Here is a 57,120-nt window from a genome sequence, read left to right on the forward strand (position 1 = left end):
TGCTGGCGGTCGGAGTCGACCGTGCGGGCCACGAAGGAGGCCTCCGCGCCGATCGCCAGGGAGACCGGGTTGAAGGGCGCGTCCAGGGAGCCCATCGGCGTCGACTTGGTGATCTTGCCGACCTCGGAGGTCGGGGAGTACTGGCCCTTGGTCAGCCCGTAGATCCGGTTGTTGAACAGGAGGATCTTGAGGTTCACGTTACGGCGCAGGGCGTGGATCAGGTGGTTGCCGCCGATCGACAGCGCGTCGCCGTCGCCGGTGACCACCCACACCGACAGGTCCGTGCGGGAGGAGGCCAGGCCGGTGGCGATGGCCGGGGCGCGGCCGTGGATGGAGTGCATCCCGTAGGTGTTCATGTAGTACGGGAAGCGGGAGGAGCAGCCGATGCCGGAGACGAAGACGATGTTCTCCTTGGCCAGTCCGAGCTCGGGCATGAAGCCCTGCACGGCGGCCAGCACCGCGTAGTCGCCGCAGCCGGGGCACCAGCGCACTTCCTGGTCGGACTTGAAGTCCTTCATGGACTGCTTGGCCTCGGCCTTCGGCACCAGCGAAAGCGCCTCGATCGTGCCCGTGCCTTCCGGCATGGTCGCCTCAGTCATCGATGGCCTCCTTGAGGGCCGTGGCGAGCTGCTCGGCCTTGAACGGCATTCCGTTGACCTGGTTGAAACTCCGGGCGTCGACCAGGTACTTCGCGCGTAGCAGGGTGGCGAGCTGGCCGAGGTTCATCTCGGGCACCACTACCTTCTCGTAACGCCTGAGGGCCTCGCCCAGATTCCGCGGGAAGGGGTTGAGGTGGCGTACATGCGCCTGGGCCACGCTCTGTCCCGCGGCGCGCAGCCGTCGTACGGCGGCGGTGATCGGGCCGTAGGTGGAGCCCCAGCCCAGGACCAGCAGCCTGGCCTGGCCGTCGGCGTCGTCGACCTCCAGGTCCGGGACGTCGATGCCGTCGATCTTGGCCTGGCGGGTGCGGACCATCAGGTCGTGGTTGGCCGGGTCGTAGGAGATGTTGCCCGTGCCGTCCTGCTTCTCGATGCCGCCGATGCGGTGCTCAAGGCCTGGGGTGCCCGGCACGGCCCAGGGGCGGGCCAGGGTCTTGGGATCGCGCTTGTAGGGCCAGAAGACCTCGGTGCCGTCGGCGGCGGTGTGGTTCGGGCCCTGCGCGAACTGCACCCGCAGATCGGGCAGTTCGTCGACCTCGGGGATACGCCACGGCTCCGAGCCGTTGGCGAGGTAGCCGTCGGAGAGCAGGAACACCGGGGTGCGGTAGGTGACCGCGATCCGGGCCGCCTCCAGGGCCGCGTCGAAGCAGTCCGCCGGCGTCTTCGGGGCGATCACCGGGACCGGCGCCTCACCGTTGCGGCCGAACATGGCCTGGAGCAGGTCGGCCTGCTCGGTCTTGGTGGGCAGCCCGGTGGACGGGCCGCCGCGCTGGATGTCCACGATCAGCAGCGGCAGCTCCAGGGAGACCGCCAGGCCGATGGTCTCGGACTTGAGCGCCACGCCGGGACCCGAGGTGGTCGTCACGGCCAGCGAGCCGCCGAACGCCGCCCCCAGCGCGGCGCCGATGCCCGCGATCTCGTCCTCGGCCTGGAAGGTCCGCACCCCGAAGTTCTTGTGCTTGCTCAGCTCGTGCAGGACGTCCGAGGCCGGGGTGATCGGGTACGAGCCCAGGTACAGCGGCAGATCCGCCTGCCGGGCCGCCGCGATCAGCCCGTACGACAGCGCGAGGTTCCCGGAGATGTTGCGGTACGTACCCGTGGGGAACGTCTTCGCGGCCGGGGCCACCTCGTAGGAGACCGCGAAGTCCTCGGTGGTCTCGCCGAAGTTCCAGCCCGCGCGGAACGCCGCGATGTTCGCTTGGGCGATGTCCGGCTTCTTGGCGAACTTCTGCTTCAGGAACTCCTCGGTGCCGTCGGTGGGCCGGTGGTACATCCACGACAGGAGGCCGAGCGCGAACATGTTCTTGGAGCGGCCCGCGTCCTTACGGGACAGCTCGAATTCCTTGAGCGCCTCGACGGTGAGGGTGGTCAGCGGCACCGGATGCACGCTGTAGCCGTCCAGCGAGCCGTCCTCCAGCGGGCTGGCGTCCCAGCCGACCTTGGCCATCGCCCGCTTCGAGAACTCGTCCGTGTTCACGATGATCTCCGCACCCCGCGGCACATCACCCAGGTTCGCCTTCAACGCCGCCGGGTTCATCGCCACCAGCACATCCGGCGCGTCCCCCGGCGTCAGAATGTCATGATCAGCGAAATGCAGCTGGAACGACGACACCCCCGGCAGCGTCCCCGCGGGCGCCCGGATCTCCGCCGGGAAGTTCGGCAGCGTCGACAGATCATTCCCGAACGACGCCGTCTCCGACGTGAAACGGTCCCCCGTCAACTGCATCCCGTCACCCGAATCACCAGCGAACCGGATGATCACCCGGTCCAGGCGGCGGATCTCCTTGTCTCCGGGCGGTTTGCGTTGCTCTCCGACGACGGTGCCGTCGGTGGTGTCGGTCTGCTCGGCTCGGCTACTGACCTGGCTGGTCACTGAACTGGACCTCCCTCGAGGCTGCGGCAGGGGAGGTTTCGGCTGACCGGTCCTCCCAAGGCCACCCTACGTCTGTAAGGGGTGCCCTCCGGGGGCTGCTCGCATAATGGATCAGGTTTCGAGACGGCGTGTCGGCGTACTGGGCCGAGGTGTCGGCGTACCGGGCCGAGCAGGATCGGTGATCAAGAGTTCAGATAAGTGAGCACCGCGAGCACCCGGCGATGATCCCCGTCGCTCTGGGAGAGCCCCAGCTTCAGAAAGATATTCGAGACGTGCTTCTCGACCGCGCCGTCGCTCACCACCAGCTGCCGGGCGATCGCCGAGTTCGTCCGCCCCTCCGCCATCAGCCCCAGCACCTCGCGCTCGCGCGGCGTCAGACCCGTCAGCACATGCTGCTTGCGGCTGCGGCCGAGCAGCTGCGCCACCACCTCCGGGTCGAGCGCGGTCCCGCCCTCGGCGACCCGCACCACGGCGTCCACGAACTCCCGCACCTCGGCCACCCGGTCCTTGAGCAGATAGCCGACCCCGTGGCTGGACCCGGCCAGCAGTTCGGTGGCGTACCGCTCCTCCACGTACTGCGACAGCACCAGCACGCCGAGTCCCGGATGGGCGCGGCGCAGCTGCACCGCCGCGCGCACTCCCTCGTCCGTGTGGGTCGGCGGCATCCGTACGTCCGCTACCACCACGTCCGGCAGCGCGCCCTGCCCGTCCAGCTCCTCGATGGTCTTGATCAGCGCCGCCGCGTCCCCGACGCCCGCGACGACCTCGTGCCCGCGGTCGGTCAGCAGTCTGGTCAGGCCCTCCCTGAGCAGCACCGAATCCTCGGCGATAACCACCCGCACGCCCCGCGACCCCCTTTGCGGCCGCACCACCGCCGCCGCTCTCGCGTGGGTGGTCGGCCGCGCCCTGATTGCTCACTTCATGATGGATGTCGAGCCCGCCAGGGCTCCCCTATGTATATACACGCACACCGCGTCGTAAGGTCAGCGGCGCCAGGGGAGTTCGGCCGTGACCAAGGTCGGGCCGCCGGCGGGGGAGTCGACGAGGAGGATCCCGTCGACCGCGCCCAGACGCTCCGCGAGCCCCGCGAGGCCGGAGCCCTTGGCGGTGTCGGCGCCGCCCGTGCCGTCGTCGGTGACTTGGAGCATCAGCCGGTCCGCGACCTGCCACACATCGACCGTGGCGCGCGTCGCCCGCGCGTGCTTGCTGATGTTCTGCAGCAGCTCGGAGACGGTGAAGTACGCGATGCCCTCGATGGCCGCGGCGGGCCGGTACGGCAGGTCCACCTCGACCTGGACCGGAACCGCGCAGCGGGAGGCGACGGCGGAGAGCGCGGCGTCCAGGCCGCGGTCGGTCAGTACGGCCGGGTGGATGCCGCGGGCCAGGTCGCGCAGCTCCTGGAGCGCCGTCTTCACCTCGCCGTGCGCCTCGTCCACCATGCGCGCCGCCGTCCGCGGGTCCTCGCGCAGCTTCTCCTTGGCGAGCCCCAGGTCCATGGCGAGGTTGACCAGGCGGGCCTGCGCGCCGTCGTGCAGGTCGCGTTCGATGCGGCGCAGGTCGGCGGCCGCGGTGTCCACCACGACCCCGCGGTCCGACTCCAGCTCGACCACCCGGCTGGCCAGCCGCGAGGGGGCGAGCAGCCCGATCACCAGCACCCGGTCCACCGTCGCCAGGGCCCGGATCAGCCAGGGCGTCGCCATCGTGATCAGCAGCCCGACCAGCGCGGTCAGGCCGATCTCCAGGGGCGAGTCCAGGTAGAAGGTGTGCGTCTCGTCGCCGTACAGCTGGATGCCGTCCTGCCCGGCGTACATCGGGAAGACCCACTGCCACAGCGGGTACGTCAGCAGGCTCCAGCCGGTCGTCCAGAACGTCACCGCCACGGTGAAGGCGAACACCGCCCACGGGAAGTGCAGCAGGCCGTACAGCAGGTTCCGCCAGGACGCGCCGCTCTTGAGTACCGCGCCCATCCAGCCGAGCGGGCTGTTCCGCTTCGGCCGCAGCGGCGGCGGCTCGGCGACGTCCAGGCGCAGCAGCGCGCGCGCCCGTACCCGCTCCAGCGTCGCGAGCGCGCGGCAGCCCGCGAGGGCGGCGGCGAGCACCGGGACGCCGACGAAGGTGATCAGCAGGCCCGCGCCGAGCGCGACCATGGTGACCGCGTAGCTGAACATGACGACGCTGATGGGCAGGCTCAGCAGCAGATAGCCGAACTCGCGCCAGGTCCTGGCCTCGATCGGGGCGCGCAGCGCGGGCGGCAGGAGGTGGCGGCGCTCGCCCTCGGCGCCGTGCGCGTCGTAGGTGGCGTAGGTGTCGTAGGTGTCATAGGCGTCGTACCGGAGATCCGGCCGGGGCTGCTGTCCGTACTCCGTGGCCATCGGTGTCGTCCGTTTCTGGTGGGTGTACTGGGAGTGGTGCCGGAGGGAGGGGGAGGCGGCGGGGCGGTGTGGCCTCCGTACCTCCACCCTGCTGGGCGGAGCGCGCCCGCACCATGCGGTTCGTCGCCGTCTCGGACCGGGGGTTTTCCCTACCTACGTCCCTGAGCGGCAGCGGATCGCCGCCGCCTACCGGTCCCGCCACGGCAGCTCGGCCGTCACCAGCGTCGGCCCGCCCACCGGCGACTCGACGGCGAACAGCCCGTCGACCGCGCCGATCCGGTCCGCGAGCCCGGCCATCCCCGAACCCCCGTCGAGCCGCGCGCCGCCGCGCCCGTCGTCCTCGACCTGGATCAGCAGCCGGTCCTTCGCCCGCCACACGTCGACGGACGCCTGCCGCGCCTGGCTGTGCTTGCTGATGTTCTGCAGCAGCTCGGAGACGGTGAAGTACGCGATGCCCTCGATCGCCGCGGCGGGCCGGTACGGCAGATCGACCGTCACCTTCACCGGAACCGTGCAGCGCGAGGCGACCGAGGAGAGCGCGGCGTCCAGGCCGCGGTCGGTCAGCACGGCCGGGTGGATGCCGCGGGCCAGGTCGCGCAGCTCCTGCAACGCGAGCTTCACCTCGCCGTGCGCCTCGTCCACCATCGCGGCCACCGCGTCGTCGGCCTGGCCGTCCTGGAGCCGCTCCCTGGCCATGCCGAGCCCCATGGCGAGGTTGACCAGGCGGGCCTGCGCGCCGTCGTGCAGGTCGCGTTCGATGCGGCGCAGGTCGGCGGCCGCGGTGTCCACCACGACCCCGCGATCCGACTCCAGTTCGGCGATCCGCCGCTCCAGTTCGTCGGACGGCGAGAGCAGCCCGCGCACCATCAGCCGGTCGGCGTTCGTCATGACCCGCGCGAGGAACGGCAGCACCGGCCACAGCACGAACAGCGAGACCAGCGTGACCGAGAACGTCAGCACGCCCCAGGGGAACCGCACGAAGTCGTACAGCAGCCCCCGCCAGCCGACCGGGTCCTTCAGACTCGACCAGAGTCTCCCGAAGAACCCCTCGTCGCGGACCATCGGCAGCGGGCTCGGCTCATCGATCCGTACGCCGAGCAGCGCCCTGGCCCTGGCTCGCTCGGCCCGGCCGAGCAGCCGTGCCCCGGTCAGCCCCAGGGCGAGCAGCGGCAGGCCGACGACCGTCACCGACAGGAACCCGCCGACGGACAGCACCGTCACCACGTACAGGAAACCGACGATCGCCACCGGCAGGTTGAGCAACAGGTGGACGATCTCCCGCCAGGTGTGCGGGTCGTACGCGAAACGTGCGGGCGGCAGCGGGGCGTCGCCGCGCTGCCCAGCGGGTTCGGTGGTCATGCCAGGGCTCATACCGGTCAGCCTGCCGTCTCGCGCGGTCAGGCGCCATGAGGTGCGCTGCCGAGAAGGATCGGGGGAAAACCCCACCTCATGTGTGACGGGCTGCTTACTCCTCCGGTGGCAGGCCCTAGACTCCCGTGCGTACAGATGGGCGGGCCACGAGATCAGGGAGTGAGGGGCTGACGTGCCGGAACCAACCGTTCTCGGGGCGGACTACTTCCAGAGTTACTCGGTGGTCGGGCTGCTCGCCGTCGTCGGCGTGCTCTTCGTCGCCGTCGCGTTCGGGGCGGGGCGGCTGCTGCGGCCGGTCGTGCCGACGCGGGAGAAGATGCTCACGTACGAGTGCGGCGTCGATCCGGTCGGCGAGGGCTGGGCGCACACCCAGGTGCGCTACTACGTCTACTCCTTCCTGTACGTGATCTTCGCCGTGGACTCGATCTTCCTGTTCCCGTGGGCGACGGTCTTCGCCGCCGCCGGCTACGGGGCTACGACGCTGGTGGAGATGTTCATCTTCCTCGGCTTCCTGGCCGTCGGGCTGCTCTACGCCTGGAAGAAGGGGGTCCTCGCATGGACGTGAACCCGACACGTCCCACGGACGTGACCATCGAGCCCGTCGAGCCCGTCGAGCCCGTCGAGCCCGTCGAGTCCGTCGAGCCCAAGCCGAAGCTCGGCCCGCTGGCGCGACTCGCCCCCGAGCCGATGAAGGTGGTGCTCAACTGGGGCCGCCGCTACAGCCTGTGGGTCTTCAACTTCGGACTCGCCTGCTGCGCCATCGAGTTCATCGCGGCGTCGATGGCCCGACATGACTTCATCCGGCTCGGCGTCATCCCGTTCGCGCCGGGTCCTCGGCAGGCCGACCTGATGGTGGTGTCCGGGACCGTCACGGACAAGATGGCCCCGGCGGTGAAGCGGCTGTACGAGCAGATGCCCGAGCCGAAGTACGTCATCTCCTTCGGCGCGTGCAGCAACTGCGGCGGGCCGTACTGGGACTCGTACTCGGTGACCAAGGGCGTCGACCAGATCATCCCCGTCGATGTGTACGTGCCCGGCTGCCCGCCGCGCCCCGAGGCGCTCCTGCAGGGCATCCTCAAGCTCCAGGAGAAGATCGCGCGCGAGTCGCTGGGCGAGCGGTACGCGACGGCGGGGCGGCCGTCGGCGACCGCGCTGCAGAGCGGCCTGGTGCGACCGCCGTCGCCGTCTGGCCGGGAGGCGTCGCCGTCTGGCCGGGACGGTTCGGACGCGTCGCCGTCCGGTGCGGAAGGCGGAGCCCGGTGACGAACTGGCTCCCGCGCCCGGTGACGGAGATCTTCGGCGACGAGGCGACCGTCGAGGACGCGTACGACCTGCTCACGGTCGACGTGCCCAGCGCCGCCTGGACCACGGCGCTGCTGACCGCGCGCGCCGAACTCGGCTGCTCCTTCTTCGACTGGCTCAGCGCGGTGGACGAGCCGGGCGTCGGCTTCCGGGTCTCGGCGCATGTGGTGGCCCTGCACCCGGTACGCCGTCTGCTGCTCCGTACGACGGTCCCGCACTCCGAGCCGGTGCTGGCGTCGGCGGTCGGGGTGTACGCGGGCGCGGCCTGGCATGAGCGGGAGACGCACGAGATGTTCGGCGTCGACTTCACGGACCACCCTGGCCTGGCCCCGCTCCTGCTGCCCGACGGCTTTGAAGGCCACCCCCTGCGCAAGGACTTCGTGCTCGCGGCGCGTGTCGCGAAGGCCTGGCCGGGTGCCAAGGAGCCCGGAGAGTCCGGGCACGGCGGCCCCAAGCGCCGCCAGATGCTGCCGCCAGGCGTCCCCGACCCCAACGACTGGGGCCCGCAGAAGGGCCAGCTCCCGCCAGCCCCGGCGCGACCGGCGCGCGGCGCCCGCGCCGGCGCGACGGGTGCGACTGGCGCGGCTGGCGCGGCTGGCGCGGCCGACCGCCCGGCCCGCCGCACCCGAACGACATCCGACGGCTCAGCCACCCAGCCGGACACTCCCACCCCCCGCCGCACGCGCAGCGCGAGCGAGGGGTCCGTGAGCCAGCCGGGCACGACCACCCCGCGCCGCGCGCGGAGCGCGAGCGGTGGCTCGGCGTCGCAACGCGCCGAGGCCGCGACGCATGGCGCGGGCGCGGAGCAGGACGCCGCCGTACCGCCGCCCGACGCCGCCGTATCGCCGCCCGACGCCGCCGGGCCCAGCGCCGCCGACACGTCGGCCCCGCCCGCGGCCGAGGACGGGGCCGACGGCTCAGCCCCGCGCCGTCCACGCGGCTCCGACGCGCCCTGGCACCACGCCCGCCCGGCCTTCGCCGAGCAGGCTGAGCAGAACGAGACGGCCCCGGCCGCCGACGAAGAAGAGAACGAAGGAAACGAAGAAGGCGACGGGCCACGGCCCGACAACCCCGCCGGAGGCACCCCCGCATGAACGACGCACTCGACGTCGCCCTGCGACTCCTCGTCGTCCTCGCAGTCTTCCTCGGCCTCCCCCTGATGATCGGTCAGACCGAGCACAAAGTGATGGCGCATATGCAGGGCCGCCTGGGCCCCATGTACGCGGGCGGCTTCCACGGCTGGGCCCAGCTCGTCGCCGACGGCGTCAAGTTCGCCCAGAAGGAAGACATCGTCCCGGCGGGCGCCGACCGCCGCGTCTTCCAACTGGCCCCGGCCATCGCCCTCATCCCGTACCTGATCGTCGTCGTGGCCATCCCGGTCGGCCCCGGCGAAGGCGCCGTCGGCACGGTCGTCGACGCGGGGATCTTCTTCGTCCTGGCCGTCATGGGCGCGGGCGTGCTCGGCTCCCTGATGGCCGGTTGGGCGTCCGCCAACAAGTTCTCCCTGCTCGGCGGCCTCCGCACCGCCGCCCAGCTCCTGGCGTACGAGCTGCCGATGCTGCTCGCCGCCGCGTCCGTCGCGATGGCCGCGGGCACCGTCTCACTGGTCGGCATCGTCGACGCCTTCGAGTGGTGGTGGCTGCCCTGGCAGCTCATCGGCGCGTTCGTCTTCTTCGTCGCCGGTCTCGCCGAACTCCAGCGGCCTCCCTTCGACATGCCGATCGCCGACTCGGAGATCATCTTCGGCGCGTACACCGAGTACACCGGCCTCCGCTTCGCCCTCTTCCTGCTCGCCGAGTACGCCGGGATCGTGATCCTCTGCGGCCTCACCACCGTGCTCTTCCTAGGCGGCTGGCACGGCCCCTGGGGCGCCGACGGCCTCGGCTGGGTGTGGACCCTGCTCAAGACGGCCGTGCTCGCCTTCGTGATCATCTGGCTGCGGGTCACCTCGCCCCGGCTGCGCGAAGACCAGCTCCAGAAGTTCGCCTGGACCGCGCTCGTCCCGCTCGCCCTCGCCCAGATCGCCCTCACCGGCATCGTCAAGGTGGTGATCCAGTAGTGCCCCCCATCCCCGGCAGCGGTCTGGCCAAGGGCCTGGCCGTCACCCTCAAGACGATGACGAAGAAGACCGTCACCGCCCAGTACCCGGACGTCCAGCCGGACCTGCCGCCCCGCACCCGCGGCGTCATCGGGCTGTTCGAGGAGAACTGCACGGTGTGCATGCTGTGCGCCCGCGAGTGCCCCGACTGGTGTATCTACATCGACTCCCACAAGGAGACGGTGCCGCCCGCCGCGCCCGGCGGCCGCGAGCGCAGCCGCAACGTCCTGGACCGCTTCGCGATCGACTTCTCGCTGTGCATGTACTGCGGTATCTGCATCGAGGTCTGTCCCTTCGACGCGCTGTTCTGGTCCCCGGAGTTCGAGTACGCCGAGACGGACATCCACGAGCTGACCCACGAGCGCGACAAGCTCCGCGAGTGGATGTGGACGGTGCCCGCACCGCCCGCGCTCGACCCCGGAGCCGAGGAGCCGAAGGAGCTCGCCGCCGCCCGCAAGGCCGCCGACAAACTCGCCGCCCAGCAACGCCAGGAGGGTCAGGAGTGACCCTCGCAGCAGCCGCGCCCCAGGGCTTCCTCTCGCCGACCGGCGTCGAGATCGTCTTCGTGCTCGTCGGCGTGGTCACCCTCGGCGCCGCGGTCATCACCGTCACCACCCGGCAGCTGGTGCACGCCGCCCTGTGGCTGGTCGTCGCGCTCGGCGGGATCGCCGTCGAATACCTCCTCCTCACGGCCGAGTTCGTCGCCTGGATGCAGGTGCTGATCTACGTCGGTTCGGTCGTGGTCCTCCTGCTCTTCGGGCTGATGCTCACCAAGGCGCCCATCGGCCGCTCGCCGGACGCCGACTCCGGCAACCGCTGGGCGGCGCTCGCCGTGGCCGTCGCCGCCGCGGCCGCCCTGGTCTGGGTCGTGGTGGACGCGTTCCGCACGACCTGGATCGACCTGGACACCACCCAGGGCTCGACCGGGGACCTCGGCGAGATCCTCTTCCGGCACTGGGTGCTGCCCTTCGAGGCGCTGTCCGTCCTGCTGCTCGCCGCCCTCGTCGGCGCGATCGTCCTCTCCCGCAAGAACGGCACGCCGGACGGCAGCGGTGAAGACGTCGGTGGCGAAGGCGTCGGCGAAGAAGGGAAGCGCTGATGCACCTCGTCTATCCCGCCGTGCTCTCCGCCCTCCTCTTCTGCGTCGGGCTGTACGGAGTGCTGGCCCGCCGCAACGCGATCCTGGTCCTGATGTCCGTCGAGCTCATGCTCAACGCGGTCAACCTCAACCTGGTCGCCTTCGACGTCTGGCTGCGTGACGGCCTCCACGCGGGCCAGGCGCTGACCCTCTTCACCATCGCCATCGCCGCCGCCGAGATCGGCATCGGCCTGGCGATCGTGCTGATGGTCTACCGCAACCGAGGCACCTCCGACGTCGACCGCCTCCGCGACACCGCGGAGAGCCCCGACGACGGACCCGACGCAGCGACCGCCGCGGCGAAGAAGGCTGAGGCCACCGCGTGACCACCACGACACTCGCCGTCCTCGTTCCCCTCCTCCCGTTCCTCGGCGCCGTCACCGGACTGCTCACCGGTCGCACCGCCCCCGGCTTCGTCCGCCCGCTCGCCGTACTGCCCGCCCTCGCCTCGACGGCGCTCGCCGGGTACGTCGCCGTCCGCCAGGGCGGCGGAACCGGCGGCGGCACAGCGCCCCTGGACGCGGCCACCGAGCTCACCCCCACCGGTTCGGTCCCCATCGAACTGGCCCTGCACATCGACGGCTTCGCCGCCCTGACGGCCGTGCTGGTCGGCGTCGTCGCGTCCTGCGTGCAGATCTACTCGACGGGCTATCTGCGCGACGACCCGCGCTACCCCTCGTACGCCGCTCTGGTCTCGCTGTTCACCTCCGCGATGCTGCTCGTCGTCTACTCCGGCGACCTGATGGTGCTGCTGGTCGGCTGGGAGGTCATGGGCATCTGCTCGTACTTCCTGGTCGGCCACTACTGGGAGACCCCCGAGGCCAGGGCCGCGTCCCTGAAGGCCTTCCTGGTCACCAAGCTGGGCGACGTCCCCTTCCTGATCGGCCTGTTCGCGCTCGCCGCCGACACCGGTTCCTTCCGGATCACGACGGTCCTCGACACCGTCGCGACGGGCGGGCTCGATCATCCGACCCTGATCGCGCTGCTGCTCCTCGCGGGCGTCGCGGGCAAGTCGGCGCAGTTCCCGCTGCACACCTGGCTGCCCGACGCGATGGCGGGCCCCACCCCGGTCTCCGCCCTGATCCATGCCGCGACGATGGTCGCCGCCGGTGTCTACTTCGTCGCCCGGCTCCTTCCCGTCTTCGCCGCGTCGGCGGCCGCCCTGGTCGTGCTCGCCGTGCTGGCCGCCGTGACGATGGTCGGCTCCGCGCTCGCCGCGCTCGCCCAGGACGACATCAAGCGGGTGCTCGCGTACTCGACCATCGGCCAGCTCGGCTATATGACCGCCGCCCTCGCCGTCGGCGACCGCGGCGCCGCCGTCTTCCACCTCCTCACACACGGCGCCTTCAAGGCGCTCCTCTTCCTCGCCGCGGGCGTGGTCATCCACGCCGCGGGCACCAACTCGCTGGCCGCCATGTCACGGATGCGCGGCCTGCGCGACCGCGTACCGGACGCCTACTGGACCATGACCGTGGCGCTGCTCGCGCTCGCCGCGATCCCGCCGTTCAGCGGCTTCTTCTCCAAGGAGGCGGTGCTCGGCGCCGCGGAGCACGCGGCCACCGGGCACACCGAGGCCGTCCCCGGCGTCGCGGGCTGGCTCGTCCTCGTCGCCGGCCTGGCCGCCGCCCTGCTCACCGCCGCCTACGCGATGCGCCTGTGGCTGCTGGCTTTCTACGGCAGCGGAGCCGAAGCCCCCGACCACGGCAGGCAGCCGATCGCCATGACCGCCGTGCTCTGGGTGCTCGCCGTCCCCTCGCTCGCCCTGGGCCTGAGCGTGGGCGTGCTGCCCGACTGGTTCGACGGCCACTCGCTCGCCCCGACCCTCACCACCTCCGTCCTCGGCACCGGCCTCGCCCTGGTCGGCGGCCTCGTCACCTACGGCACCTGGCGGCACACCACGGCGCTCGCCGCGGCCCCCGCCGCCGCACCGCTGCCGGACGCCGACCCCGGCCGCCTGCTGCTCGGCCCGCTGCGCCGCCACGCGGCCGCGGGCTTCCACCTGGACGCCGTCTACGGCGCCCTGTTCGTCCGCCCCGTCCGCAGGGCCGCGACGCTGGTCCGGTTCCTCGACCGCGAGGTCGTCGAGACCTACGTACGCGGCGCGGGCACCGCCCCCCGGTGGCTCGGAGCAGCCGCCCGCCGTGCCCAGACCGGCAATGTGCAGACCTATCTGAGCGTGCTGCTCGCGGGCTCCGTCGTGCTGACCGTCGCCGTCGTCCTCGTCGCAGCGGGAGCCTGAGCCGTGATCGATATCAACGACACCGTCATGCAGTTCCTCCTCGTCTTCGTGGTGGCCGCGCCGCTGCTCGGTTCGGCCGCCGCGCTGCTGCCCGCGCCCCCCGGCCTCCGGGGCTCCTCACCGGACCAGGCCGTACTCCGCCACGGCGTGACCGTCACCGGCGCCGTACTCGCCGCGGCCCTGGTCCTCGCGGCGGGCTTCGACCACGGCGAACCGGCGCGGATGCAGGCCACGACCGACCTCAGCTGGATTCCGGCCCTGGGCGTCCGGCTTCACCTCGGTATCGACGGCATCTCTCTCCCCCTCGTCGTCCTGACTGCGCTGCTGACCTTCCTCTGCGCGCTCTACAGCTACTTCAAGCCGCCGTCGGGTCCGTCCCCCAAGGCGTTCGTCGCGCTGCTGCTGGTCCTCGAGTCCGGCACCCTCGCGACCTTCGCCGTACTCGATCTGCTGCTGTTCTTCCTGGCGTTCGAGATGGTGCTCATCCCGATGTACTTCCTCATCGCCCGCTGGGGCGGCGGCCAAAAAGCCGAGGCCGCCTGGAAGTTCATCCTCTACACGCTGCTCGGCTCGGTCGTCATGCTGCTGGGCCTCCTCCTCATCGGCCTGAAGTCCGGCACATTCGACATGGTGGCACTCGCCACTGACAATGGCCGTGGGCTGACCACATCCGTGCAGGTCATCGCGGTTCTGGCGATCGGTGTCGGGCTGGCCGTGAAGACCCCGATGTGGCCGCTGCACAGCTGGCTGCCGGACGCCCACACCGCCGCGCCCACCGTCGGCTCGGTCCTTCTCGCCGGGGTCCTGCTCAAGATGGGCACCTACGGGTTCGTGCGGATCCTGCTGCCCATCGCCCCGGACGGCATGCGGACCTTCGCGCCCTACCTCGCCGCCTTCGCGGTCGTCGGCATCATCTACGGGTCCCTCGCCTGCCTAGCCCTCGCACGGCAGGGCGCGGGCGGCGACCTCAAGCGCCTCATCGCGTACTCGTCCGTCGGCCACATGGGCTTCGTGCTCCTCGGCATCGCCTCCATGACCCCGACCGGAGTCAACGGCGCGCTCTTCGCCAACATCGCCCACGGCCTCATCACCGGCCTTCTCTTCTTCCTGGTCGGCGCGTTGAAGGACCGCACCGGAAGCACCGACCTGGACACCCTCGCCCAGCACGGCGGCGCCGCGCTCTACGGCCGCGCCCCGCGCTTCGGCGGGCTGCTCGCCTTCGGCGCCGTCGCTTCGCTCGGACTGCCCGGACTCGCCGGGTTCTGGGGCGAGATGCTCGCGCTGTTCGGCGCCTTCGACCCCGCCGACGGCCTCAGCCGCCCCGCCTTCCTCACCTTCGTGGCCATCGGCGGCCTCGGCACGCTGCTCACGGCCGCGTATCTGCTGATCGTCGTGCGCCGGGTCTGCATGGGCGCGCGGCCCGAGCCCGACGCGCCGCGACTCGCCGACGTCCAGCGGTACGAGTTCGCCGCCTGGGCCCCGCTCGTCGCCCTCACCGTCCTCGCCGGACTCTGGCCCGCGCTGCTGCTCGGCCTCACCGACCCGGCCGTGCAGCAGCTCCTCGCAGGAGGCAAGGCATGATCGCGCAAGGTCTGATCGCGTACGGCATGGCCGCGCAAGGCCCGATCACGCAGAGCACGACCGCGACGGCCGCTGGCAGCCTCGTACAGTCCGTCGACTGGCTCGCGATCGCGCCACCCGCCATCGCGGCGGCCGTCGGCCTGCTCGTCCTCGTCGTCGACCTGTTCGTCCGCGAGACCCACAAGACCGTACTCGCCTGGATCTCCGTCGCGGGCCTGACCGCCGCGCTCCTGGCGCTGCTGCCGCTGCTCGACGGCGACCGCGCGACCTTCTGCCTGACGACTGACGCGGACGCGTGCAGCTACACCGCCGACCGCTTCACCCTCGTCATCCAACTCCTGGCGCTGGCCGGTGCGCTGCTGACCGCGCTGCTCTCGATCAGCCCCCTCAAGGACAAGCGACTCCCCGCAGGAGAATTCTGGTTCCTGCTGCTCTCCTCGGCCGCCGGGGCCGCGCTGCTCCCCGCGTCCCGCGACCTCGCGACACTCGTCGTCGCCCTGGAGGTCGCCTCGCTGCCCGCGTTCGCGCTCGTCGGTCTCAAGCGCGGCGACCGGCGCTCCTCGGAGTCCGCGCTCAAGTTCTTCCTGTCGTCGGTCACCGCGACCGCCGTCACCCTCCTGGGCGTCAGCTTCGTCTACGCGGCGACCGGCACCCTGCACCTCACCGAGATCGCCGCGCGGCTCACCGAGGTCGACGGCCAGCTCCAGACCCTCGCCCGCGTCGGCGTCGCCCTGACCCTCGTCGGCTTCGCTTTCAAGACCGCGGCCGTGCCCTTCCACTTCTGGGTGCCCGACACGTACATCGGCGCGCCGCTGCCGGTCGCCGCCTACCTGTCCGTCGTCGGCAAGGCCGTCGGCTTCACCGGCCTCATCCTGGTCACCGTCGTCGCGTTCCCCTCGTACGCCGATGTGTGGGGCCCCGCGCTCGCCGTGCTCGCCGCCCTGACCATGACCGTGGGCAATGTCGCGGCCCTGCGGCAGAGCGCCACGCGCGCGTACAGCGCGATCCGCCTGCTGGCCTGGTCGTCGGTCGGGCAGGCCGGGTACCTCCTAGTGCCGATCGCCGCGGCCGGGTACGCGGACACCGCCGCCGACGCCGAGAAGGCCGTCGGCGCCACCGTCGCCTACGCCCTGATGTACGCCGCCGTGAACCTCGGCGCCTTCGCGGTCGCCGCGCTCGTGGCCCGTACGCGCCCGCTGAACCGCGTCGCCGACTACCGCGGTCTGTACGCCACTCGCCCCCTCACCGCGCTCGCGCTCGGCTTCTTCCTGCTCAGCCTGGCCGGACTGCCGCCAGGCATCATCGGCCTCTTCGCGAAGGTCACCGTCTTCTCGGCGGCCGTCGACGCGGGCCTGGGCTGGCTCGCGGTCGTCATGGCGGCCAACGTCGTGATCGCGCTCGTCTACTACCTTCAGTGGACCGCGATCCTGTTCCGCGCACCCGAAGGGGAGCCACGGGAAGCGGAGGCACAGGGGGCGGAAGTACGGGAGGCGGAAGTACGGGAGGCGGAAGCGGGACGGCCACGGCACGCCGTCCCGGCCCCCCTCACCGCGGCCATCGCCCTGACGGCCGTCCTCGGCGTCGTGCTGTCCGGAGCGCCGCAAGTCGTCCTGCGGTTCTCGGCCACCGTGCTGTTCTGACGGTCTCGCCCATCTCACCCGTACGGGCTAGCCACCCCCGGTGCGCACAAGGGAACTAGCGTCCTCCGCCTGGCGTTGACCAGGAAGGGAGGGTCCACTGGAGAGTGGAAACCCGCCAGTGAAGGGTTCCCCACCGGCACCACAGGAGGGCGCACCGTGCACCGCCGCCACAACGGCCTGAAGACTGCCCTGCTCCTCGGGGGGCTGTCCGCGCTCATCCTCGTCATCGGCGGCTTCTTCGGCCGTACGGGCCTGCTCGTCGCCCTCGTCGTCGCCATCGGCACCAACGCGTACGCGTACTGGAACAGCGACAAGCTCGCCCTGAAGGCCATGCGCGCCCGCCCGGTGAGCGAGTTCGAGGCGCCCGCGCTCTACCGGATGGTCCGCGAGCTCTCCACCCAGGCCCGCCAGCCCATGCCCCGGCTGTACATCTCACCCACTGAGGCGCCCAACGCGTTCGCCACCGGCCGCAATCCGCGTAACGCCGCTGTCTGCTGCACTGACGGCATCCTGCGCATCCTGGACGAGCGCGAGCTGCGCGGCGTCATCGGACACGAGCTCAGTCATGTCTACAACCGCGACATCCTGATCTCCTCGGTCGCCGGAGCCCTCGCCTCGGTGATCATGTTTCTGGTGAACTTCGCCTGGCTGATGCCCGGTAGGTCGAACAACAACGGCGGCGGCCCCGGCATACTCGGCATGCTGCTGATCATGCTTCTCGGTCCGCTCGCCGCATCCGTGATCAAGCTGGCCGTCAGCCGCTCCAGGGAGTACGAGGCCGACGCCTCCGGCGCGCAGCTGACCGGCGACCCGCTGGCCCTGGCCAGTGCCCTGCGCAAGCTGGAGGCGGGCGCCAAGCAGCTTCCGCTGCCGCCCGAGCCCAAGATCGAGGCGGCCAGCCACATGATGATCGCGAACCCCTTCCGGCCGGGGGAGGGGATGGCGAAGATGTTCTCGACCCACCCGCCGATGGCCGAGCGCATCAGCCGCCTGGAGCAGATGGCGGGCCGCCAGAAGTGACGCCAGCTCACCGGAACTGACGCCAGCTCACCTGAACTGACGCCAGCTCACCTGAACTGGCGTCAGTTCACCAGGACCCGGCGCGCGCCCCGAACTGCTGATCGGTCGGTACGATCTCGCGCCCCAGCGGCAGCAGCGCCATCGGGACCAACTTCAGGTTCGCCCACCCGAAGGGGATGCCGATGATCGACAGAAACAGCGGGATGCTGGTCAGCACATGCCCGATGGCCAGCCACCAGCCCGCGACGATGATCCAGATCACATTGCCGATCAGCGACCCGGCCCCGGCGCCCGGCTTCTCCACCGTCGTACGCCCGAACGGCCAGAGCACGAACGCGGCGTTCCGCAGCGCGGCGACCCCGAAGGGGATCGTGATGATCAGGACGAAGCAGATGAGCGCCGCCACGGTGTAGGCGATCGCCATCCAGATCCCACAGAAGATCAACCACAGGAGGTTGAGGATCAGATTGATCAGCTTCATAGTCGGTGTCCTCCGTCGTGAACCGCCGCGATAGTCCCCACCACCAGTATCCCGGCTACCCGGTCCGCCGCCGCACCGCGTACGCCACCGCGCCCGCCGCCAGCACCGCGGAGCCCGTCAGCACCGACGACAGCGGCAGCGCGAACGCCAGCACCAGGCACCCGGCGAGCCCCACGACCGGCAGTACGCGCCGGACGCCGGGGCCCAGCGTCCACGCCGAGGCGTTGGCGATCGCGTAGTACACCAGCACCCCGAACGACGAGAACCCGATCGCGCCCCGCACATCCGCCGCCAGCACCACCGCCGCCACCACGGCGCCCACCACCAGCTCCGCCCGGTGCGGCACCTGGAACCGCGGATGCACGGCGGCCAGCGGGCGCGGCAGATGCCCGTCCCGCGCCATCGCCAGCGACGTCCGCGACACGCCCAGGATCAGCGCGAGCAGCGACCCGAGCGCCGCCACCGCCGCGCCCACCCGCACCACCGGCACCAGCCCCGGCGCTCCCGCCGCCCGCACCGCGTCGGCGAGCGGCGCCGTCGCCCCCGCGAGCCCGCCCGTGCCCAGCACGGACAGCACCGCCACCGCGACCGCCGCGTACACCGCCAGCGCGATCCCGAGGGCCAGCGGAACCGCCCGCGGAATCGTCCGCTCCGGGTCCCGTACCTCCTCGCCCAGGGTCGCGATCCGCGCGTACCCCGCGAAGGCGAAGAACAGCAGCCCGGCGGCCTGCAACACCCCGCCCGCACCGCCGTACGCCCCCGAGTCCAGCCGCGCGAACTCCGCGCTCCCCGAACCCAGGCACACCGCGACCACCGCCGCGAGCACCGCGAGCACCACGGTCACGATCGCCCGTGTCAGCCAGGCCGACTTCTGCACACCCCCGTAGTTCACGGCGGTCAGCGCCACCACCGTGGCCACCGCCACCGCCTGGGCCTGCCCCGGCCAGACGTACGCCCCGACCGTCAGCGCCATCGCCGCGCAGGAGGCCGTCTTGCCGACGACGAACGCCCACCCGGCCAGGTACCCCCAGAACTCCCCGAGCCGCTCGCGCCCGTACACATACGTCCCACCCGACGCCGGATACCGCGCCGCCAACCGCGCCGACGCCGTCGCGTTGCAGTACGCGACCATCGCGGCCACCGCGAGCCCGAACAGCAGCCCCGACCCGGCGGCGTCCGCCGCGGGCCCCAGCGCCGCGAAGATCCCGGCCCCCAGCATCGACCCGAGACCGATCAGCACGGCATCCGAGACGCCCAGCGTCCGCCGCAGTTCCTGTGCCATACGCCGCACCCTACTGATGCGCGCGGCCCCCGACGGAAGGGGCGGGCCCCACCGGGATGCCCGCCCCACCAGCTGTTCAGCCCACCGTCAGCGGTAGTTCACGAACTTCCCCCGTGATCCTCTGACCTGCGATCTTGCGCCGGAAGGGCCCGTGACGTGCGAAAACTACGTTCAGTAGTTGCCGCCGTTTTCCGGGCCCTTCCTGGCCCTTGTGCCCTGGCTGTGCCCTCGGGCACAGGGGCGCACCGCTGGTTTTCCAGGCGTCGGGCAGGGCGCACCGCCACCGGTTCGACGCCGGGCCGACCGGCCGAGCAGGACCGGACTCCGTAACCTCCCTTCCCTGCCCTGGGCATGGGTACCGTTCTGGGAGACAGGCCCGAACGGATGGAGCCCCGATGCCCTGCCGACCGCATGAGCACATCAGGCCCGCCGCAGCTTGGGGGGTGCGCTGATGTTGGAGGAAGCCGAGGAGATCGGCCGCCGCGCACGCCGGGCGCGGCTGCGCCTGGGGATGCCGCAGGCGGACCTCGCCGCAGCCCTGGGGAAGTCTCAGGGGTGGGTGTCCAAGATGGAACGCGGACAGATCGAGATAGACCGCGTGGGGTTGCTCAACCTCATCGCCGCCGAGTTGCACGTACACCCCAACGACCTGATCGGGCGCCCGTACACGAGCAGTCCGGCCGAGAATCAATGGCAGGTGGCAGCAGCCTCGATCCTGCGGGAGCTGCGCCGCTACGACCTCACGCCGGTATTCGACGGCACGCCTCGGCCCTCGGGTGAGCTGTGGCGGGACATGACGCGCCTTCACCGGCTACGGGATACGGCGTCGAACGTCGCGATTCTGCGCGTCCTGCCCGACCTGTTGCGCGAGGCCCGGGCGCTCGCCGAGGCCACCACCGGGCACGAACGTGAGGAGGCGTACGCGGTCTACGCGGTCGCCTGCAAGTTCGCCCACACCGCCGCGCACTCGCTCGGGCATCCCGAGCTGATCGCCATGGCCGCCGAGCGTGCCGTGTGGTCCGCCCGCCTGTCCGGCGATCCCGTCATGCCCTCGCTCGCCGACTGGATGCGGGTCTGGGACATGTGGGCCACCGCCGATTGGGCCGACTCACTCGCCCTGTCGGACAAGGCCATTGCGAGCCTTCAGGCGGACTACGACCGCGGCGACCCGCTCGCGGTCCGCATGTGGGGCTCACTCCAGCTCCGGGCCGCCGTGTCAGCCGCGCGCGGGGGACGGCCGTCCGAAGCCGAGGACCGCGTCAGCCACGCGCGCGACGCCGCCGACCGTATGCGCTACTACCAAGGGCCACCGGTCTACGACCGCCACTCTGTGACGTTCTCGCCCGGCAACGTCCAGATTCACGCGATCAGCGTCGCCCTAGAGACTGGCGAGCAGTCCAAGGCACTCGCCATAAACCGCCGCACAAGCCCCGAGTTGGTCGCCGCACTCCCCAACTCCCGTCAAGGGCACCATCACATGGACCTCGCCCGAGCCTGGCTGTGGGATGGCAGCCGGGACAAGGCACTCGCCGAGCTGGAGACCGCCGAGCGGATCGCCCCCCAGCTCGTACGTAACCACCCGATCGCCCGCTCGACGCTCCGGAGCATCGTCTACGCCGAGCGCGCGGCGACGCGCGAGAAGCTGCGCCGCATGTCCGACCGCTTCCACCTCGACGGATGAGGGTCGTATTCCTCTGATTCATATTGGCCCCCTGACGTGCTCCTAGCGTCGGGGACATGACGCGACGAGCAGCACCTCATCTCCCTTGCCAGGGAGCAGAGTTAGGCACAGCGGCCCCGTTCTACCCACGGCTCGGCGACCTCGCCCGCGACACCGCCCGAGACGGACGGATCGGCGTCGTCGTCGCCCTGCCCGGCGAGGGGAGACGGACGTACCACCTCCGCCCGCCCGGCGGCGGTGACGAGTGGTCCGCCCCCGCCGACGGTGCCGCGCTGGCGCCGGTACCAGCGCAGGTCACTCATGTCACGCCGCAGAAGCGTGACGTGGTCTATGACCACCGGGCGCAGCAGGGCGCCTTGCCTGTCCAGGTCCACTACGAGGACGGCGGGACGAGCGAGGCCGTGCTCATCCTCACGCCCGGCCAACTGGAGCTGTACGCCTATCAGGTCGGGCTCATCATCGAGCAGCGCGACAAGGCGCGCGAGGGCAGGCTGTGAGCGCCCGCCACGCGTCCGCCCGCGCAGGGCGGATCTCCGACCCCCTGGGCGTGTTCATGGGCTGGCTGTGGGCCCTCGGCACGGCCGCCGGGTTCCTCTGCCTCGGCGTGCTCGTTGGCGACGACCTCGACGGCCAAGCCGCGATCGGGCCCGCGCTGGCCTCCCCCGACTACGCCCCCGCGGCGGCGTAGAACTCCCCGCCCGCCCGGACGATCCGGGCTCCCCCCTGCCCGGGCGGGCGGGGTCCACCGCGGCCAAGGTCGCTCTACTCGGGCCCCCGCGGTGCCGTACGACGCACGTCCGATGCACCACCGACTCAAGGAGGCAAGGAACGTGACCACCACGCAGAAGCGTCCCGCGACCGACGCGCGGACGCTGATCAGTGCCGAACTGCGGGCAACGCTCGTATCCAACATGCGCGACAAGTTCCCCGAGCTGACCGAGGAGAAGGCAGACCGCGGCGTCGGGCAGATGCTCGCGTTCGTCGCGGCGAGCGCGTACAGCGAGGAGCCGCTGAGCCCGTCGCCGCTAGTGGATGACTTCTGGCACGCCTTCCTGCTCCACACCAGGGCGTACCAGACGTTCTGCGAGCAGGCGTTCGGCGCGTTCGTACACCATCAGCCGGGCTTCCTCAACCGGGACGAGCACGGCGGCGGCAAGGCACTGCGCACCCGGACCGTCGACGCGATCACCCTGGCCGGGTACGAGATCGACATGGCGTTCTGGCCCGAGCTGGACCTCGCGCAGTGCTCGCAGTGCCATGCGAACTGCCACGACAGCCCGAAGCTCGCCTGACGCTCGACGCGTCCCCGCGCCGGTCTCCGGTCTGTGCCACGCTGTGGCCGGACCGGGGGCCGGTTCCGTTCGTCCGACCGACCAACCCAGGAGAGCGCGGGTGGACCGCACCGCATGGCACGACCTACCGCCCGACGTCCGGCGCGCCGTCGAGAGCCGCACGGGGCCGGTAGAGCATGCGGAGACGGCCAGCCATGGCGTGATGTCCCGCCTCGCCTGCACCGTGCACGCCCGCTCCGGGCGGACGTTCGTCAAGGGCACGCGGCTCGACGACCCTTCGGCGTGGGTGTACCGGCATGAAGCGCGCGTCACACGGCATGCGCCGCTCGCGCCCCGCGTGCTGTGGGAGGTCGAGGCGGGCGGGTGGCTGCTCGTCGGGTACGAGCACGTCGACGGCCGACACCCCGACCTCGCTCCCGGCTCGGGCGACCTCGGCCCCCTGGTCTGTACGCTCACGGCCACATCCGAGGCGCCATGGCCCGAGGCCGTACGCAAGAAGCCGCTGCACACACGGTGGGCCGACTTCCTGCCTGCGGACGTCCCGCCCGGGCTGCAAGGGCGCTCCCTGGCCCACACGGACATGTCGCCGCTGAACATGCTGGTCACCGCCGACGGCCAACTACGCCTGCTGGACTGGGCGCTCGCCTGCCCCGCACCCGCGTGGGCCGACACGGCGTTCGCGGTGCTGCGGCTCATCTACGCCGGGCACTCCGCCGACCAGGCCGAGGCGGTCGCCCGGCAGGTTCCCGCGTACCGCCGCGCCGATCCGGCCGACGTCTCGACGTTCGCGCGCACTGTGCTCGCCGCATGGGAGACCAGGGAACGGACGGACCCTCTGCCGCACCGGGCCGCGCTTACGGCCGCTGCTCGGTCATGGGCCGCGCACCGCGGACTCATCAGGGCGTGAGGCGGGCGCGCCCCCGCGCGCGTAGGGCGTAGCGACCGGTCGCGGACGTTGCGCACCACCTCGCGTGCACGGGCAGTGCCGAGGCAGCGGGGCACGGCCGATTGTCAGTGGGGGGCGGTATTCGCGCGCGCCCCCGCGCGCAAGGTCACGACCGGTCGCGGTGCGACATTCCGTGGTGTGACGGGGGACGGCGGGGACGCAGGGGACGCCGTTTCCGGCTTCCCCTCTATGCCCCTTCCTTCCCTTCTGACTGAGACAGAGGGGAAGGGGTCCGGGAGCGTCCCCCGCGTCCCCCACGCCGGTCGGTGCGCCCGTTCCCTCCGCATGATCGGGTTCTATGGGGGACGGCTCGCGATGCCGCGCGCGTCCCCTGGGCGTCCCCGACGCGTCCCCCGGACAAACAAGCGCCCCGGGCGGCGAGTGTGCCGTACCGGGGCGCGTAGGGGGTGGAGTGTCGGGGCGGGTCATGACGGCGGGGCATAGGTGACGGCCCATACCTTGCCGTTCTTGTTGCTGCCCGAGGCGCGGGCCACATGGATACCGCGGGAGCGGAGCGCGGGGGCGACCTGGCGAATGCGGGCGCTGAGGACGGCGGGCGTCTTGGGCCAGCCGTCGGCGAGGCCGCGTCCGTCGCTGCCGAGTTGCCGGTGTAGCTCGGCCATGGTGCCTTGCCACCCTCCGGGCGGGAAGGCGGGCGCGGTGGTCCACTCACGCAGTGCGGCGGCGACCAGGTGACCGTCGAGGACGGCGTCGTTCAGCGCGTCTTGCGCCCCGGTGAACGCGTCGAGGCTGCGCCAGCCGGTGACGCGGTCGAGGGCATGCAGCAGCTCGGCGAAGTCGGCCATACGCGGGCGCTCGGTCAGCTCGGCGGCGGCGTGAGGGAGGTCGGCCCACACCTCGGCGGCGAGGTCGAGCAGCGCGCCGAGGATGCGCGGGTGCGCCTGCTCGTACACGGCCCACAGGTCACCCGCGGTGCGCCGCTTGTGGCGGGGGATGGGCTGGAGTTCGAGCGGCAGCATGCGCTCGGCGAGGTCGTTGCGCAGAGCCCCGAGGTCGATGCCGGTGAGCAGTACGGGCCGCTGGTAGACCAGCACGTTCACGTCGTCATCGGTGTACAGGGCGCGGGTCACCTGCGCGTCACCGGTCACGATGCGGCACAGGGCATCCGACAGCCAGCCGGGCAGGCCCGAGAGGTTGTCCAGGGCGAGCACCCAACCGGCGGCGGTGGTCGGCCCGAGGTCGCGCAGGTTCTCGGGCGCCTGGCGCAGCGGCGCGCGGGGGCCCTCGATGACCCCGGCGAGCATCTGCCCCGACGTGCTCTTGCCCGTGCCCTGCTCGCCCGTGAGGTAGGCGACCGGACGCGGCATGCCGGGGCGCAGGGCCGCGAGCAGCCAGCCGACGGCGAGCGGCAGCGTCTCGCGCGTAAACGGCAGCAGCGCGGCGAACTCCTCGATACCCGCACGCCACCCGCCCGGTACGCGGTCCGGGCGCGGCAGGGGGCGCACGAGTCGACTGCGCCGCCACACGGGCCCGGCCTCGACGTCCGGGTACGTGAGCGTCCAGCCGTCCGGGGCGAGGCGTACCGACTGCCCGTCGGGGTGGCCGAGGTCGAGCCACGTAACGGCGGTGTGGTCCGGGTCGGCGGCGATGCGCAGCGGCAGCTCGACCTCGGGGGCGTTCATAGCGAGCGCGTCGAGGGCGCCGAGGGCGTCGGCGAGCGCGGACTGCGAAGGGGTGCGGTTCTGCTCGGTGACGTACGCGCGGATGAGGTGCTGTCGCAGGCTGCCCGTTCCGGTGTGGGCGGTGGCGCGCAGTGGCACGGCGACGGGTGGGCCGTCGTATGGGACGGCGTACGAGGCGCCGTTGTGGTGCAGGTACCGGAAACGGTTCTGTCCGAGCACGCGCAGCACCTCGGCCTGCGGTGGCCGCTGGTCCTGCTTCGGGGCGCGCGGCTGCTCCCCGTTCGCTTCCGGTCGGCGGAAGGGGACGACGGAGCGCGCGGCGGCGGTCGGGTTGAAGGTGGGGGCCTGGGTCACGCGGCGGCCCCGGTCAGGGTGCGCGGGTGCCGCTCGCCCGCGGCCAGTCCCGAACGGATCGCGGCGGCGGCCTCGCGCTCGGGCAGTCCCGCATGCCGGGCGGCATCGGCGAGGACGTCGGCGACTTGGGCGAGGTCGAGGCGCCCCGCGCCGCACAGTGTGCCGAGGTTGTACGCGGCGCGGTTAAGGGTGTCGTTACGGGTGCCGGACGGCGCCTCGGCGACTACGCGCAGCTCGGCCTCGACGGCGGCGGACACGTACCCGCTCCCCATCGTGCGCGGGTGCCAGGGCAGGACAATACGGGGCCGCTCGGGGCGTACGCGGTGCCCGGTGCGGTCAAGGTCCCGGGCTAGCCACACGGGCAGCTCGGCGACCGTGCGGCAGTCCCCGAGCACGGTGTACGCGCCGCTGTGGGTGACCGTGCCCGGGGCGACGGCGTACGAGGCTCCGGCGCGCACGTCCAACTGCCAGCCGAGCGCGCCAGCCTGCGGGCGCCACTGTGTACCGGCGGGCGCCCGGAACCAGTAGTGCACTCCGCCCGAAGGGGTGCGCACGGTGAGCGTTTCCGGTGCGCAGCCGGGCAGGGTGGCGCGGCGCGCCTCGACGAGCAGCGCGAGCACGTCACGGCCGTCGAGGACGCTGCCCGGGGCAATGTCGTCAAGCAACTCGACGCCGGGCAGCAGCCGCTCGGGGTCGCTCGGCACGTCCCCGCCGTGACAGTCGACGTCGAGGATCACGAGCCCAGACGTCCCGGCGGCGACACCGACCCCGGCGGCGGGCGTGCGCGCCCACCATGCGGCGATCCGGTCGGCGTCGGTAGTGGCGGCGAGGACTCCGTGACAGGCGCGCCCCTCGGAGAGGCACAGGCAGGCGCGCCCGTCGTGCTCGACGTACGCGGGATTTGGGCGCTCGGCCGTGCCCGGCGAGCAGCGGTCGCAGCCGCGTACCGGTACCTTCAGCCCCGGGGCGAGCGGGTGCACCGCGTAACCCTGAGCAGCCAGCCACAGGGCTACGCGCAGCGGATCGGGAGTGGTGGGGGAGGGCAAGGTGTCACCGCCCCAGCAGCACGGCCAGCACGCCCGAAACAGCGGCGAGGCCGTACGGGTCGGTGCCGTGCACCTGGTAGCCGGAGCAGTCGGCCAGGGCCGCTGCGAGTCCGCGCGCGGTGTGGTCGGCGATCTCGCGCGCGTCGCCGATGACGACGCGGGCGCGCAGGCCCGGGGGCGTGGGCGTGAGCCCGCCGTACTCCCGGGTCGGGTCGGGCAGGACCGCCCACCCGTGCCAGACGGGCAGGCGGTAGGTCAGCGTCGGCGGGGCAGTTGAGCGGCGCGGGTGCGTAGTGTGCACGGTGGAGCGTCCTTCCGAGCGGGCCGGGTGGTGAGAGCCCCGGTACCGCTGGTGATCACTGGCGAAGTGGCAGGCGAGGGCGTTCGGGCCGTCGGCGTTGGCGCGCCGACGGCCTTTGTGTGCGCTGTGGTCGAGCGGGGCGCGCATCACGCGGCGTCTATCGCTTGCTCGTCGAGCCACCTCTCGATGTCCTCCCACCGGGCGCGCAGGTGACGGCCGACCTTGATCAAGCGGGGGCCGCCCCCGCGGTGGCTCCACTGGTAGACGGTCGCGAGCGGCACGCCGCAGTAGTCGGCGAGTTCGCGGGCGGTAGCGAGCTTGCGGCGGTCCGAGGTGGTGACGCTGGAGAGCGGGGCGCGAGGCACGGTGTTCGACTCCTCTAGTTGAAGCGTTATGAATTCGTGCTCTCGAAACTTAGCGATCTTCCGCACCCGTGTCCAGCGGAATGTACTGTTGCGCTCCATGGAGCGAAGTGATGGCAAGGAACGAGCACCGGAGGGCGGGCCCGTGGCGGGCAACTCCGCCCCCGCCGCGGATGACCAGGAGCGTTGGGCACGCGCCCTGTCGCAGGCCCCCACCTTCAGTGAAGCGATCGGGAAGCGGCTCCAGAGCGTGCGGGAGGACGCGGGCCGCACTGCGGAAGACGTGGCGCGCACCGCGCAGCAACTCGGCCTCTCGTGGCACAGGCCGACTGTCGGTCAGATCGAGCGGGGGCGCCGCGCGCTCTCCGCTGTCGAGTTGGTCATGCTGCCGCTCGTCTACGGGCGCCCGCTAGGTGACCTGTTGCCCGAGGGGACCGTGTGGCTGACGTCCGAGGTCGGTGTCTACGAGCGCGAGGTACGCCGCGTGCTCGGCGGCGACCACAATCCGAGTTCTCGCGCGCTGCACGCCCCCGGCGGCTGGCATGTGAAGGGCGTCAGCGATCAGACGGCAGAAGAGACCGCCCGTCGAACGGCACAGGCGTTGGCCTACATGGAAGCGAACTCTCCATGGCCGCCCAACGCCCAACTGCGCTATACGCAGGACAGGCCCGACGACGCGGAGACCAAAGCGGCGAAGCGGATCGGCACCACTCCGCATTACGTCGCGTACGCCGCGCGCGAGACCTGGGGGCACGGCCTCGCCGCGGAACGCGAGGCGCGCCTGCGAGAGCGGGGCGAACTGCCGGAAGGAAAGCGCGCGCTCCAGTCCGCGCGTGGCCACATCACACGCTCGCTCGTGGCCGAGCTGGAACCCGTCGTCAAGGCGCACGAGAAGCGGCCCGGCGAGCCGGAACCGCTCGACCACGCAGACATCGGACCCATCAAGGGGAAGGAATCGAATGGCTGAGGTCTACGACAGGTGGCACAAGTCGCGCCCGGGCAAGGACGACAAGGCGTGCGCCGAGCACACCAGCAAGACGCGCAAGCTCGTCCCGAGCGGCGAGCACGGCACGGGCAAGCGGTGGCAAGTCCGTTGGCGCGACGCCAGCGGGAAGCAGCGCAAAGAGAACTTCGACAAGCGCGCCGCGGCCGAGACTCGCGCGGCCACCGTCAAGGCCGACCTCGACCGCGGCCTGTACGTCGACCCCGCCGCGGGCAAGGAGAGCTTCAGGGCCGTCGCCGAGCGGTGGCGGACCTCGGCGGTACACCGGCCGACCACGGCCTCTCGCGTCGAGCGCGGGCTGCGTAATCACGTCTACCCGGCGTTTGGCGACCGCCCGATATCCAGCATCCGGCCCTCGGACGTACAGACCTGGATCAAGGACCGGTCGCAGGTGCTCGCCCCCTCGACGCTGGCCGTGACGTACACCTACCTGATCACGCCAATGCAGACAGCCGTACGTGACCGGATCATCGCGAGTAACCCCTGCGAGGGCGTGCGACTGCCGAGGCAGCGCAAGGCCGAGATCGTGCCGTTGCACGCGGACGCCGTGCGCGCGCTCGTCGACGCGGCCCCCGCCCGCTACCGCGCCCTCTTCCTGCTCGCCGCGTCATCCGGCCTCAGGCAGGGGGAGTTGTTCGGGCTTGAGGTCGACGGCGTCGACTTCCTGCGCCGCGAAGTGACCGTTCGGCAGCAACTCATCGACCCCGAGGAGGGCGAGCCGTACCTCGGCGAGCCCAAGACGCACGAGAGCTACCGCACGGTGCCGCTCACCAAAGCGGCGGTGGACGCGCTGGCCGCGCACCTTGAACGGTTCCCCGCACCCGCAGTGAAGATCGAGGACCGGACCGACCCGCGAAAGCCCCGCCAGCGCACCGCGCGGCTGATCTTCCCCAACCAGGACCGCAAGCCGGTCCGGCGTGGCGCCTGGTCCCATGTATGGGGGAGAACTCGGCGGAGGGCGAACAAGGCGCTCGCCGAGGCGTACGAGCGGGCGCGTACGACGTGGGTTCGCAGCGGGAAACCCGAGGGCGGCGAACCGTCCCGCGTCGAGGCGCCGGACGGCGCCAGCCTGCACGACCTACGGCACTTCTACGCCTCGCTGCTCATCAGGCACCGGGAGAACGTCAAGACGGTGCAGAAGCGGCTCGGCCATGCGAAGCCGTCGATCACCCTCGACACGTACACGCATCTGTGGCCCGATGAGAAGGACACAACGAGAGCGGCGGTCGAGGCTGGCCTCGGCGATGTGCCCCCGTTGTGCCCTGTGAAGTCTGCTTAGCAACGTCCGTGCAGGTCAGACGACTTGATCAGCGGTAGTTCACGAACTGCAGGGCGAAGTCGAAGTCCTGGCCCTTGAGCAGCGCCTGTACGGCCTGCAGGTCGTCCCGGCTCTTGGAGGTGACCCGCAGCTCGTCGCCCTGCACCTGGGCCTTCACGCCCTTCGGGCCCTCGTCGCGGATGATCTTCGCCACCTTCTTGGCGTTCTCCTGGGAGATGCCCTCCTGGATCGAGGCGAAGATCTTGTACTCCTTGCCGGAGACCTGCGGCTCGCCGGCGTCCAGGGCCTTCAGCGAGATCCCGCGCTTGACCAGCTTGGACTGGAAGACGTCGAGGATCGCCTTGACCCGCTCCTCCGAATTCGCCTCCATCAGGATCTTCTCGCCGGACCAGGCGATCGAGGCGCCCACGTTGCGGAAGTCGTAGCGCTGGGAGATCTCCTTGCCAGCCTGGTTGAGGGCGTTGTCGACCTCCTGCCGCTCGACCTTCGAGACGATGTCGAAACTGGAGTCGGCCATGTCCTGTGGCTCCTTGTAGCTCGGGGGTTCGGGGTTCAAAGCCTAGCCACCCCCGCGCGCGCCGGTGCCCGGTAAACCGGGTGGCGAAGCACCCCTGTGCATCAGGTATTGTTTACGTCGTTGCCAGGGAGATCCGCCGCAGAGCGGGGCTCCACGGCGGCAAACCCGGCGGTGTGCCCGAGCGGCCAAAGGGAGCAGACTGTAAATCTGCCGGCTCAGCCTTCCCAGGTTCGAATCCTGGCGCCGCCACACGGAAACAAAGGGCCCTTGGCCTGCGACTGACGCAGGCCAAGGGCCCTTTGTCATGCGGTTCGGCTCAGGCGAGTTCGAGTGGACGCGCCGCCGCCTGGCCGAGGGCGGCAGGGCGTCGTCCTCGCCGGGCTCGCCGGGCACGCCGTCAGTTGCCCGCGATGTCCTTCATCGCGACCGGGATCGGCGTCGTGCCGCTGATCAGCTCCAGGGTCAGGCCCGCCGCCCCCGGCGTGTCCAGCAGTTCCGCGATCGCCATCGCCACGTCGTCGCGGGGGATCGGGCCGCGGCCGGTCGACGCCTCCAGGCGGACCAGGCCGGTGCCGGGGTCGTCCGTCAGCAGGCCGGGGCGCAGGATCGTCCAGTCGAGGCCCTCGCGGGCGCGGAGGTCGGCGTCGGCCTCGCCCTTGGCGCGCAGATAGGCGTCGAAGACCTCGTCACCCGGACGGGACGGGCTGGCGCCCATCGCGGAGACCGCGATGTACCGGCGTGCCCCGGCCCGTTCCGCGGCCTCGGCGAACAGGACCGCGGCCGCCCGGTCCACGGTGTCCTTGCGTCCGGTCCCGCTGCCGGGGCCCGCACCGGCCGCGAAGACGGCCGCGGTGGCGCCCTGGAGATGGGCCGCGACCTCTTCGGCCGTGGCCGACTCCAGGTCGCACAGGACGGGTTCGGCGCCGGCCTCCCGTAGGTCGTCGCCCTGGCCGGGGTCGCGGATCAGGCCCGCGACCTCGTAGCCCCGCGCGCTGAGCAGCCGCTCAAGGCGCAGTGCGATCTGTCCGTGTCCGCCCGCGATGACAATGCGCATGCCTCCGACCGTACGCCGGGTCGGGCGGCCGCGCCGCGCAACCTCGAACGCGCCCTCACGGCGAGGCGTTTCACGCTACGCGCGCGTCCGTTCAGGACGGGCCGGTGCTCTTCGCGCGGCCCTGCCGGGGCAGGTCGAGGGCCACCGCGACCGCGGAGTCGCAGTACTCGCGCACCGCACTGGTCCGCGCCACCACCCGCCCCTGATGCACCACGATCCGGCTGTACGCGAGTGACAGCGCCCCCGCGAGACCCTCGCCGCGCACGGCCAGCAGCTCGGCCGGGAAACCGGCCGCCACGCGCACCTCGGGCAGCCCCAGCGCCTCCCGTGCCGCCGAGCTGACCGCGCCGTACGCCGCGTCGGGCGCGAGCCCGTGCTGCGCGGCCAGCAGATACGCGGCCTCCAGCGGATCCCCGCGCCCCACCGGATTCGCCGCGTCCCGCAGCGCGCCGCTGCCCGCCGCCACCCGCACCCCGGCGGCTCGCAGCAGCCGTACGGGCGCCGTCGTCATCCCGCGCCCGGCCAGCCCCCCGCAGTCGCCCTGTGGCAGGCAGACCACCGACACCCCGGCCGCGGCGAGCGCCTCGGCGGTACGGGACGCCAGCTCGGCAGGCGCCCTGCCGAGCTGGCCGCACGGCCCGACCGCCACCCGCGGCCGCAGCCCGCCCGCCATCTCCGCGAACCGCGCGAGCCACGCCGGATCGTCGCCGCCGGTGTGCAGGTCGACCGCGCAGCCGTGCTCGGCCGCGAGCTCCAGGACCACCGCCGCGTACCCGGCCGGGTCGGGATCGAGGTCGGGGCGGCCGCCCACCACACCGGCGCCCATCCGGACCGCGTCCCGCAGCATCGCGCGCCCGTCGGCGCCCGCCGCCCCGGTCAGCAGCCGGGGCACCGCGACGGCCGTCAGGCCGGCGAGCCCGCGCAGCGACCGGCGCGCCTGGAGCACCGCCTCCAGCGCGCCCAGCCCCGCCGCGTCACCGACTCCGACGTGCGAGCGCTGGGCTGTGGCGCCGTGTCCGAGCTGGAGCAGCGCGGCCTCGGTGGTACGCCGCTGGACCTCCAGGCCGTCGTACGAGACAGGACCCGCCGCGGAAGCGGCTGGCACCGCGTCGGCGGCCGCGCCCGCGGAGAGCGCCGTTTCGCTGTGCGCGTGCGGCTCCGCGGGCGCGGGCAGCAGCAGATAGCCGTCGAGGTTCACGCGCGCGGTGTGCGTGGTGCGCGCGGTGAGGCTGCCCGCGGTCCCGACCGCCTCGACCCGCCCGTGGCCGAGCCGTACGTCCACGGTCCTGCCGTCGGTGAGCCGGGCCCCGCAGAGCAGCAGCGAGTGGGCGTCGTCGGGGGTCTCGTCACGGCGCGGCGGCTGCGGCTGGCTGTCGGGCATCGCGCTCCTGAGGCTGGAGACCGAGGGCTGGGGACTGGAAGGTGGGGACCACGGTGGCCACGGCAAGATCACGTAGCTGACGCGAGCCTAGGACGCGGGGCGGTCCGCTTCGGGGAAGTCCGGGGAGTAGCCCGAATAGTCATACCGGCGGAGGGCGTCCGGCGCGGGGCCGATACGGGATCCGATACGGGATCCGGTACGGGGTCCGATACGGGAGCGGCGGGTGGGGTTGCCCGCCCGAACGGACTTGGGTAAACGGATTTGGGGAACCGGTGGCCGACCGTGTAATGTCTTCATCGCTCGCCCCAATAGCTCAGTCGGCAGAGCGTCTCCATGGTAAGGAGAAGGTCAACGGTTCGATTCCGTTTTGGGGCTCTGATGTGCGGCACCCTCACCTCCCGGTGAGGGACCCCGCATCAAAGCGGTGTAGCTCAGTCGGTAGAGCAAGCGGCTCATAATCGCTGTGTCACCGGTTCAAGTCCGGTCACCGCTACGAACAGTAGCCGATTGTGGGGTCGGTCCTCCGGTCGGCTACTCTTGTCTGCGTTCATCCGTCCATCCGTCCGTCAAGGAGCACTCACGTGGCTGCCACCGACGTCCGCCCGAAGATCACGCTGGCCTGCGTGGAGTGCAAGGAGCGGAACTACATCACCAAGAAGAACCGGCGCAACAACCCGGACCGTCTTGAGATGAAGAAGCACTGCCCGCGTTGCAACGCGCACACCGCGCACCGCGAGACGCGCTGAAACAGGCTCGTACGCGAGGCCGTCCCCTTTTGCGGGGGCGGCCTCGCGTCGTTTTGTCACATCGACTCTGCTGTAGGAGGTGCCGAGCACATGGCGCTCGACCAGTCCTTCGTCGGGCGGACCTACCCGCCCACCGACCCTTATGAGGTCGGGCGCGAGAAGATCCGTGAATTCGCGGAGGCGGTGGGGGACGCCAACCCCGCCTACACCGACCCGGACGCCGCCAAGGCGCTCGGCTACCCGGATGTGATCGCCCCGCCGACCTTCGTCTTCGCGATCGCCTTCAAGGCCGCGGGCGAGGTCATCGCGGACCCGCGGCTGGGCCTGGACTACAGCAGGGTGGTGCACGGCGACCAGAAGTTCGCGTACACCCGCCCGGTGCGCGCGGGGGACCGGCTGACGGTCACCTCGACCATCGAGGCGATCAAGTCCATGGCGGGCAACGACATCCTGGACATCCGCGGTGAGGTCCACGACGAGACGGGCGAGCATGTGGTGACCACCTCCATCAAGCTCGTGGCGCGCGCGGCCGAGGAGGCGTGACGATGGCAGCGAAGATCTCCTATGACGACGTCGAGGTCGGCACCGAGCTGCCGGCCCAGGCATTCCCCGTGACGCGCGCGACGCTCGTGCGGTACGCGGGCGCGTCCGGCGACTTCAACCCGATCCACTGGAACGAGAAGTTCGCGCGTGAGGTCGGGCTGCCGGACGTCATCGCGCACGGCATGTTCACCATGGCCGAGGCGGCCCGCGTGGTGACCGACTGGGTCGGCGATCCGGGCGCGGTGGCCGAGTACGGCGTGCGCTTCACCAAGCCGGTCGTCGTCCCGAACGACGACGAGGGCGCGGTCATCGAGGTCAGCGGCAAGGTCGCGGCCAAGCTGGACGACAACCGGGTGCGTGTCGACCTGACCGCGATGAGCGCGGGCCAGAAGGTCCTCGGCATGGCCCGCGCGGTCGTGCAGCTCGCCTGACGGCGGCGGACGGACGGCAGGCATCGAACGGACGGCAGGTGCCGGACGGACGGCGTCGGCGGACGGCAAGCGACCGACGGCAGGCGGCGGACGGTAGCGGTAGACGTCGGCAGCGGCCCCGCCCGGATCCGCGGGGCCGTTCTCGTACCCTTGAGCGCGTGCAGGAACTCCACGACGCCCCACTCGCCCCGCTGACCACCTTCCGGCTCGGTGGCCCCGCGACCCGACTGATCACCGCGACGACCGACGACGAGGTGGTCGCGGCCGTCCGCGCGGCCGACGCCGCCGGTACCGAACTGCTGGTCATCGGCGGCGGCAGCAACCTGGTCATCGGGGACCAGGGCTTCGCCGGAACCGCCCTGCGGATCGCCACCACCGGCTTCGCGCTCGACGGTACGAAGCTGGAGCTCGCGGCGGGCGAGGTGTGGACCGACGCCGTCGCCCGCACCGTCGACGCGGGCCTCGCGGGCATCGAGTGCCTAGCCGGAATTCCGGGCTCCGCCGGCGCCACGCCGATCCAGAACGTCGGCGCGTACGGCCAGGAGGTCTCCTCCGTCATCACCGAAGTCGTCGCGTACGACCGGACGACCGGCCAGACGGTCACCCTGCCGAACGCGGAATGCGCCTTCGCGTACCGCCACAGCCGCTTCAAGGCCGACCCCGGCCGCTACGTCGTCCTGCGCGTCCGCTTCGAGCTGGAGGACGCCGACGGGCTGAGCGCGCCCCTGAAGTACCCCGAGACGGCCCGCGCGCTCGGCGTCGAGGCGGGCGACCGCGTCCCGCTGGCCACCGCGCGCGAGACGGTGCTGAAGCTGCGCGCGGGCAAGGGCATGGTGCTCGACCCCGAGGACCACGACACCTGGTCGGCCGGGTCGTTCTTCACCAACCCGGTCCTCGACGCGGATGAGCTCGCGGCCTTCCACGCGCGCGTGGCCGACCGGCTCGGCCCCGACGTCACCCCGCCCGCGTACCCGGCGGGCGAGGGCCGTACCAAGACCTCGGCGGCCTGGCTGATCGACAAGGCCGGGTTCACCAAGGGGTACGGCGCCGGACCGGCCCGGATCTCCACCAAGCACACGCTGGCCCTCACCAATCGCGGCGAGGCCACCACGGACGACCTGCTCGCCCTCGCCCGCGAGGTCGTCGCCGGGGTGCGGGACGCCTTCGGAGTCACGCTGGTCAACGAGCCGGTGACGGTCGGCGTCAGCCTCTAGCCGACCCCTGGACCTCCCGCCGGCCCCCTGGACCTCTCGTCGGCCCCCTGGATCCCGTCGGCCCCTAGGCCTAGTAGGCGACCGTCACGGCCTGCTAGAACGCCGCCGGGTCGTCGATCATCGCCAGCATCGCGTGGGCCACATCGGCCCGCCCGATGATCCCGCCGCCGCGCAGGTTCTCGTTGTACGCCGTCCGGTACGCGCGCGTCAGCGGCCTGTTCAGCAGCTTCGGGGGGCGTACCAGCGTCCAGTTCGTCGCGCTCCGCCCGACGCATTCCTCCATCCGCGCGAGGTCCGTGTAGACGGGCCGCAGCAGGGTGCCGACCAGCGGCCCCACCACGCGGCGCTGCACCAGCGTCTGGTCCTTCGGCTGCGGCGCCAGCGGGGCCGCGCTCACCGCGAGGAAGCGCCGGGCGCCCTCCATGTCCAGCGCCTGGAGAACCGGACGGGTGAGCCGCGTCGCGATCCCCGCGCGGGCGTCCCGCATGCCGCGGGCCCCGAGGCCGGAGAGCACCGCGTCGCGCCCCGACACGGCGGAGCCCAGTGCCTCCGGGTCGGAGAGATCCGCCGTACGCACCTGGAGCCCTTCGCCGGTCACCGTCAGCCTGGCCGGGTCGGATCCTGGACGCCGCGCACACCCTGATGCTCAGCGTCGGGCTCGTCCGGGCTACCACCAAGGAGATCGCCAAGGAGGCGGGCTGCTCCGAGGCCGCGCTCTACAAGTACTTCGCGAGCAAGGAAGAACTGTTCGTGACCGTGCTGCGCGAGCGACTGCCGCGGCTGGCCCCGCTGCTGCGTCAGCTCATCGAGGAGCCGGGGGAGCGGAGCGTCGAGCAGAACCTCACCGAGATCGCCCGCGCCGCCGCGCTGTTCTACGAGCAGAGCTTCCCGATCGCCGCGTCGCTGTACGCCGAGCCCCAGCTCAAGCGCCGCCACGAAGCGGCCATGCGGGAGCGGTTGCGGGGGATCGGCTGACGTCTGGTTCAGCCGTTCAGCCGTTCAGCCGCTCAGTCGCGTCAGTCGGCGTTCAGCCAGGCGTCGACGCCGGTCAGCAGGCGCTGCCGTACGTCCGCGGGCGCGGCCGACGCGCGGACCGACTGGCGGGCCAGCTCGGCCAGCTCGGCGTCGTCGAACCCGTGCCGGGTGCGCGCGATCTCGTACTGCGCGGCCAGCCGCGACCCGAACAGCAGCGGGTCGTCCGCGCCCAGCGCCATCGGCACCCCGGCGTCGTACAGGGTGCGCAGCGGTACGTCCTCGGGCTTGTCGTACACCCCGAGCGCGACATTGGACGCCGGGCACACCTCGCAGGTCACCCCGCGCTCTGCGAGCCGCCGCAGCAGCGCCGGGTCCTCCGCGGCCCGTACGCCGTGCCCGATCCGCGCCGCGGCCAGGTCGTCCAGGCAGTCCCGCACCGACGCGGGCCCGGTCAGCTCACCGCCGTGCGGCGCCGCGAGCAGCCCGCCCTCGCGGGCGATCGCGAAGGCCCGGTCGAAGTCCCTGGCCATGCCGCGCCGCTCGTCGTTGGAGAGCCCGAAGCCGACGATCCCGCGGTCCGCGTAGCGCACCGCGAGCCGCGCCAGCGTCCGCGCGTCCAGCGGGTGCTTCATCCGGTTCGCCGCCACCAGCACGCGTATCCCGAGCCCGGTCTCGCGGGACGCGGAGTCCACCGCGTCCAGGATGATCTCCAGCGCCGGGATCAGCCCGCCGAGCCGGGGCGCGTACGAGGTCGGATCGACCTGGATCTCCAGCCAGCCCGAGCCGTCCGCGAGATCCTCCTGCGCGGTCTCGCGCACCAGCCGCTGGATGTCGTCGGGCTCGCGCAGACACGAGCGGGCCATGTCGTACAGCCGCTGGAAGCGGAACCAGCCCCGCTCGTCCGTCGCCCGCAGCCGCGGCGGCTCCCCGCTGGTCAGCGCGTCGGGCAGATGGACGCCGTACTTGTCGGCGAGCTCGATCAGGGTCGAGGGCCGCATCGACCCGGTGAAGTGCAGATGCAGATGGGCCTTGGGCAGCTGGGTCAGATCACGTACGCGCGCCATTCACCGATCTTGCCGTACGGAACCGCCGTCCGGGTAGCCGCTTTCTCCCACGAGGTACCGGCCCGAACGAACAAACGGGCCCCCGGCCGAAGCCGGGGGCCCGCTCGCGCCTACGCGCGCGTGCGCGTCAGTCCCGCGCCTCGGCCAGCAGCTTCTGCATCCGCGAGACGCCCTCGACCAGGTCCTCGTCGCCCAGCGCGTACGAGAGCCGCAGGTAGCCCGGCGTGCCGAAGGCCTCGCCCGGTACGACCGCGACCTCGACCTCGTCCAGGATCAGCGCGGCCAGCTCGACCGTGGTGGCCGGGCGCTTGCCGCGGATCTCCTTGCCGAGCAGGCCCTTCACCGAGGGGTACGCGTAGAACGCGCCCTCGGGCTCGGGGCAGACGACGCCGTCGATCTCGTTCAGCATCCGCACGATGGTCTGACGGCGCCGGTCGAAGGCCGTACGCATCTCGGCCACGGCGGTCAGATCGCCGGACACGGCCGCGATGGCGGCGGCCTGCGCCACGTTGGAGACGTTGGACGTGGCGTGCGACTGGAGGTTGGCCGCGGCCTTGACCACGTCCTTCGGGCCGACGACCCAGCCGACCCGCCAGCCGGTCATCGCGTACGTCTTGGCGACGCCGTTCACGACGACGCACTTGTCGCGCAGCTCGGGCACGACCACCGGCAGTGAGCAGAACTCGGCGTCGCCGTACACCAGGTGCTCGTAGATCTCGTCGGTCAGGACCCACAGGCCCTTCTCGGCGGCCCAGCGGCCGATCTCCTCGACCTGCTCGCGCGTGTAGACCGCGCCGGTCGGGTTCGACGGCGAGACGAAGAGGAGGACCTTGGTGTTCTCCGTGACGGCGGCCTCGAGCTGCTCCACGGAGACCCGGTAGCCGGTGGTCTCGTCCGCGGTGACGTACACCGGCACACCGCCCGCGAGCTGGATCGACTCGGGGTACGTGGTCCAGTACGGGGTCGGCACGATGACCTCGTCGCCCGGATCCAGGATCGTGGCGAAGGCCTCGTAGATGGCCTGCTTGCCGCCGTTGGTGACCAGGACGTTCGCGGCCTCGACCTCATAGCCGGAGTCGCGCAGCGTCTTCGCGGCGATGGCGGCCTTCAGCTCGGGCAGGCCGCCGGCCGGGGTGTAGCGGTGGTACTTCGGGTTGCGGCAGGCCTCGACGGCGGCCTCGACGATGTAGTCCGGCGTCGGGAAGTCGGGCTCGCCCGCACCGAAGCCGATCACCGGGCGCCCGGCGGCCTTGAGGGCCTTGGCCTTGGCGTCGACGGCGAGGGTGGCGGACTCGGAGATCGCACCGATGCGGGCGGAGACCCGGCGCTCGGTCGGAGGAGTTGCAGCGCTCATGGACCCCATCACAACACAGGCCGAAGCGCGGGCGCAGCGCAGTCTGTTCGACGCGGAGGCGCAGACCACGTACACTCTTCCCTCGTTGGCCCTCATCGGCCGCGCCCACCGTGCGCACACCGCGCACTCGGGTGGATGCGGTAGGTTGGGGGAAATCAAAGGGTCGTAGCTCAATTGGTAGAGCACTGGTCTCCAAAACCAGCGGTTGGGGGTTCAAGTCCCTCCGGCCCTGCTACACACACCTTTCGCCAGGATGTGTGCGCATGTATGTACCGCAATGCACAGCCGTGCGGCTCAGCCGGGCGCGGCACGGCCACGACCCGGAATCAGGTGAGGACGAGTGACGGACGCCGTGGGCTCCATCGACATGCCTGATGCCCCGGACGAGGCGGACAAGAAGAAGGGCCGCAAGGGCGGCAAGCGCGCCAAGAAGGGCCCGTTCGGCCGCTTCGCGCTCTTCTACCGGCAGATCGTCGCCGAACTCCGCAAGGTCGTCTGGCCGACTCGTCATCAGCTCACCACTTACACCACAGTGGTCATTATCTTCGTTGTCATCATGATCGCGTTCGTGATGACGGTTGACTTCGGCTTCGCGGAAGCCGTCAAGTACGTCTTCGGCTAGAACCAGAAGTCGAGTGAAGGGCGCCCTCTCGGCGTCCCTTCGCGCGTTCCACCCATATGTATCCAGGAAGAAGCAGCCACAGTGTCTGACCCGAACCTGAACGACGCCGCTGAGCCTCGCGGGGGCGCTGTCGAGTCCGTAGCGGACGAGCTCGGCATCGTCGAGGCGGCGGACTCCCTGGACCCGGACCAGGCCGAGGCTGCCGACGCCGCCGCGGGCACGCCCGCGGAAGAGGCCGCCCTGCACGTCGAGGACGCGTCCGAGAGCGCCGCCTCGACCGATGCTGACGCGACCGACGCCGACGCGACCGAGGCCACGGACGAAGCCGCGGACGAGACCGAAGCCGCGGACGAGACCGAGGCCGAGGCCGCGGACGTCGAGCCCGCCGAGCCGGTCGACCCGATCGCGGCCCTGCGCGAGGAGCTCCGCTTCCTGCCCGGCGAGTGGTACGTCATCCACACCTACGCCGGTTACGAGAACCGCGTGAAGACCAACCTGGAGCAGCGCGCCGTCTCGCTGAACGTCGAGGACTTCATCTTCCAGGCCGAGGTGCCGCAGGAAGAGGTCGTCCAGATCAAGAACGGCGACCGCAAGACCATCCGTCAGAACAAGCTCCCCGGCTACGTCCTGGTGCGCATGGACCTGACGAACGAGTCCTGGGGCGTCGTCCGCAACACCCCTGGCGTCACCGGCTTCGTGGGCAACGCCTACGACCCGTACCCGCTGACCCTGGACGAGATCGTCAAGATGCTCGCCCCGGAGGCCGAGGAGAAGGCCGCCCGCGAGGCCGCCGAGGCCGAGGGCAAGCCGACGCCGCAGCGCAAGGTCGAGGTCCAGGTCCTGGACTTCGAGGTCGGCGACTCGGTCACCGTCACCGACGGCCCGTTCGCGACGCTGCAGGCGACGATCAACGAGATCAACGCCGACTCGAAGAAGGTCAAGGGCCTGGTCGAGATCTTCGGCCGCGAGACCCCGGTCGAGCTGAGTTTCGACCAGATTCAGAAGAACTGACTTCTGGACCTCTGGCACCACCGCTTCCGACCAGGTCAGACCGGCCCCCAAAGCCGGTCTGACCTGCTCGGTTTTTAGCCGCATACAGATACCCGTTATCGTTGTGCGGTATGCCTCCATCCGGATGACCGGATGTGGGCGGATCACTCTCACTAGGACCCGGAGAGAGCAATGCCTCCCAAGAAGAAGAAGGTCACGGGGCTTATCAAGCTCCAGATCCAGGCCGGCGCAGCCAACCCGGCCCCGCCGGTCGGCCCCGCGCTGGGTCAGCACGGCGTCAACATCATGGAGTTCTGCAAGGCCTACAACGCCGCGACCGAGTCGCAGCGCGGTTGGGTCGTGCCGGTGGAGATCACGGTCTACGAGGACCGCTCCTTCACCTTCATCACCAAGACCCCGCCGGCCGCCAAGATGATTCTCAAGGCCGCGGGCGTCGAGAAGGGCTCCGGCGAGCCGCACAAGACCAAGGTCGCCAAGGTCACCGAGGCGCAGATCCGCGAGATCGCGCAGACCAAGATGGAAGACCTCAACGCCAACGACCTGGACGCCGCGTCCAAGATCATCGCTGGCACCGCCCGTTCCATGGGCATCACGGTCGAGGGCTGAACCCCACCCGTCTCGAACCCCTGTGGCAGGGCCAGCGCTGGCCCGCACCACAACTCCATCCCTGAACTCCAGGAGTAGCAGTGAAGCGCAGCAAGACTCTCCGCGCTGCGGACGCGAAGATCGACCGGGACAAGCTCTACGCCCCGCTCGAGGCCGTCCGTCTCGCCAAGGAGACCTCCGCGACCAAGTTCGACGGCACCGTCGAGGTCGCCTTCCGTCTGGGCGTCGACCCGCGCAAGGCCGACCAGATGGTCCGTGGCACCGTGAACCTCCCGCACGGCACCGGTAAGACCGCCCGGGTCCTGGTCTTCGCGACCGGTGACCGTGCCGAGGCCGCGCTCGCCGCGGGCGCCGACATCGTCGGCTCCGACGAGCTGATCGACGAGGTGTCGAAGGGCCGTCTGGACTTCGACGCCGTCGTCGCCACCCCGGACCTCATGGGCAAGGTCGGCCGCCTCGGCCGGGTCCTCGGCCCGCGTGGTCTGATGCCGAACCCGAAGACCGGCACCGTCACCCCCGATGTCGCCAAGGCTGTCAACGACATCAAGGGCGGCAAGATCGAGTTCCGTGTCGACAAGCACGCGAACCTGCACTTCATCATCGGCAAGGTGTCCTTCGACGACACCCAGCTGGTGGAGAACTACGGCGCGGCGCTGGAGGAGATCCTCCGTCTGAAGCCGTCCGCCGCGAAGGGCCGCTACATCAAGAAGGCCGCCATCACCACCACGATGGGCCCCGGCATTCCGCTGGACGCGAACCGCACCCGCAACCTCCTCGTCGAGGAGGACCCGGCCGCCGTCTGAACCTGACGGTGCGCTGAAGCGTGGCCGGGCCCCGCACTCCTCGACTCGTCGGGGGGCGCGGGGCCCTGGCTTTTTCTGTTCGAGTGGTTCGGGCGATGCGATAGCGTCCGGGAAGAACGACATCACACAAGGGTGGGGACATGAGCACACGTATGCACCAGCGGGCGTACCGGCGGACCGGAGTGGCACTGGTGGCCTCGGCGGCCATGGTCGGTGTCGCGGGCTGCGGTGGCAGCGACGACGGAATCGCGGGCAAGTGGCGCGAGAAGGACCAGTCCCGTTCGACGGCGACGGATGTCCTGACCGCCGCGTACGAGAAGACCGCGGCCGCCAAGTCGGCCAAGATCGATGTGTCGGTCCAGATGCCCGAGGGCATGGAGGGCACGGAGGGCATGGAGGGGGGCGGCGATCTGAAGCTCTCCGGCGTCATGGGCTGGGACCCGACCGTCATGGACGTCACGATGGACGGCTCGGCCTTCGGCAGCGCACCGGGAGCCCCGGACAAGATCCGGATGCTCTGGCGCGACAACGTCATGTACATGGACATGGGCGATGCCGCCAAGGACGAGATGGACGGCAAGCGCTGGATGAAGCTGGACCTGGCCGCCATGGCCGAGGAGTCCGGCGACGCCGACCTCATGAAGCAGATGACCGGCGGTCTGGACGACATGAACCAGGACCCGGCGGAGCAGCTGGCGATGCTGCTGGAGTCGCCCAACCTCAAGCACGTCGGTCCGCAGAAGGTCGACGGCGTGGAGACCCAGCACTACAAGGGCACGCTCACCGTCTCGGAGATGGCGGAGAGCAACGACTCCCTCAGCATGCTGGACAAGAAGGATCGCGACGAGCTCCTCGACACGATCGAGAAGGCGGGCATCAAGGGGTACGACACCGAGGTCTGGGTGAACGAGGACGGCTACCCGGTCCGGATGGACGTCGGCATGGACAGCCCCGAGGGCACGGTCAAGATGTCGGCGAAGTACTCCGACTACGACACCAAGGCTGAGGTGGAGACCCCGCCCGCCAGCGAAACCGTTGACCTCGTGGAGATGCTGAAGAAGATCGGGGAGGACGCCTTGGGCGAGGACGGCGAGAACGGCGAGGGCGATCAGGCAGGCATCGGCGGTACCGACGGCGACGTCTGAGCGCGACCGCGGGGCACGCGCGCCGGGCCCGATTTGCTCGGCGCGTACGCCTTCGCGTACTCTTCCACGGAAGCCAAAGACCGCTGGTCGTTGCCGTGCCCATCCTGTGGGCGTGGTGGCCGAAGGAATCCGCTGAACTGCGGACGGCCCGCGCAGGTGTCTGTGGAGTAGCTCCCGCCGGATCTTACGATCCGTCCGGTCGAGCCACGCCCCGTGCGCCCGCGCCGGGGCGTTTCGTCTTGTAGAGCTCCCTTCTTCACGTGCCTGATGCAGGCGGTCCGGCGAACGCGGCTGATCGAAAGGTCAGTCGAGGATCATCACCCCGGAAGGAGGCCGAGGCTCATGGCGACGTCCGACAAGGTCGCAGCCGTTGCGGAGATCACGGAGAAGCTCCGTGCGTCCAACGCAACTGTTGTGACGTCCTACACCGGACTGACCGTGGCGCAGCTCAAGCAGCTCCGCCGTTCTCTCGGCGAGAACGCTCAGTACCGTGTGGTGAAGAACACGCTGACCAAGATCGCGGCCAACGAGGCCGGGATCCCGCTGGACGAGCACCTCAAGGGCTCGACGGCTGTCGCCTTCGTGACCGGTGACCCGGTCGAGGCGGCGAAGGGTCTTCGTGACTTCGCCAAGGAGAACCCCGCTCTCGTCATTCAGGGCGGTGTCCTTGAAGGCAAGGCGCTGTCCGCCGACGAGATCAAGAAGCTTGCGGACCTCGAGTCCCGCGAGGTTCTGCTCAGCAAGCTGGCGGGTGCCATGAAGGGCAAGCAGTCCCAGACTGCCGCGCTCTTCCAGGCGCTTCCGTCGAAGTTCGTCCGCACCGCGGAAGCGCTTCGCGCCAAGCAGGCCGAGCAGGGCGGTGCCGAGTAATTCGGCTCGCGTCATGACCGCCGCCCGCTAGGGCGTCGGTCGCAGCGGGCCCGAACGTACGCCCGCCACACATGTACATCCGGCACCAGCCGAATTAGTGGAAGGACGCCATCATGGCGAAGCTCAGCCAGGACGACCTGCTCGCACAGTTCGAGGAGATGACCCTCATCGAGCTCTCCGAGTTCGTGAAGGCCTTCGAGGAGAAGTTCGACGTCACCGCCGCCGCCCCGGCCGCCGTCGCCGTCGCCGCCGGCGGCGCCGCCGCCGGTGGCGAGGAGGCCGCTGCCGAGCAGGACGAGTTCGACGTCATCCTGACCGGCGCCGGCGACAAGAAGATCCAGGTCATCAAGGTCGTGCGTGAGCTGACCTCGCTGGGTCTGAAGGAGGCCAAGGACCTCGTCGACGGCACCCCGAAGCCGGTCCTCGAGAAGGTCGCCAAGGACGCCGCGGACAAGGCCAAGGAGGCCCTCGAGGGCGCCGGCGCCTCCGTCGAGGTCAAGTGACCTCACTGGCTCCCCGAGTCGCTGACTCGGTGAACCAGCGTCCCGCGCACCTTCGGGTGTAACGGATTGCTCGCCAAGGGCGATCACCCATGTGGGTGGTCGCCCTTCGGCGTTCCCGTGACGGGTGCCTTGCACTGGGAGCTGTGCCGAGTATGGTGATCTTCGTCGTACGCGGCTTCGGACAGGGGGGCCTTGACGAACCGCACGCAGCGCGCAATTCTCAGGACGCGTCGTCACATCGATCCGGGATCCGAGGCATGGATCGATGGCGAACAGGGCAGTGTGGATATGGCGTCACTGCGGCGAGGGGTCTGCCGCGGTGGCTGACAACAGCAAGCCTCCGAGGGAGTCGTGGGTCGTATCAAAACCCGCTCTGGACATCAGTGTGCCAAGTGGCTACACTGACCCTTTGCGCTGCCTGTTAGCTGCCTCCTGTCCGTCACCAGGGGCATGCCCACGCTTGAGCACCGTCGACTGAGCATCCCTGATCTGGGATTTCTTTTGGAGTGCTCGATTGTGGGACCGGTACGCGCGTAGTGAGTCCGAGCCCTCGGAAGGACCCCCTCTTGGCCGCCTCGCGCAACGCCTCGACCTCCAATACGAACAACGGCGCCAGCACCGCCCCGCTGCGCATCTCCTTTGCAAAGATCAAGGAGCCCCTCGAGGTTCCGAACCTTCTTGCGCTGCAGACCGAGAGCTTTGACTGGCTGCTCGGCAACGACGCCTGGAAGGCTCGTGTCGAGGCGGCTCTGGACAGCGGACAGGACGTCCCCACCAAGTCCGGCCTCGAGGAGATCTTCGAGGAGATCTCCCCCATCGAGGACTTCTCCGGGTCGATGTCGCTGACGTTCCGCGACCACCGCTTCGAGCCTCCGAAGAACTCCATCGACGAGTGCAAGGAGCGCGACTTCACGTACGCCGCGCCGCTCTTCGTCACCGCCGAGTTCACCAACAACGAGACCGGCGAGATCAAGTCCCAGACGGTCTTCATGGGCGACTTCCCGCTCATGACCAACAAGGGCACCTTCTGCATCAACGGCACCGAGCGTGTCGTGGTGTCCCAGCTGGTCCGCTCGCCGGGTGTCTACTTCGACTCCTCGATCGACAAGACGTCCGACAAGGACATCTACTCCGCCAAGATCATCCCCTCGCGGGGCGCCTGGCTGGAGATGGAGATCGACAAGCGCGACATGGTCGGCGTGCGCATCGACCGCAAGCGCAAGCAGTCCGTCACCGTCCTCCTGAAGGCGCTCGGCTGGACCACCGAGCAGATCCTGGAGGAGTTCGGCGAGTACGAGTCCATGCGCGCCACCCTGGAGAAGGACCACACCCAGGGTCAGGACGACGCGCTGCTCGACATCTACCGCAAGCTGCGTCCGGGCGAGCCCCCCACGCGTGAGGCTGCGCAGACGCTGCTGGAGAACCTCTACTTCAACCCCAAGCGCTACGACCTGGCGAAGGTCGGCCGCTACAAGGTCAACAAGAAGCTGGGCGCGGACGCCCCGCTGGACGCGGGCATCCTCACGGTCGAGGACATCATCGCCTCGATCAAGTACCTGGTGAAGCTGCACGCCGGCGAGACCGAGACGGTCGGCGACAGCGGCGCGACGGTCGTCGTCGAGACGGACGACATCGACCACTTCGGCAACCGCCGCCTGCGCAACGTCGGCGAGCTCATCCAGAACCAGGTCCGTACGGGCCTGGCGCGGATGGAGCGCGTCGTGCGCGAGCGCATGACGACCCAGGACGTCGAGGCGATCACGCCGCAGACCCTGATCAACATCCGGCCGGTCGTCGCCTCCATCAAGGAGTTCTTCGGCACCAGCCAGCTGTCGCAGTTCATGGACCAGAACAACCCGCTGTCGGGTCTCACCCACAAGCGCCGTCTGTCGGCGCTCGGTCCGGGTGGTCTCTCGCGTGAGCGGGCCGGCTTCGAGGTCCGTGACGTGCACCCGTCGCACTACGGCCGCATGTGCCCGATCGAGACCCCCGAAGGCCCGAACATCGGTCTGATCGGCTCGCTCGCCTCGTACGGCCGGGTCAACGCCTTCGGCTTCGTCGAGACGCCGTACCGCAAGGTCGTCGACGGCACGGTCACCGACGACGTCGACTACCTGACCGCCGACGAGGAAGACCGCTTCGTCATCGCGCAGGCCAACGCGACGCTCAACGACGAGATGAGCTTCGCCGAGCCCCGCGTGCTGGTCCGCCGCCGCGGCGGCGAGGTCGACTACGTGCCCGGCACCGAGGTCGACTACATGGACGTCTCGCCGCGCCAGATGGTGTCGGTCGCGACCGCCATGATCCCCTTCCTGGAGCACGACGACGCCAACCGCGCCCTGATGGGCGCGAACATGATGCGCCAGGCCGTGCCGCTGATCACCGCCGAGTCCCCGCTCGTCGGCACCGGCATGGAGTACCGCTGCGCGGTCGACGCCGGCGACGTGATCAAGGCCGAGAAGGACGGTGTCGTCCAGGAGGTCTCGGCCGACTACATCACCGTCGCCAACGACGACGGCACGTACACCACGTACCGCGTCGCCAAGTTCTCCCGCTCCAACCAGGGCACGTCCGTCAACCAGAAGGTCCTGGTCGACGAGGGCGCTCGGGTCATCGAGGGCCAGGTGCTCGCCGACGGTCCGGCGACCGAAGACGGCGAGATGGCGCTCGGCAAGAACCTGCTCGTGGCGTTCATGCCGTGGGAGGGCTACAACTACGAGGACGCGATCATCCTGTCGCAGCGCCTCGTCCAGGACGACGTCCTCTCCTCGATCCACATCGAGGAGCACGAGGTCGACGCCCGTGACACCAAGCTCGGCCCCGAGGAGATCACGCGGGACATCCCGAACGTCTCCGAGGAGGTGCTCGCCGACCTCGACGAGCGCGGCATCATCCGGATCGGCGCCGAGGTCGTCGCCGGCGACATCCTGGTCGGCAAGGTCACGCCCAAGGGCGAGACCGAGCTGACCCCCGAGGAGCGCCTGCTCCGCGCGATCTTCGGCGAGAAGGCCCGCGAGGTCCGCGACACCTCGCTGAAGGTCCCGCACGGCGAGATCGGCAAGGTCATCGGCGTCCGCGTCTTCGACCGCGAAGAGGGCGACGAGCTGCCGCCGGGCGTGAACCAGCTGGTGCGCGTCTACGTCGCGCAGAAGCGCAAGATCACCGACGGTGACAAGCTCGCCGGCCGCCACGGCAACAAGGGCGTCATCTCCAAGATCCTGCCGATCGAGGACATGCCGTTCCTGGAGGACGGCACCCCGGTCGACATCATCCTGAACCCGCTGGGCGTCCCGTCCCGAATGAATCCGGGACAGGTCCTGGAGATCCACCTCGGCTGGCTCGCCAGCCAGGGCTGGGACGTCTCCGGCCTGAGCGAGCAGTGGGCCCAGCGGCTCCAGGGCATCGGCGCCGACCGCGTCGAGCGCCGTACGAACGTGGCGACCCCGGTGTTCGACGGCGCGCGCGAGGACGAGCTCGCGGGCCTGTTCGAGCACGCCCTGCCGAACCGTGACGGCGACCGCATGATGCTGCCGTCCGGCAAGGCGCGGCTGTTCGACGGCCGTTCGGGTGAGCCGTTCCCGGACCCGATCTCGGTCGGGTACATGTACATCCTGAAGCTGCACCACCTGGTCGACGACAAGCTGCACGCCCGGTCGACCGGCCCGTACTCGATGATCACCCAGCAGCCGCTGGGCGGTAAGGCCCAGTTCGGTGGCCAGCGCTTCGGTGAGATGGAGGTGTGGGCGCTGGAGGCATACGGCGCCGCGTACGCCCTCCAGGAGCTGCTGACCATCAAGTCCGACGACGTCACTGGCCGCGTGAAGGTCTACGAGGCCATCGTCAAGGGCGAGAACATCCCCGAGCCCGGCATCCCCGAGTCCTTCAAGGTGCTCATCAAGGAGATGCAGTCCCTGTGCCTGAACGTGGAGGTGCTGTCGTCGGACGGTATGTCCATCGAGATGCGCGACACGGATGAGGACGTCTTCCGCGCCGCGGAGGAGCTCGGTATCGACCTGTCCCGGCGCGAGCCGAGCAGCGTCGAAGAGGTCTGACGGGCCTGGCCGGGGCTCCCCGATCGGGAGCCCCGGTCGCCCCGGACCCGTACAGACCATGATGTAGAGCCCATTTCTCGCTCACGCGAGGGGCACGACCCTGAAAGAGGGATTGACGACAGTGCTCGACGTCAACTTCTTCGACGAGCTGCGGATCGGCCTGGCGACCGCGGACGACATCCGAACCTGGTCCCACGGCGAGGTCAAGAAGCCGGAGACCATCAACTACCGCACCCTCAAGCCCGAGAAGGACGGACTCTTCTGCGAGAAGATCTTCGGTCCGACCCGCGACTGGGAGTGCTACTGCGGTAAGTACAAGCGTGTCCGCTTCAAGGGCATCATCTGCGAGCGCTGCGGCGTCGAGGTCACGCGCGCCAAGGTGCGCCGTGAGCGGATGGGCCACATCGAGCTGGCCGCGCCCGTCACCCACATCTGGTACTTCAAGGGCGTCCCGTCGCGCCTGGGCTACCTGCTCGACCTGGCCCCGAAGGACCTTGAGAAGGTCATCTACTTCGCCGCGTACATGATCACGTACGTGGACGAGGAGCGCCGCACCCGCGACCTGCCCTCGCTGGAGACGCACGTCTCCGTCGAGCGTCAGCAGATCGAGAACCGCCGCGACGCCGACCTGGAGGCCCGCGCCAAGAAGCTCGAGACCGACCTGGCCGAGCTGGAGGCCGAGGGCGCCAAGGCCGATGTGCGCCGCAAGGTGCGCGAGGGCGCCGAGCGTGAGATGAAGCAGCTGCGCGACCGCGCGCAGCGCGAGATCGACCGTCTCGACGAGGTGTGGAACCGCTTCAAGAGCCTCAAGGTCCAGGACCTGGAGGGCGACGAGCTGCTCTACCGCGAGCTGCGCGACCGTTTCGGCACGTACTTCGACGGCTCGATGGGTGCCGCGGCGCTGCAGAAGCGCCTGGAGTCCTTCGACCTGGACGAGGAGGCCGAGCGCCTCCGCGAGATCATCCGTACCGGCAAGGGCCAGAAGAAGACCCGCGCGCTCAAGCGCCTCAAGGTCGTCTCGGCGTTCCTGCAGACCAGCAACAGCCCCAAGGGCATGGTGCTGGACTGCGTCCCGGTCATCCCGCCGGACCTGCGTCCGATGGTGCAGCTGGACGGTGGCCGCTTCGCGACCTCCGACCTGAACGACCTGTACCGCCGTGTGATCAACCGCAACAACCGCCTCAAGCGTCTCCTTGACCTCGGCGCCCCCGAGATCATCGTGAACAACGAGAAGCGGATGCTGCAGGAGGCCGTCGACGCGCTGTTCGACAACGGCCGCCGCGGCCGCCCGGTCACCGGTCCCGGCAACCGCCCGCTGAAGTCCCTCAGCGACATGCTGAAGGGCAAGCAGGGCCGGTTCCGGCAGAACCTGCTCGGTAAGCGTGTGGACTACTCCGCGCGTTCCGTCATCGTCGTCGGCCCGCAGCTCAAGCTGCACCAGTGCGGTCTGCCGAAGTACATGGCGCTGGAGCTCTTCAAGCCGTTCGTGATGAAGCGCCTGGTCGACCTGAACCACGCGCAGAACATCAAGAGCGCCAAGCGCATGGTCGAGCGCGGCCGCACGGTCGTGTACGACGTGCTGGAAGAGGTCATCGCCGAGCACCCGGTGCTCCTCAACCGTGCGCCGACCCTGCACCGCCTCGGCATCCAGGCCTTCGAGCCGCAGCTGGTCGAGGGCAAGGCCATCCAGATCCACCCGCTCGTGTGCACCGCGTTCAACGCGGACTTCGACGGTGACCAGATGGCCGTGCACCTGCCGCTGTCCGCGGAGGCGCAGGCCGAGGCCCGCATCCTGATGCTGTCCTCGAACAACATCCTCAAGCCCGCCGACGGCCGCCCCGTCACCATGCCCACCCAGGACATGGTGCTCGGTCTCTTCTTCCTCACCACGGACAAGGAGATGCGGGACGTCAAGGGCGAGGACCGCGGCTTCGCGTCCACGGCCGAGGCGGTCATGGCCTTCGACGCCGGTGAGCTCTCGCTCCAGGCGCCGATCGACATCCGCTTCCCGGTGGGCACCATGCCGCCGCGCGGCTGGACCCCGCCGGCCCGCGAGGAGGGCGAGCCCGAGTGGCAGCAGGGTGACAGCTTCCGGCTGCGGACGACCCTGGGCCGCGCGCTGTTCAACGAGCTGCTGCCCGAGGACTACCCGTTCGTCGACTACTCGGTGGGCAAGAAGCAGCTCTCCGAGATCGTCAACGACCTCGCCGAGCGCTACCCCAAGGTCATCGTGGCGGCCACGCTCGACAACCTGAAGGCGGCCGGCTTCCACTGGGCGACCCGCTCCGGCGTCACCGTCGCCATCTCCGACGTCGTCGTTCCCGCGGCGAAGAAGGAGATCGTCGCCAGCTACGAGGCGCAGGACGAGAAGGTCCAGAAGCAGTACGAGCGCGGTCTGATCACCAAGGACGAGCGCACCAACGAACTGATCACCATCTGGACCCGTGCGACCAACGACGTCGCCGAGGCCATGAACGAGAACTTCCCGAAGACCAACCCCATCTTCATGATGGTGGACTCCGGTGCTCGCGGAAACATGATGCAGATGCGTCAGATCGCCGGTATGCGCGGTCTGGTGTCCAACGCCAAGAACGAGACCATCCCGCGGCCCATCAAGGCGTCGTTCCGTGAGGGTCTGTCCGTGCTGGAGTACTTCATCTCCACGCACGGCGCCCGTAAGGGTCTGGCGGACACCGCCCTGCGTACCGCCGACTCGGGTTACCTGACCCGTCGTCTGGTGGACGTCTCGCAGGACGTGATCATCCGCGAGGAGGACTGCGGCACCGACCGCGGCCTCAAGCTGAAGATCGCGGGCAAGGGCGCCGACGGGGTGCTCCGCAAGGCCGACAACGTCGAGTCGTCGGTGTACGCGCGGATGCTCGCCGAGGACGTCGTCGTGGACGGCAAGGTCATCGCGCCGGCCAACGTCGACCTGGGTGACGTCCTGATCGACGCCCTGGTCGCCAACGGCGTCGAGGAGGTCAAGACCCGCTCGGTCCTGACCTGCGAGTCGGCGGTCGGCACCTGCGCCTACTGCTACGGCCGTTCGCTGGCCACCGGCAAGCTGGTCGACATCGGTGAGGCGGTCGGCATCATCGCCGCCCAGTCCATCGGTGAGCCCGGCACCCAGCTGACGATGCGTACCTTCCACACCGGCGGTGTGGCCGGTGACGACATCACCCAGGGTCTGCCGCGTGTCGTCGAGCTCTTCGAGGCCCGGTCGCCGAAGGGCATGGCGCCGATCTCGGAGTCGTCCGGACGCGTCCGGATCGAGGAGACCGAGAAGACCAAGAAGATCGTCGTCACCCCGGACGACGGCAGCGACGAGATCGCCTTCCCGATCTCCAAGCGCGCCCGTCTGCTGGTGGGCGAGGGCGACCACGTCCAGGTCGGCCAGAAGCTCACCGTGGGTACCGAGAACCCGCACGACGTGCTGCGTGTGCTCGGTCAGCGCGCGGTCCAGGTCCACCTGGTCGGCGAGGTCCAGAAGGTCTACAACTCGCAGGGCGTGGCGATCCACGACAAGCACATCGAGATCATCATCCGGCAGATGCTGCGCCGGGTGACGATCATCGAGTCCGGCGACGCGGAGCTGCTGCCGGGCGAGCTGGTCGAGCGCGGCAAGTTCGAGACCGAGAACCGTCGTGTGGTCAAGGAAGGCGGCCACCCGGCCTCCGGCCGTCCGCAGCTGATGGGTATCACCAAGGCCTCGCTGGCCACCGAGTCGTGGCTGTCGGCGGCGTCCTTCCAGGAGACGACCAGGGTCCTGACCGACGCGGCGATCAACGCCAAGTCGGACTCCCTGATCGGCCTCAAGGAGAACGTCATCATCGGTAAGCTCATCCCGGCCGGTACGGGTCTGTCCCGCTACCGCAACATCCGGGTGGAGCCCACCGAGGAGGCCAAGGCCGCGATGTACTCGGCCGTCGGCTACGACGACATCGACTACTCGCCGTTCGGCACCGGCTCCGGCCAGGCCGTCCCGCTGGAGGACTACGACTACGGTCCGTACAACCAGTAGGCAGGCGACAGCGTCAGACCGCAGGGCGGCTCCCCTCTCGGGGGAGCCGCCCTGCGGCGTTTCGCCGCGACCCGTCTTCCGGGAACCTGGCCGTGGATGCCGTTCGTCAGAGATGATGGAGGCGGCCTGGGGGGAGAGGCGGTGAGGTGCTGACATGTCGATGGAGTGGCACGGCTGGCAGGCCGGACAGAATGCGATGATGCGCGCTTCGCACGCGGACCGGGAGCGCGCGGCCGACGTACTGAAGGCCGCCTACGCCGAAGGGCGGCTCGACAAGGCCGCCTACGACGACCGGCTGGCACGGGTGCACCACGCGGGCACCTACGGCGAGCTCAGCACCCTGCTCGCCGATCTGCCGCAGGGCCCGGTGCCGGTGTTCCGCCCGCCGACGTACCACCAGCCCCCGGCCTATCCGCCGGCCGCGCCGCACCAGCACCCGCCGCCGCAGACGTTCTGGGCGGCCCCGCCGCCCCAGCAGACCACCAACGGCTACGCCACCGGGGCCCTGGTCTGCGGCCTGCTCACCCCGGTGACCATGGGGATGACCGCCATCCCCGCGGTGATCCTGGGGCACACCGCGCGCGCCGCGATCGCCCGCACCGGCGAGCGCGGGGACGGCTCGGCGGTGACCGGCCTGGTGCTCGGGTACGCGGCGATCGTCTTCTGGCTGGTGATCATCGGGTTCGGGATGCTGGCCGCGGCGGCGGGCGTCTGAGCCGTGCGCCCGGCCGCGGATCAGGCCGTGTGACGTGGCCAGCGGCGATTCCGCTCTGGGCGGCTCTTTCTCTTTTGACCAGAGCCCGTAGGGTAGGTACGCTCAGACCTTGTGCCTGGGGTGTGCCCAGGCTCCCGTGCGTGCCCTAGTCCGTGCGGCGAGCCTCGACTGAGTCACACCGTAATCCGCGCCCTTTCGCCTGCTTCGTTCGGCGGGAGTCCGCGGTATTCGACACACCCGACCGCGTGGGTCGGAGACGTTCCAGGTTAGCTTTATACGGCACACAGAAACCGGAGAAGTAGTGCCTACGATCCAGCAGCTGGTCCGTAAGGGCCGGCAGGACAAGGTCGAGAAGACGAAGACGCCGGCCCTGGAGGCTTCGCCCCAGCGCCGCGGCGTCTGCACGCGTGTGTTCACCACCACCCCGAAGAAGCCGAACTCGGCCCTCCGTAAGGTCGCGCGTGTGCGTCTGACCTCCGGTATCGAGGTCACGGCGTACATTCCGGGTGAGGGGCACAACCTGCAGGAGCACTCCATCGTGCTCGTGCGTGGCGGTCGTGTGAAGGACCTGCCGGGTGTTCGCTACAAGATCATCCGCGGTGCGCTCGACACCCAGAGTGTCAAGAACCGCAAGCAGGCCCGCAGCCGCTACGGCGCCAAGAAGGAGAAGTAAGAATGCCTCGTAAGGGCCCCGCCCCGAAGCGCCCGGTCATCATCGACCCGGTCTACGGTTCTCCTCTGGTGACCTCGCTCATCAACAAGGTGCTGCTGAACGGCAAGCGCTCCACCGCCGAGCGCATCGTGTACGGCGCCATGGAGGGCCTGCGCGAGAAGTCCGGCAACGACCCGGTGATCGTCCTCAAGCGCGCGCTCGAGAACATCAAGCCGACCCTCGAGGTCAAGTCCCGCCGTGTCGGTGGCGCCACCTACCAGGTGCCGATCGAGGTCAAGCCCGGTCGCGCCAACACGCTCGCGCTGCGCTGGCTCGTGGGTTACTCCCGCGCCCGCCGCGAGAAGACGATGACCGAGCGCCTGATGAACGAGCTGCTCGACGCCTCCAACGGCCTCGGCGCTGCCGTCAAGAAGCGCGAGGACACGCACAAGATGGCCGAGTCCAACAAGGCCTTCGCGCACTACCGCTGGTAGTCAGTACCCACATCGAGACCGAGAGAAGACTGAAGCCTTATGGCTACCACTTCGCTTGACCTGGCCAAGGTGCGCAACATCGGCATCATGGCCCACATCGACGCGGGCAAGACGACGACCACCGAGCGGATCCTGTACTACACCGGTGTCTCGTACAAGATCGGTGAGGTCCACGACGGCGCCGCCACGATGGACTGGATGGAGCAGGAGCAGGAGCGCGGCATCACGATCACGTCCGCCGCGACGACCTGCCACTGGCCGCTCGAGAACGTCGATCACACCATCAACATCATCGACACTCCGGGGCACGTCGACTTCACCGTAGAGGTGGAGCGTTCGCTGCGCGTCCTGGACGGTGCCGTGACGGTGTTCGACGGTGTCGCCGGTGTCGAGCCGCAGTCCGAGACCGTCTGGCGTCAGGCGGACCGTTACGGCGTGCCGCGTATCTGCTTCGTCAACAAGCTGGACCGCACCGGTGCGGAGTTCCACCGCTGCGTGGACATGATCGTCGACCGCCTGGGCGCGACCCCGCTGGTCATGCAGCTGCCGATCGGCGCTGAGGCCGACTTCAAGGGCGTCGTCGACCTGGTCACGATGAAGGCCTTCGTCTGGTCCGCCGAGACCAAGCTGGGCGAGGCCTACGACATCGTCGACATCCCGGCCACGCACACCGAGGCCGCCGACGAGTGGCGCGGCAAGCTGCTCGAGGCCGTCGCGGAGAACGACGAAGAGGTCATGGAGCTGTACCTGGAGGGCCAGGAGCCCACCGTGGAGCAGCTGTACGCGGCGATCCGCCGTATCACCATCGCCTCCGGCAAGGGCGGCGGCACCACCGTCACCCCCGTGTTCTGCGGCACCGCGTTCAAGAACAAGGGCGTGCAGCCCCTGCTCGACGCGGTCGTGCGTTACCTGCCGTCCCCGCTGGACGTCGAGTCCGTCGAGGGCCAGGACGTCAAGGACCCCGAGCAGGCCATCGTTCGCAAGCCGAGCGACGAGGAGCCGCTGGCCGCCCTCGCGTTCAAGATCGCGAGCGACCCGCACCTGGGCAAGCTCACCTTCATCCGGGTCTACTCCGGACGCCTGGAGGCCGGCACCGCGGTGCTGAACTCCGTCAAGGGCAAGAAGGAGCGCATCGGCAAGATCTACCGCATGCACGCCAACAAGCGTGAGGAGATCGACTCGGTGGGCGCCGGCGACATCGTCGCCGTCATGGGCCTGAAGCAGACCACCACCGGTGAGACGCTCTGCGACGACAAGAAGCCGGTCATCCTGGAGTCCATGGACTTCCCGGCGCCGGTCATCCAGGTCGCGATCGAGCCCAAGTCCAAGGGTGACCAGGAGAAGCTGGGTGTCGCCATCCAGCGTCTCGCGGAGGAGGACCCCTCCTTCCAGGTTCACTCGGACGAGGAGACCGGCCAGACCATCATCGGTGGTATGGGCGAGCTCCACCTCGACGTCCTCGTCGACCGCATGAAGCGCGAGTTCAAGGTCGAGGCCAACGTCGGCAAGCCGCAGGTCGCGTACCGCGAGACGATCCGCAAGACCGTCGAGCGCGTGGACTTCACCCACAAGAAGCAGACCGGTGGTACCGGTCAGTTCGCCAAGGTGCAGATCGCGATCGAGCCGATCGAGGGCGGCGACTCGTCCTACGAGTTCGTCAACAAGGTCACCGGTGGCCGCATCCCGCGGGAGTACATCCCGTCGGTGGACGCCGGTGCGCAGGAGGCCATGCAGTTCGGCATCCTGGCCGGTTACGAGATGGTGGGCGTCCGCGTCACCCTGATCGACGGTGCCTACCACGAGGTCGACTCCTCCGAGCTCGCCTTCAAGATCGCCGGTTCGCAGGCGTTCAAGGAGGCCGCGCGCAAGGCCAGCCCCGTGCTGCTCGAGCCGATGATGGCCGTCGAGGTCACCACGCCCGAGGACTACATGGGCGACGTCATCGGCGACATCAACTCCCGCCGTGGCCAGATCCAGGCCATGGAGGAGCGCGGCGGCGCCCGTCTCGTGAAGGGCCTCGTGCCGCTCTCGGAGATGTTCGGCTACGTCGGAGACCTCCGCAGCAAGACTTCGGGTCGCGCAAGCTACTCGATGCAGTTCGACTCCTACGCCGAGGTTCCCCGGAACGTCGCCGAGGAGATCATCGCGAAGGCCAAGGGCGAGTAACTCACCCGAGTTCACGCTTTAGGCTTATCACCGGTGCCTGAGGGGCATTCCGACCCGCTACGGGTGGGAATGCCCCCAGGCCCCGGCATCCCAGCAAAGATCACCTGGCGCCGATGAGTAAGGCGTACCAGAACCACTCCACAGGAGGACCCAGTGGCGAAGGCGAAGTTCGAGCGGACTAAGCCGCACGTCAACATCGGCACCATCGGTCACATCGACCACGGTAAGACGACCCTCACGGCCGCCATTACCAAGGTGCTGCACGACGCGTACCCCGACCTGAACGAGGCCTCGGCCTTCGACCAGATCGACAAGGCTCCCGAGGAGCGCCAGCGCGGTATCACGATCTCCATCGCGCACGTCGAGTACCAGACCGAGGCGCGTCACTACGCCCACGTCGACTGCCCGGGTCACGCGGACTACATCAAGAACATGATCACCGGTGCCGCGCAGATGGACGGCGCCATCCTGGTGGTCGCCGCCACCGACGGCCCGATGCCGCAGACCAAGGAGCACGTGCTCCTGGCCCGCCAGGTCGGCGTTCCGTACATCGTCGTCGCCCTGAACAAGGCCGACATGGTGGACGACGAGGAGATCCTGGAGCTCGTCGAGCTCGAGGTCCGTGAGCTCCTCTCCGAGTACGAGTTCCCGGGCGACGACGTTCCGGTCGTCAAGGTTTCCGCTCTGAAGGCCCTGGAGGGCGACAAGGAGTGGGGCGAGTCCGTCCTCAAGCTCATGCACGCCGTGGACGAGGCCATCCCGCAGCCCGAGCGCGACGTCGACAAGCCGTTCCTGATGCCGATCGAGGACGTCTTCACGATCACCGGTCGTGGCACGGTCGTCACCGGCCGCATCGAGCGTGGTGTCCTCAAGGTCAACGAGACCGTCGACATCATCGGCATCAAGGAAGAGAAGACCACCACCACGGTCACCGGCATCGAGATGTTCCGGAAGCTGCTGGACGAGGGCCAGGCCGGTGAGAACGTCGGTCTGCTCCTCCGCGGCATCAAGCGCGAGGACGTCGAGCGCGGCCAGGTCATCATCAAGCCCGGTTCGGTCACGCCGCACACCGAGTTCGAGGCCCAGGCCTACATCCTGTCGAAGGACGAGGGTGGCCGCCACACCCCGTTCTTCAACAACTACCGCCCGCAGTTCTACTTCCGTACCACGGACGTGACCGGCGTGGTGGAGCTCCCCGAGGGCACCGAGATGGTCATG

53 protein-coding genes, 4 tRNA genes and 1 pseudogene (1 of these 58 only partly in view) are annotated in these 57,120 nt (G+C 70.1%); 41 read left to right on the top strand and 17 right to left on the bottom strand.

Features of this window, described 5'->3' with window-relative positions:
* From ACX6XY_RS15440 to ACX6XY_RS15460, 5 genes are all read right to left on the bottom strand, one after another.
* Positions 1-599, bottom strand: a 599-nt coding sequence (locus ACX6XY_RS15440) for a 2-oxoacid:ferredoxin oxidoreductase subunit beta (RefSeq protein WP_460330557.1), incomplete at its 3' end; no start/stop codon positions are given.
* Positions 592-2,532 carry a 2-oxoacid:acceptor oxidoreductase subunit alpha gene (locus ACX6XY_RS15445; protein WP_460330559.1) on the bottom strand — a complete coding sequence of 647 codons (1,941 nt, stop codon included), beginning with the start codon at positions 2,530-2,532 and terminating at the stop codon, positions 592-594. The genes ACX6XY_RS15445 and ACX6XY_RS15440, both read right to left, overlap by 8 nt.
* Positions 2,533-2,714: 182 nt before the next feature.
* Positions 2,715-3,374: a LuxR C-terminal-related transcriptional regulator gene (locus tag ACX6XY_RS15450; RefSeq protein WP_460330561.1), complete on the bottom strand. Its 660-nt coding sequence runs from the start codon at positions 3,372-3,374 to the stop codon at positions 2,715-2,717.
* A gap of 141 nt (positions 3,375-3,515) precedes the next feature.
* Positions 3,516-4,904, bottom strand: coding sequence for a sensor histidine kinase (locus ACX6XY_RS15455; RefSeq protein WP_460330564.1), 1,389 nt, complete (start codon positions 4,902-4,904; stop codon positions 3,516-3,518).
* Positions 4,905-5,090: 186 nt separating this feature from the next.
* Entirely contained in the window at positions 5,091-6,263 is a 1,173-nt protein-coding gene (locus ACX6XY_RS15460; RefSeq protein WP_460330567.1) for a sensor histidine kinase, read from the bottom strand.
* Between the two features lie 184 nt (positions 6,264-6,447).
* Between ACX6XY_RS15460 and ACX6XY_RS15465 the strand changes: the two genes are divergently transcribed.
* The 11 genes from ACX6XY_RS15465 to htpX all read left to right on the top strand — a co-directional run bounded on the left by ACX6XY_RS15465 (position 6,448) and on the right by htpX (position 17,293).
* Positions 6,448-6,840, top strand: a complete 393-nt coding sequence (locus tag ACX6XY_RS15465; protein WP_460330569.1) for an NADH-quinone oxidoreductase subunit A — start codon at positions 6,448-6,450, stop codon at positions 6,838-6,840.
* The gene (locus ACX6XY_RS15470) at positions 6,831-7,538 is read left to right on the top strand and encodes an NADH-quinone oxidoreductase subunit B (RefSeq protein ID WP_460330572.1); all 708 of its coding nucleotides are present in this window, start codon (positions 6,831-6,833) and stop codon (positions 7,536-7,538) included. Before ACX6XY_RS15465 ends, ACX6XY_RS15470 begins: the two co-directional genes overlap by 10 nt.
* Positions 7,535-8,671 carry an NADH-quinone oxidoreductase subunit C gene (locus ACX6XY_RS15475; protein ID WP_460330575.1) on the top strand — a complete coding sequence of 379 codons (1,137 nt, stop codon included), beginning with the start codon at positions 7,535-7,537 and terminating at the stop codon, positions 8,669-8,671. Before ACX6XY_RS15470 ends, ACX6XY_RS15475 begins: the two co-directional genes overlap by 4 nt.
* Entirely contained in the window at positions 8,668-9,636 is a 969-nt protein-coding gene (locus ACX6XY_RS15480) for a complex I subunit 1/NuoH family protein (protein ID WP_460330577.1), read from the top strand. Before ACX6XY_RS15475 ends, ACX6XY_RS15480 begins: the two co-directional genes overlap by 4 nt.
* Positions 9,636-10,181, top strand: a complete 546-nt coding sequence (locus tag ACX6XY_RS15485) for a NuoI/complex I 23 kDa subunit family protein (protein WP_460330579.1) — start codon at positions 9,636-9,638, stop codon at positions 10,179-10,181. The genes ACX6XY_RS15480 and ACX6XY_RS15485 overlap by 1 nt, the downstream gene beginning before the upstream one ends.
* The gene (locus tag ACX6XY_RS15490) at positions 10,178-10,774 is read left to right on the top strand and encodes an NADH-quinone oxidoreductase subunit J family protein (RefSeq protein ID WP_460330582.1); all 597 of its coding nucleotides are present in this window, start codon (positions 10,178-10,180) and stop codon (positions 10,772-10,774) included. Before ACX6XY_RS15485 ends, ACX6XY_RS15490 begins: the two co-directional genes overlap by 4 nt.
* Complete coding sequence (gene nuoK, locus ACX6XY_RS15495; RefSeq protein ID WP_460330585.1) at positions 10,774-11,139, top strand: NADH-quinone oxidoreductase subunit NuoK; 366 nt, start codon at positions 10,774-10,776, stop codon at positions 11,137-11,139. The genes ACX6XY_RS15490 and nuoK overlap by 1 nt, the downstream gene beginning before the upstream one ends.
* The gene (locus ACX6XY_RS15500) at positions 11,136-13,052 is read left to right on the top strand and encodes an NADH-quinone oxidoreductase subunit 5 family protein (RefSeq protein WP_460330588.1); all 1,917 of its coding nucleotides are present in this window, start codon (positions 11,136-11,138) and stop codon (positions 13,050-13,052) included. Before nuoK ends, ACX6XY_RS15500 begins: the two co-directional genes overlap by 4 nt.
* Before the next feature lie 3 nt (positions 13,053-13,055).
* Positions 13,056-14,633, top strand: a complete 1,578-nt coding sequence (locus ACX6XY_RS15505) for a complex I subunit 4 family protein (protein WP_460330591.1) — start codon at positions 13,056-13,058, stop codon at positions 14,631-14,633.
* A gap of 26 nt (positions 14,634-14,659) precedes the next feature.
* Positions 14,660-16,273 carry an NADH-quinone oxidoreductase subunit N gene (locus ACX6XY_RS15510; protein ID WP_460330794.1) on the top strand — a complete coding sequence of 538 codons (1,614 nt, stop codon included), beginning with the start codon at positions 14,660-14,662 and terminating at the stop codon, positions 16,271-16,273.
* 156 nt (positions 16,274-16,429) lie between these two features.
* The gene (gene htpX, locus ACX6XY_RS15515; RefSeq protein ID WP_460330592.1) at positions 16,430-17,293 is read left to right on the top strand and encodes a zinc metalloprotease HtpX; all 864 of its coding nucleotides are present in this window, start codon (positions 16,430-16,432) and stop codon (positions 17,291-17,293) included.
* Positions 17,294-17,360: 67 nt separating this feature from the next.
* Here htpX and ACX6XY_RS15520 read toward each other — a convergent pair whose 3' ends face one another.
* Together ACX6XY_RS15520 and ACX6XY_RS15525 are read right to left on the bottom strand one after the other, a co-directional pair.
* A complete protein-coding gene (locus ACX6XY_RS15520; protein ID WP_460330594.1) occupies positions 17,361-17,774 on the bottom strand; it encodes a YccF domain-containing protein in 414 nt (137 codons plus the stop codon).
* Positions 17,775-17,829: 55 nt separating this feature from the next.
* Positions 17,830-19,056 carry an APC family permease gene (locus ACX6XY_RS15525; protein WP_460330597.1) on the bottom strand — a complete coding sequence of 409 codons (1,227 nt, stop codon included), beginning with the start codon at positions 19,054-19,056 and terminating at the stop codon, positions 17,830-17,832.
* Positions 19,057-19,507: 451 nt separating this feature from the next.
* On the opposite strand from ACX6XY_RS15525, the gene ACX6XY_RS15530 reads away from it, so the two are divergent.
* The 5 genes from ACX6XY_RS15530 (at position 19,508) to ACX6XY_RS15550 (ending at position 22,936) form a co-directional block, all read left to right on the top strand.
* Positions 19,508-20,737 carry a helix-turn-helix domain-containing protein gene (locus ACX6XY_RS15530; protein WP_460330599.1) on the top strand — a complete coding sequence of 410 codons (1,230 nt, stop codon included), beginning with the start codon at positions 19,508-19,510 and terminating at the stop codon, positions 20,735-20,737.
* A 56-nt stretch (positions 20,738-20,793) separates the two neighbouring features.
* Positions 20,794-21,234: a hypothetical protein gene (locus ACX6XY_RS15535; RefSeq protein WP_460330602.1), complete on the top strand. Its 441-nt coding sequence runs from the start codon at positions 20,794-20,796 to the stop codon at positions 21,232-21,234.
* On the top strand, positions 21,231-21,425 hold the full coding sequence (locus ACX6XY_RS15540; protein WP_460330604.1) for a hypothetical protein: 195 nt from the start codon (positions 21,231-21,233) through the stop codon (positions 21,423-21,425). The genes ACX6XY_RS15535 and ACX6XY_RS15540 overlap by 4 nt, the downstream gene beginning before the upstream one ends.
* A 142-nt stretch (positions 21,426-21,567) precedes the next feature.
* A complete protein-coding gene (locus ACX6XY_RS15545) occupies positions 21,568-22,029 on the top strand; it encodes a glycine-rich domain-containing protein (RefSeq protein ID WP_460330607.1) in 462 nt (153 codons plus the stop codon).
* A gap of 100 nt (positions 22,030-22,129) precedes the next feature.
* Positions 22,130-22,936 carry a phosphotransferase family protein gene (locus ACX6XY_RS15550; RefSeq protein ID WP_460330610.1) on the top strand — a complete coding sequence of 269 codons (807 nt, stop codon included), beginning with the start codon at positions 22,130-22,132 and terminating at the stop codon, positions 22,934-22,936.
* A gap of 464 nt (positions 22,937-23,400) precedes the next feature.
* On the opposite strand, the gene ACX6XY_RS15555 is transcribed toward ACX6XY_RS15550, so the two are convergent.
* From ACX6XY_RS15555 to ACX6XY_RS15570, 4 genes are all read right to left on the bottom strand, one after another.
* The gene (locus ACX6XY_RS15555; RefSeq protein WP_460330613.1) at positions 23,401-24,972 is read right to left on the bottom strand and encodes a hypothetical protein; all 1,572 of its coding nucleotides are present in this window, start codon (positions 24,970-24,972) and stop codon (positions 23,401-23,403) included.
* The gene (locus tag ACX6XY_RS15560) at positions 24,969-25,952 is read right to left on the bottom strand and encodes a bifunctional DNA primase/polymerase (protein ID WP_460330615.1); all 984 of its coding nucleotides are present in this window, start codon (positions 25,950-25,952) and stop codon (positions 24,969-24,971) included. Before ACX6XY_RS15560 ends, ACX6XY_RS15555 begins: the two co-directional genes overlap by 4 nt.
* A 70-nt stretch (positions 25,953-26,022) precedes the next feature.
* Positions 26,023-26,466, bottom strand: a complete 444-nt coding sequence (locus ACX6XY_RS15565; RefSeq protein ID WP_460330617.1) for a hypothetical protein — start codon at positions 26,464-26,466, stop codon at positions 26,023-26,025.
* Positions 26,466-26,684, bottom strand: coding sequence for a helix-turn-helix transcriptional regulator (locus ACX6XY_RS15570; RefSeq protein WP_460330620.1), 219 nt, complete (start codon positions 26,682-26,684; stop codon positions 26,466-26,468). Before ACX6XY_RS15570 ends, ACX6XY_RS15565 begins: the two co-directional genes overlap by 1 nt.
* Positions 26,685-26,826: 142 nt before the next feature.
* Between ACX6XY_RS15570 and ACX6XY_RS15575 the strand changes: the two genes are divergently transcribed.
* On the top strand, positions 26,827-27,648 hold the full coding sequence (locus ACX6XY_RS15575) for a helix-turn-helix domain-containing protein (RefSeq protein ID WP_460330623.1): 822 nt from the start codon (positions 26,827-26,829) through the stop codon (positions 27,646-27,648).
* A complete protein-coding gene (locus ACX6XY_RS15580; protein WP_460330626.1) occupies positions 27,641-28,963 on the top strand; it encodes a tyrosine-type recombinase/integrase in 1,323 nt (440 codons plus the stop codon). The genes ACX6XY_RS15575 and ACX6XY_RS15580 overlap by 8 nt, the downstream gene beginning before the upstream one ends.
* A 28-nt stretch (positions 28,964-28,991) precedes the next feature.
* On the opposite strand, the gene ACX6XY_RS15585 is transcribed toward ACX6XY_RS15580, so the two are convergent.
* Positions 28,992-29,480: a YajQ family cyclic di-GMP-binding protein gene (locus ACX6XY_RS15585; RefSeq protein ID WP_460330629.1), complete on the bottom strand. Its 489-nt coding sequence runs from the start codon at positions 29,478-29,480 to the stop codon at positions 28,992-28,994.
* A gap of 167 nt (positions 29,481-29,647) precedes the next feature.
* Here ACX6XY_RS15585 and ACX6XY_RS15590 point away from each other — a divergent pair.
* Positions 29,648-29,729: transfer RNA gene (locus tag ACX6XY_RS15590), tRNA-Tyr, on the top strand.
* Between the two features lie 148 nt (positions 29,730-29,877).
* Here the strand turns inward: ACX6XY_RS15590 and ACX6XY_RS15595 are convergent.
* Both ACX6XY_RS15595 and ACX6XY_RS15600 read right to left on the bottom strand, forming a co-directional pair.
* Positions 29,878-30,534, bottom strand: a complete 657-nt coding sequence (locus tag ACX6XY_RS15595) for an NAD(P)H-binding protein (RefSeq protein WP_460330632.1) — start codon at positions 30,532-30,534, stop codon at positions 29,878-29,880.
* A 91-nt stretch (positions 30,535-30,625) separates the two neighbouring features.
* Positions 30,626-31,915 carry an amidohydrolase family protein gene (locus ACX6XY_RS15600; RefSeq protein ID WP_460330635.1) on the bottom strand — a complete coding sequence of 430 codons (1,290 nt, stop codon included), beginning with the start codon at positions 31,913-31,915 and terminating at the stop codon, positions 30,626-30,628.
* 302 nt (positions 31,916-32,217) lie between these two features.
* Between ACX6XY_RS15600 and ACX6XY_RS15605 the strand changes: the two genes are divergently transcribed.
* The 6 genes from ACX6XY_RS15605 to ACX6XY_RS15630 all read left to right on the top strand — a co-directional run bounded on the left by ACX6XY_RS15605 (position 32,218) and on the right by ACX6XY_RS15630 (position 34,849).
* Positions 32,218-32,290 (top strand) — tRNA-Thr (locus ACX6XY_RS15605).
* Positions 32,291-32,335: 45 nt separating this feature from the next.
* A tRNA-Met gene (locus ACX6XY_RS15610) sits at positions 32,336-32,408 on the top strand.
* Between the two features lie 88 nt (positions 32,409-32,496).
* Positions 32,497-32,661 (top strand): 50S ribosomal protein L33, encoded by a 165-nt coding sequence (gene rpmG / locus ACX6XY_RS15615; RefSeq protein WP_003948671.1) that lies wholly within the window; start codon positions 32,497-32,499, stop codon positions 32,659-32,661.
* 90 nt (positions 32,662-32,751) lie between these two features.
* Positions 32,752-33,204 (top strand): FAS1-like dehydratase domain-containing protein, encoded by a 453-nt coding sequence (locus tag ACX6XY_RS15620; protein WP_460330639.1) that lies wholly within the window; start codon positions 32,752-32,754, stop codon positions 33,202-33,204.
* Positions 33,205-33,206: 2 nt separating this feature from the next.
* The gene (locus ACX6XY_RS15625) at positions 33,207-33,635 is read left to right on the top strand and encodes a MaoC family dehydratase (RefSeq protein ID WP_460330642.1); all 429 of its coding nucleotides are present in this window, start codon (positions 33,207-33,209) and stop codon (positions 33,633-33,635) included.
* A gap of 38 nt (positions 33,636-33,673) precedes the next feature.
* Positions 33,674-34,849, top strand: coding sequence for a UDP-N-acetylmuramate dehydrogenase (locus tag ACX6XY_RS15630; RefSeq protein WP_460330645.1), 1,176 nt, complete (start codon positions 33,674-33,676; stop codon positions 34,847-34,849).
* Positions 34,850-34,943: 94 nt separating this feature from the next.
* On the opposite strand, the gene ACX6XY_RS15635 is transcribed toward ACX6XY_RS15630, so the two are convergent.
* Complete coding sequence (locus tag ACX6XY_RS15635; protein WP_460330648.1) at positions 34,944-35,447, bottom strand: NAD(P)-dependent oxidoreductase; 504 nt, start codon at positions 35,445-35,447, stop codon at positions 34,944-34,946.
* 20 nt (positions 35,448-35,467) lie between these two features.
* Between ACX6XY_RS15635 and ACX6XY_RS15640 the strand changes: the two are divergent.
* Positions 35,468-35,803 (top strand): annotated as a pseudogene (locus tag ACX6XY_RS15640) (TetR/AcrR family transcriptional regulator); the annotation flags it as partial.
* 62 nt (positions 35,804-35,865) lie between these two features.
* Here ACX6XY_RS15640 and ACX6XY_RS15645 read toward each other — a convergent pair.
* Both ACX6XY_RS15645 and ACX6XY_RS15650 read right to left on the bottom strand, forming a co-directional pair.
* Positions 35,866-36,888, bottom strand: a complete 1,023-nt coding sequence (locus tag ACX6XY_RS15645) for an adenosine deaminase (RefSeq protein ID WP_460330651.1) — start codon at positions 36,886-36,888, stop codon at positions 35,866-35,868.
* Positions 36,889-37,015: 127 nt separating this feature from the next.
* Positions 37,016-38,242, bottom strand: a complete 1,227-nt coding sequence (locus tag ACX6XY_RS15650; RefSeq protein WP_460330653.1) for a pyridoxal phosphate-dependent aminotransferase — start codon at positions 38,240-38,242, stop codon at positions 37,016-37,018.
* 159 nt (positions 38,243-38,401) lie between these two features.
* Here ACX6XY_RS15650 and ACX6XY_RS15655 point away from each other — a divergent pair.
* From ACX6XY_RS15655 to tuf, 15 genes are all read left to right on the top strand, one after another.
* A tRNA-Trp gene (locus tag ACX6XY_RS15655) sits at positions 38,402-38,474 on the top strand.
* 108 nt (positions 38,475-38,582) lie between these two features.
* The gene (gene secE / locus ACX6XY_RS15660; protein ID WP_460330656.1) at positions 38,583-38,864 is read left to right on the top strand and encodes a preprotein translocase subunit SecE; all 282 of its coding nucleotides are present in this window, start codon (positions 38,583-38,585) and stop codon (positions 38,862-38,864) included.
* Between the two features lie 81 nt (positions 38,865-38,945).
* Entirely contained in the window at positions 38,946-39,875 is a 930-nt protein-coding gene (gene nusG / locus ACX6XY_RS15665) for a transcription termination/antitermination protein NusG (protein WP_460330659.1), read from the top strand.
* A gap of 171 nt (positions 39,876-40,046) precedes the next feature.
* Entirely contained in the window at positions 40,047-40,481 is a 435-nt protein-coding gene (gene rplK, locus ACX6XY_RS15670) for a 50S ribosomal protein L11 (RefSeq protein ID WP_156726493.1), read from the top strand.
* Between the two features lie 80 nt (positions 40,482-40,561).
* The gene (rplA, locus tag ACX6XY_RS15675) at positions 40,562-41,284 is read left to right on the top strand and encodes a 50S ribosomal protein L1 (protein WP_460330663.1); all 723 of its coding nucleotides are present in this window, start codon (positions 40,562-40,564) and stop codon (positions 41,282-41,284) included.
* 140 nt (positions 41,285-41,424) lie between these two features.
* The gene (locus ACX6XY_RS15680; RefSeq protein ID WP_460330666.1) at positions 41,425-42,429 is read left to right on the top strand and encodes a hypothetical protein; all 1,005 of its coding nucleotides are present in this window, start codon (positions 41,425-41,427) and stop codon (positions 42,427-42,429) included.
* A 342-nt stretch (positions 42,430-42,771) separates the two neighbouring features.
* Complete coding sequence (gene rplJ, locus ACX6XY_RS15685; protein ID WP_460330669.1) at positions 42,772-43,299, top strand: 50S ribosomal protein L10; 528 nt, start codon at positions 42,772-42,774, stop codon at positions 43,297-43,299.
* A gap of 113 nt (positions 43,300-43,412) precedes the next feature.
* Positions 43,413-43,802, top strand: a complete 390-nt coding sequence (gene rplL / locus ACX6XY_RS15690) for a 50S ribosomal protein L7/L12 (protein ID WP_460330672.1) — start codon at positions 43,413-43,415, stop codon at positions 43,800-43,802.
* Between the two features lie 566 nt (positions 43,803-44,368).
* Positions 44,369-47,854 carry a DNA-directed RNA polymerase subunit beta gene (gene rpoB, locus ACX6XY_RS15695; protein WP_460330675.1) on the top strand — a complete coding sequence of 1,162 codons (3,486 nt, stop codon included), beginning with the start codon at positions 44,369-44,371 and terminating at the stop codon, positions 47,852-47,854.
* Positions 47,855-47,975: 121 nt separating this feature from the next.
* Entirely contained in the window at positions 47,976-51,875 is a 3,900-nt protein-coding gene (locus ACX6XY_RS15700; protein WP_460330678.1) for a DNA-directed RNA polymerase subunit beta', read from the top strand.
* 154 nt (positions 51,876-52,029) lie between these two features.
* Positions 52,030-52,590 (top strand): DUF1707 and DUF4190 domain-containing protein, encoded by a 561-nt coding sequence (locus tag ACX6XY_RS15705; protein ID WP_460330679.1) that lies wholly within the window; start codon positions 52,030-52,032, stop codon positions 52,588-52,590.
* Between the two features lie 301 nt (positions 52,591-52,891).
* Positions 52,892-53,263 (top strand): 30S ribosomal protein S12, encoded by a 372-nt coding sequence (gene rpsL, locus ACX6XY_RS15710; protein ID WP_156726499.1) that lies wholly within the window; start codon positions 52,892-52,894, stop codon positions 53,261-53,263.
* A 2-nt stretch (positions 53,264-53,265) separates the two neighbouring features.
* Entirely contained in the window at positions 53,266-53,736 is a 471-nt protein-coding gene (gene rpsG, locus ACX6XY_RS15715; RefSeq protein WP_460330682.1) for a 30S ribosomal protein S7, read from the top strand.
* Positions 53,737-53,775: 39 nt separating this feature from the next.
* Positions 53,776-55,902, top strand: a complete 2,127-nt coding sequence (gene fusA / locus ACX6XY_RS15720; RefSeq protein ID WP_460330684.1) for an elongation factor G — start codon at positions 53,776-53,778, stop codon at positions 55,900-55,902.
* Positions 55,903-56,055: 153 nt separating this feature from the next.
* Positions 56,056-57,120, top strand: partial view of an elongation factor Tu gene (gene tuf, locus ACX6XY_RS15725; protein ID WP_460330687.1) — the 5' portion only. Its footprint extends 129 nt past the window's final position; 1,065 of the gene's 1,194 nt are visible here — the first part of the coding sequence; its start codon is at positions 56,056-56,058; its stop codon lies off the right edge, out of view.

Source organism: Streptomyces sp. O3, assembly GCF_054788135.1.

Bases quoted from the DNA above. Each gene is read 5' to 3' on its own strand.
- ACX6XY_RS15455 (WP_460330564.1), bottom strand. From the start codon at position 4,904: ATGGCCACGGAGTACGGACAGCAGCCCCGGCCGGATCTCCGGTACGAC.
- ACX6XY_RS15460 (WP_460330567.1), bottom strand. From the start codon at position 6,263: ATGACCACCGAACCCGCTGGGCAGCGCGGCGACGCCCCGCTGCCGCCC.
- ACX6XY_RS15470 (WP_460330572.1), top strand. From the start codon at position 6,831: ATGGACGTGAACCCGACACGTCCCACGGACGTGACCATCGAGCCCGTC.
- ACX6XY_RS15480 (WP_460330577.1), top strand. From the start codon at position 8,668: ATGAACGACGCACTCGACGTCGCCCTGCGACTCCTCGTCGTCCTCGCA.
- nuoK (WP_460330585.1), top strand. From the start codon at position 10,774: ATGCACCTCGTCTATCCCGCCGTGCTCTCCGCCCTCCTCTTCTGCGTC.
- ACX6XY_RS15510 (WP_460330794.1), top strand. From the start codon at position 14,660: ATGGCCGCGCAAGGCCCGATCACGCAGAGCACGACCGCGACGGCCGCT.
- ACX6XY_RS15520 (WP_460330594.1), bottom strand. From the start codon at position 17,774: ATGAAGCTGATCAATCTGATCCTCAACCTCCTGTGGTTGATCTTCTGT.
- ACX6XY_RS15525 (WP_460330597.1), bottom strand. From the start codon at position 19,056: ATGGCACAGGAACTGCGGCGGACGCTGGGCGTCTCGGATGCCGTGCTG.
- ACX6XY_RS15530 (WP_460330599.1), top strand. From the start codon at position 19,508: ATGTTGGAGGAAGCCGAGGAGATCGGCCGCCGCGCACGCCGGGCGCGG.
- ACX6XY_RS15535 (WP_460330602.1), top strand. From the start codon at position 20,794: ATGACGCGACGAGCAGCACCTCATCTCCCTTGCCAGGGAGCAGAGTTA.
- ACX6XY_RS15565 (WP_460330617.1), bottom strand. From the start codon at position 26,466: ATGCGCGCCCCGCTCGACCACAGCGCACACAAAGGCCGTCGGCGCGCC.
- ACX6XY_RS15580 (WP_460330626.1), top strand. From the start codon at position 27,641: ATGGCTGAGGTCTACGACAGGTGGCACAAGTCGCGCCCGGGCAAGGAC.
- ACX6XY_RS15585 (WP_460330629.1), bottom strand. From the start codon at position 29,480: ATGGCCGACTCCAGTTTCGACATCGTCTCGAAGGTCGAGCGGCAGGAG.
- ACX6XY_RS15595 (WP_460330632.1), bottom strand. From the start codon at position 30,534: ATGCGCATTGTCATCGCGGGCGGACACGGACAGATCGCACTGCGCCTT.
- ACX6XY_RS15600 (WP_460330635.1), bottom strand. From the start codon at position 31,915: ATGCCCGACAGCCAGCCGCAGCCGCCGCGCCGTGACGAGACCCCCGAC.
- ACX6XY_RS15620 (WP_460330639.1), top strand. From the start codon at position 32,752: ATGGCGCTCGACCAGTCCTTCGTCGGGCGGACCTACCCGCCCACCGAC.
- ACX6XY_RS15625 (WP_460330642.1), top strand. From the start codon at position 33,207: ATGGCAGCGAAGATCTCCTATGACGACGTCGAGGTCGGCACCGAGCTG.
- ACX6XY_RS15645 (WP_460330651.1), bottom strand. From the start codon at position 36,888: ATGGCGCGCGTACGTGATCTGACCCAGCTGCCCAAGGCCCATCTGCAT.
- ACX6XY_RS15650 (WP_460330653.1), bottom strand. From the start codon at position 38,242: ATGAGCGCTGCAACTCCTCCGACCGAGCGCCGGGTCTCCGCCCGCATC.
- rplK (WP_156726493.1), top strand. From the start codon at position 40,047: ATGCCTCCCAAGAAGAAGAAGGTCACGGGGCTTATCAAGCTCCAGATC.
- ACX6XY_RS15680 (WP_460330666.1), top strand. From the start codon at position 41,425: ATGAGCACACGTATGCACCAGCGGGCGTACCGGCGGACCGGAGTGGCA.
- rplJ (WP_460330669.1), top strand. From the start codon at position 42,772: ATGGCGACGTCCGACAAGGTCGCAGCCGTTGCGGAGATCACGGAGAAG.
- rplL (WP_460330672.1), top strand. From the start codon at position 43,413: ATGGCGAAGCTCAGCCAGGACGACCTGCTCGCACAGTTCGAGGAGATG.
- ACX6XY_RS15705 (WP_460330679.1), top strand. From the start codon at position 52,030: ATGTCGATGGAGTGGCACGGCTGGCAGGCCGGACAGAATGCGATGATG.
- rpsG (WP_460330682.1), top strand. From the start codon at position 53,266: ATGCCTCGTAAGGGCCCCGCCCCGAAGCGCCCGGTCATCATCGACCCG.
- fusA (WP_460330684.1), top strand. From the start codon at position 53,776: ATGGCTACCACTTCGCTTGACCTGGCCAAGGTGCGCAACATCGGCATC.